The organism is Methylorubrum populi (genome assembly GCA_036946625.1).
GTDB classification, from domain to species: Bacteria; Pseudomonadota; Alphaproteobacteria; order Rhizobiales; family Beijerinckiaceae; genus Methylobacterium; species Methylobacterium populi_C.
On record JAQIIU010000002.1, the window covers coordinates 677,337 to 733,437 of the forward strand.

The 56,101-nt window shown below is 70.6% G+C and carries 52 protein-coding genes (2 of these 52 only partly in view); 21 read left to right on the forward strand and 31 right to left on the reverse strand.

Features of this window, described 5'->3' with window-relative positions:
- Positions 1 to 388, forward strand: the 3' portion of a protein-coding gene (locus PGN25_04950) for a trypsin-like peptidase domain-containing protein (GenBank protein ID MEH3116961.1). The gene continues 758 nt to the left of window position 1, outside the view; 388 of the gene's 1,146 nt are visible here — the last part of the coding sequence; its start codon lies off the left edge, out of view; it ends in the stop codon at positions 386 to 388.
- A 69-nt stretch (positions 389 to 457) separates the two neighbouring features.
- Positions 458 to 1,153 (forward strand): DnaJ domain-containing protein, encoded by a 696-nt coding sequence (locus tag PGN25_04955; protein MEH3116962.1) that lies wholly within the window; start codon positions 458 to 460, stop codon positions 1,151 to 1,153.
- A 140-nt stretch (positions 1,154 to 1,293) separates the two neighbouring features.
- Here the strand turns inward: PGN25_04955 and PGN25_04960 are convergent, their stop codons facing one another.
- The gene (locus tag PGN25_04960; GenBank protein ID MEH3116963.1) at positions 1,294 to 2,778 is read right to left on the reverse strand and encodes a D-alanyl-D-alanine carboxypeptidase; all 1,485 of its coding nucleotides are present in this window, start codon (positions 2,776 to 2,778) and stop codon (positions 1,294 to 1,296) included.
- 384 nt (positions 2,779 to 3,162) lie between these two features.
- Here PGN25_04960 and clpS point away from each other — a divergent pair, with 384 nt between their 5' ends.
- From clpS to PGN25_04975, 3 genes are all read left to right on the forward strand, one after another.
- Positions 3,163 to 3,558: an ATP-dependent Clp protease adapter ClpS gene (gene clpS, locus PGN25_04965; GenBank protein MEH3116964.1), complete on the forward strand. Its 396-nt coding sequence runs from the start codon at positions 3,163 to 3,165 to the stop codon at positions 3,556 to 3,558.
- 22 nt (positions 3,559 to 3,580) lie between these two features.
- Positions 3,581 to 6,049, forward strand: coding sequence for an ATP-dependent Clp protease ATP-binding subunit ClpA (gene clpA, locus PGN25_04970; protein ID MEH3116965.1), 2,469 nt, complete (start codon positions 3,581 to 3,583; stop codon positions 6,047 to 6,049).
- 137 nt (positions 6,050 to 6,186) lie between these two features.
- Entirely contained in the window at positions 6,187 to 6,462 is a 276-nt protein-coding gene (locus tag PGN25_04975) for a hypothetical protein (GenBank protein ID MEH3116966.1), read from the forward strand.
- Between the two features lie 33 nt (positions 6,463 to 6,495).
- Here the strand turns inward: PGN25_04975 and PGN25_04980 are convergent, their stop codons facing one another.
- From PGN25_04980 to bchF, 16 genes are read right to left on the reverse strand one after another with little or no spacing between them, the layout of a single operon-like run.
- Positions 6,496 to 6,825, reverse strand: coding sequence for a type II toxin-antitoxin system HicB family antitoxin (locus PGN25_04980; GenBank protein ID MEH3116967.1), 330 nt, complete (start codon positions 6,823 to 6,825; stop codon positions 6,496 to 6,498).
- Entirely contained in the window at positions 6,822 to 7,082 is a 261-nt protein-coding gene (locus PGN25_04985) for a type II toxin-antitoxin system HicA family toxin (GenBank protein ID MEH3116968.1), read from the reverse strand. Before PGN25_04985 ends, PGN25_04980 begins: the two co-directional genes overlap by 4 nt.
- Before the next feature lie 54 nt (positions 7,083 to 7,136).
- Entirely contained in the window at positions 7,137 to 8,354 is a 1,218-nt protein-coding gene (gene hemA, locus PGN25_04990) for a 5-aminolevulinate synthase (GenBank protein ID MEH3116969.1), read from the reverse strand.
- 56 nt (positions 8,355 to 8,410) lie between these two features.
- Entirely contained in the window at positions 8,411 to 9,220 is an 810-nt protein-coding gene (puhE, locus tag PGN25_04995; protein ID MEH3116970.1) for a putative photosynthetic complex assembly protein PuhE, read from the reverse strand.
- A 1-nt stretch (position 9,221) separates the two neighbouring features.
- The gene (acsF, locus tag PGN25_05000) at positions 9,222 to 10,310 is read right to left on the reverse strand and encodes a magnesium-protoporphyrin IX monomethyl ester (oxidative) cyclase (GenBank protein ID MEH3116971.1); all 1,089 of its coding nucleotides are present in this window, start codon (positions 10,308 to 10,310) and stop codon (positions 9,222 to 9,224) included.
- Positions 10,307 to 10,603, reverse strand: a complete 297-nt coding sequence (locus PGN25_05005; GenBank protein ID MEH3116972.1) for a hypothetical protein — start codon at positions 10,601 to 10,603, stop codon at positions 10,307 to 10,309. Before PGN25_05005 ends, acsF begins: the two co-directional genes overlap by 4 nt.
- Before the next feature lie 14 nt (positions 10,604 to 10,617).
- Entirely contained in the window at positions 10,618 to 11,088 is a 471-nt protein-coding gene (puhC, locus tag PGN25_05010; GenBank protein MEH3116973.1) for a photosynthetic complex assembly protein PuhC, read from the reverse strand.
- Between the two features lie 15 nt (positions 11,089 to 11,103).
- Positions 11,104 to 11,775 (reverse strand): photosynthetic complex putative assembly protein PuhB, encoded by a 672-nt coding sequence (gene puhB / locus PGN25_05015; GenBank protein MEH3116974.1) that lies wholly within the window; start codon positions 11,773 to 11,775, stop codon positions 11,104 to 11,106.
- A complete protein-coding gene (gene puhA / locus PGN25_05020) occupies positions 11,772 to 12,545 on the reverse strand; it encodes a photosynthetic reaction center subunit H (GenBank protein MEH3116975.1) in 774 nt (257 codons plus the stop codon). The genes puhB and puhA overlap by 4 nt, the downstream gene beginning before the upstream one ends.
- Before the next feature lie 14 nt (positions 12,546 to 12,559).
- Positions 12,560 to 14,005 carry a BCD family MFS transporter gene (locus PGN25_05025; protein ID MEH3116976.1) on the reverse strand — a complete coding sequence of 482 codons (1,446 nt, stop codon included), beginning with the start codon at positions 14,003 to 14,005 and terminating at the stop codon, positions 12,560 to 12,562.
- Positions 14,002 to 14,796 (reverse strand): magnesium protoporphyrin IX methyltransferase, encoded by a 795-nt coding sequence (bchM, locus tag PGN25_05030; GenBank protein MEH3116977.1) that lies wholly within the window; start codon positions 14,794 to 14,796, stop codon positions 14,002 to 14,004. The genes PGN25_05025 and bchM overlap by 4 nt, the downstream gene beginning before the upstream one ends.
- 15 nt (positions 14,797 to 14,811) lie before the next feature.
- On the reverse strand, positions 14,812 to 15,705 hold the full coding sequence (gene bchL, locus PGN25_05035) for a ferredoxin:protochlorophyllide reductase (ATP-dependent) iron-sulfur ATP-binding protein (GenBank protein ID MEH3116978.1): 894 nt from the start codon (positions 15,703 to 15,705) through the stop codon (positions 14,812 to 14,814).
- The gene (locus tag PGN25_05040) at positions 15,702 to 19,430 is read right to left on the reverse strand and encodes a magnesium chelatase subunit H (protein ID MEH3116979.1); all 3,729 of its coding nucleotides are present in this window, start codon (positions 19,428 to 19,430) and stop codon (positions 15,702 to 15,704) included. The genes bchL and PGN25_05040 overlap by 4 nt, the downstream gene beginning before the upstream one ends.
- On the reverse strand, positions 19,405 to 20,991 hold the full coding sequence (gene bchB, locus PGN25_05045; protein ID MEH3116980.1) for a ferredoxin:protochlorophyllide reductase (ATP-dependent) subunit B: 1,587 nt from the start codon (positions 20,989 to 20,991) through the stop codon (positions 19,405 to 19,407). Before bchB ends, PGN25_05040 begins: the two co-directional genes overlap by 26 nt.
- 5 nt (positions 20,992 to 20,996) lie before the next feature.
- On the reverse strand, positions 20,997 to 22,271 hold the full coding sequence (locus PGN25_05050; GenBank protein MEH3116981.1) for a ferredoxin:protochlorophyllide reductase (ATP-dependent) subunit N: 1,275 nt from the start codon (positions 22,269 to 22,271) through the stop codon (positions 20,997 to 20,999).
- Positions 22,268 to 22,771, reverse strand: a complete 504-nt coding sequence (gene bchF, locus PGN25_05055) for a 2-vinyl bacteriochlorophyllide hydratase (GenBank protein ID MEH3116982.1) — start codon at positions 22,769 to 22,771, stop codon at positions 22,268 to 22,270. Before bchF ends, PGN25_05050 begins: the two co-directional genes overlap by 4 nt.
- 260 nt (positions 22,772 to 23,031) lie before the next feature.
- Here bchF and PGN25_05060 point away from each other — a divergent pair, with 260 nt between their 5' ends.
- From PGN25_05060 to PGN25_05110, 11 genes are all read left to right on the forward strand, one after another.
- Positions 23,032 to 23,913 (forward strand): cobalamin-dependent protein, encoded by an 882-nt coding sequence (locus PGN25_05060; GenBank protein ID MEH3116983.1) that lies wholly within the window; start codon positions 23,032 to 23,034, stop codon positions 23,911 to 23,913.
- 26 nt (positions 23,914 to 23,939) lie between these two features.
- Positions 23,940 to 25,397, forward strand: a complete 1,458-nt coding sequence (ppsR, locus tag PGN25_05065) for a transcriptional regulator PpsR (GenBank protein ID MEH3116984.1) — start codon at positions 23,940 to 23,942, stop codon at positions 25,395 to 25,397.
- Between the two features lie 124 nt (positions 25,398 to 25,521).
- Entirely contained in the window at positions 25,522 to 26,409 is an 888-nt protein-coding gene (chlG, locus tag PGN25_05070; protein ID MEH3116985.1) for a chlorophyll synthase ChlG, read from the forward strand.
- A complete protein-coding gene (locus tag PGN25_05075; GenBank protein MEH3116986.1) occupies positions 26,406 to 27,803 on the forward strand; it encodes a BCD family MFS transporter in 1,398 nt (465 codons plus the stop codon). The genes chlG and PGN25_05075 overlap by 4 nt, the downstream gene beginning before the upstream one ends.
- 4 nt (positions 27,804 to 27,807) lie before the next feature.
- Positions 27,808 to 29,001 carry a geranylgeranyl diphosphate reductase gene (locus PGN25_05080; GenBank protein MEH3116987.1) on the forward strand — a complete coding sequence of 398 codons (1,194 nt, stop codon included), beginning with the start codon at positions 27,808 to 27,810 and terminating at the stop codon, positions 28,999 to 29,001.
- On the forward strand, positions 28,998 to 29,495 hold the full coding sequence (locus PGN25_05085; protein MEH3116988.1) for a tryptophan-rich sensory protein: 498 nt from the start codon (positions 28,998 to 29,000) through the stop codon (positions 29,493 to 29,495). The genes PGN25_05080 and PGN25_05085 overlap by 4 nt, the downstream gene beginning before the upstream one ends.
- A 3-nt stretch (positions 29,496 to 29,498) precedes the next feature.
- Positions 29,499 to 29,864 (forward strand): hypothetical protein, encoded by a 366-nt coding sequence (locus PGN25_05090; GenBank protein MEH3116989.1) that lies wholly within the window; start codon positions 29,499 to 29,501, stop codon positions 29,862 to 29,864.
- A 45-nt stretch (positions 29,865 to 29,909) separates the two neighbouring features.
- Complete coding sequence (locus PGN25_05095) at positions 29,910 to 31,505, forward strand: cytochrome c (protein ID MEH3116990.1); 1,596 nt, start codon at positions 29,910 to 29,912, stop codon at positions 31,503 to 31,505.
- Between the two features lie 119 nt (positions 31,506 to 31,624).
- On the forward strand, positions 31,625 to 32,617 hold the full coding sequence (gnd, locus tag PGN25_05100) for a decarboxylating 6-phosphogluconate dehydrogenase (protein MEH3116991.1): 993 nt from the start codon (positions 31,625 to 31,627) through the stop codon (positions 32,615 to 32,617).
- Complete coding sequence (pgl, locus tag PGN25_05105) at positions 32,614 to 33,345, forward strand: 6-phosphogluconolactonase (protein ID MEH3116992.1); 732 nt, start codon at positions 32,614 to 32,616, stop codon at positions 33,343 to 33,345. The genes gnd and pgl overlap by 4 nt, the downstream gene beginning before the upstream one ends.
- Before the next feature lie 125 nt (positions 33,346 to 33,470).
- On the forward strand, positions 33,471 to 34,055 hold the full coding sequence (locus PGN25_05110) for a hypothetical protein (GenBank protein MEH3116993.1): 585 nt from the start codon (positions 33,471 to 33,473) through the stop codon (positions 34,053 to 34,055).
- 207 nt (positions 34,056 to 34,262) lie between these two features.
- Here the strand turns inward: PGN25_05110 and PGN25_05115 are convergent, their stop codons facing one another.
- Positions 34,263 to 36,050 carry a glucan ABC transporter ATP-binding protein/ permease gene (locus tag PGN25_05115; GenBank protein MEH3116994.1) on the reverse strand — a complete coding sequence of 596 codons (1,788 nt, stop codon included), beginning with the start codon at positions 36,048 to 36,050 and terminating at the stop codon, positions 34,263 to 34,265.
- Between the two features lie 258 nt (positions 36,051 to 36,308).
- On the opposite strand from PGN25_05115, the gene PGN25_05120 reads away from it, so the two are divergent.
- Both PGN25_05120 and PGN25_05125 read left to right on the forward strand, forming a co-directional pair.
- Complete coding sequence (locus PGN25_05120; GenBank protein MEH3116995.1) at positions 36,309 to 37,082, forward strand: MotA/TolQ/ExbB proton channel family protein; 774 nt, start codon at positions 36,309 to 36,311, stop codon at positions 37,080 to 37,082.
- Between the two features lie 26 nt (positions 37,083 to 37,108).
- A complete protein-coding gene (locus PGN25_05125; GenBank protein ID MEH3116996.1) occupies positions 37,109 to 37,942 on the forward strand; it encodes a flagellar motor protein MotB in 834 nt (277 codons plus the stop codon).
- Between the two features lie 170 nt (positions 37,943 to 38,112).
- Here PGN25_05125 and PGN25_05130 read toward each other — a convergent pair whose 3' ends face one another.
- Both PGN25_05130 and PGN25_05135 read right to left on the reverse strand, forming a co-directional pair.
- A complete protein-coding gene (locus PGN25_05130; protein MEH3116997.1) occupies positions 38,113 to 38,619 on the reverse strand; it encodes a CAP domain-containing protein in 507 nt (168 codons plus the stop codon).
- A gap of 115 nt (positions 38,620 to 38,734) precedes the next feature.
- Positions 38,735 to 41,449, reverse strand: a complete 2,715-nt coding sequence (locus PGN25_05135; GenBank protein MEH3116998.1) for a DUF3772 domain-containing protein — start codon at positions 41,447 to 41,449, stop codon at positions 38,735 to 38,737.
- Positions 41,450 to 42,183: 734 nt separating this feature from the next.
- On the opposite strand from PGN25_05135, the gene PGN25_05140 reads away from it, so the two are divergent.
- Positions 42,184 to 42,732 carry an HNH endonuclease gene (locus tag PGN25_05140; protein MEH3116999.1) on the forward strand — a complete coding sequence of 183 codons (549 nt, stop codon included), beginning with the start codon at positions 42,184 to 42,186 and terminating at the stop codon, positions 42,730 to 42,732.
- Positions 42,733 to 42,744: 12 nt separating this feature from the next.
- Here the strand turns inward: PGN25_05140 and PGN25_05145 are convergent, their stop codons facing one another.
- The 10 genes from PGN25_05145 to PGN25_05190 all read right to left on the reverse strand — a co-directional run bounded on the left by PGN25_05145 (position 42,745) and on the right by PGN25_05190 (position 53,574).
- Positions 42,745 to 42,975 (reverse strand): hypothetical protein, encoded by a 231-nt coding sequence (locus PGN25_05145; protein MEH3117000.1) that lies wholly within the window; start codon positions 42,973 to 42,975, stop codon positions 42,745 to 42,747.
- Positions 42,976 to 43,001: 26 nt separating this feature from the next.
- The gene (locus PGN25_05150; protein MEH3117001.1) at positions 43,002 to 43,901 is read right to left on the reverse strand and encodes an outer membrane beta-barrel protein; all 900 of its coding nucleotides are present in this window, start codon (positions 43,899 to 43,901) and stop codon (positions 43,002 to 43,004) included.
- 414 nt (positions 43,902 to 44,315) lie between these two features.
- Positions 44,316 to 45,179, reverse strand: coding sequence for an outer membrane beta-barrel protein (locus PGN25_05155; GenBank protein MEH3117002.1), 864 nt, complete (start codon positions 45,177 to 45,179; stop codon positions 44,316 to 44,318).
- Positions 45,180 to 45,361: 182 nt separating this feature from the next.
- Positions 45,362 to 46,222: an outer membrane beta-barrel protein gene (locus tag PGN25_05160; protein MEH3117003.1), complete on the reverse strand. Its 861-nt coding sequence runs from the start codon at positions 46,220 to 46,222 to the stop codon at positions 45,362 to 45,364.
- A 262-nt stretch (positions 46,223 to 46,484) separates the two neighbouring features.
- A complete protein-coding gene (gene glmM / locus PGN25_05165) occupies positions 46,485 to 47,825 on the reverse strand; it encodes a phosphoglucosamine mutase (protein MEH3117004.1) in 1,341 nt (446 codons plus the stop codon).
- 336 nt (positions 47,826 to 48,161) lie between these two features.
- Entirely contained in the window at positions 48,162 to 50,090 is a 1,929-nt protein-coding gene (gene ftsH, locus PGN25_05170; GenBank protein ID MEH3117005.1) for an ATP-dependent zinc metalloprotease FtsH, read from the reverse strand.
- Between the two features lie 140 nt (positions 50,091 to 50,230).
- The gene (gene tilS / locus PGN25_05175) at positions 50,231 to 51,274 is read right to left on the reverse strand and encodes a tRNA lysidine(34) synthetase TilS (GenBank protein ID MEH3117006.1); all 1,044 of its coding nucleotides are present in this window, start codon (positions 51,272 to 51,274) and stop codon (positions 50,231 to 50,233) included.
- Positions 51,271 to 52,284 (reverse strand): tol-pal system protein YbgF, encoded by a 1,014-nt coding sequence (ybgF, locus tag PGN25_05180; protein ID MEH3117007.1) that lies wholly within the window; start codon positions 52,282 to 52,284, stop codon positions 51,271 to 51,273. The genes tilS and ybgF overlap by 4 nt, the downstream gene beginning before the upstream one ends.
- Positions 52,285 to 52,460: 176 nt before the next feature.
- Complete coding sequence (gene pal, locus PGN25_05185) at positions 52,461 to 52,973, reverse strand: peptidoglycan-associated lipoprotein Pal (protein MEH3117008.1); 513 nt, start codon at positions 52,971 to 52,973, stop codon at positions 52,461 to 52,463.
- Positions 52,974 to 53,316: 343 nt separating this feature from the next.
- Positions 53,317 to 53,574, reverse strand: a complete 258-nt coding sequence (locus PGN25_05190) for an Hpt domain-containing protein (GenBank protein MEH3117009.1) — start codon at positions 53,572 to 53,574, stop codon at positions 53,317 to 53,319.
- Between the two features lie 204 nt (positions 53,575 to 53,778).
- On the opposite strand from PGN25_05190, the gene PGN25_05195 reads away from it, so the two are divergent.
- Positions 53,779 to 54,177, forward strand: coding sequence for a response regulator (locus tag PGN25_05195; protein ID MEH3117010.1), 399 nt, complete (start codon positions 53,779 to 53,781; stop codon positions 54,175 to 54,177).
- 33 nt (positions 54,178 to 54,210) lie between these two features.
- Here the strand turns inward: PGN25_05195 and PGN25_05200 are convergent, their stop codons facing one another.
- Positions 54,211 to 55,233, reverse strand: a complete 1,023-nt coding sequence (locus PGN25_05200; protein ID MEH3117011.1) for a WcbI family polysaccharide biosynthesis putative acetyltransferase — start codon at positions 55,231 to 55,233, stop codon at positions 54,211 to 54,213.
- 47 nt (positions 55,234 to 55,280) lie between these two features.
- Between PGN25_05200 and PGN25_05205 the strand changes: the two genes are divergently transcribed.
- A protein-coding gene (locus PGN25_05205) for a GSCFA domain-containing protein (GenBank protein MEH3117012.1) crosses the window boundary here: on the forward strand, positions 55,281 to 56,101 show its 5' portion. 244 nt of this gene lie beyond the right edge of the window; only the first 821 of its 1,065 coding nucleotides appear in the window; it begins with the start codon at positions 55,281 to 55,283; the stop codon falls past the right edge of the window.

Below are 56,101 nucleotides of genomic sequence, written 5' to 3' on the forward strand. Positions count from 1 at the left end.
CATCGGTTTCGCGGTGCCGGTCGACGTGGTGAACCGGGTCGTCCCCGACCTCATCAGGAACGGGCGGGTGCGCAATCCCGGCATCGGCATCATCGCCGGCCAGGAGGCGACCGCTGCGCGCCTCGGCATCGACGGCGTCGTGGTGGTGCGGGTGCTGCCGGGTTCGCCCGCGGCGCAGGCGGGCCTGCAGGGCGTCGATCCCCGCACCGGCGCGATCGGCGACGTCATCGTCGGCGCGGGCGGGCGCCCGGTCCACCGCCTGTCGGACCTGACCGCCGTGGTCGAGGCGGCCGGCCTCGACCGGCCCGTCACCCTGCTGGTGGAGCGCGACGGCCGGGTGCGGACCGTGCGGCTGAACACGGCGGACGTGGCGCCGACCCGCTTGTGAGGCCGCCCGGCCGCGCCATGCTCCGCATGAGCGCTTTACCTGGGGTCCGAACCGGCCGATGACCCGGGGATGCTCCTCGCCCTCGGCCTCCTGGCGCTCATCGGATTCTGGTGGCTCGGCCGCCGCGACGGGCGCCTGCCCTTCGGCCTGACGCCGCGCCTTCTCGCCGGCTACGCTTTGCTCGCGGCCGCGTTCGTGCTGGGCTTGCGCGGCAGCCTCGTGCCCGCCCTTCTGTTCGGCGCGGGCGGCCTCTGGCTGGCGGAGGGCGAGGCGGGCGTGATCCGGCGCGTGCGCGCCTTCCGCGGCGGGAGGGAGCCGCGGCGGCGGCGCGCGGCCTCCCTCGAACTCGACCTTCGGCCCGACGGGGCGCCGTTCGACGGGACCGTCTTCGTCGGGCCGTTCGCCGGACGGCGGCTGTCGGCGGTGCCGCCGGACGCGCTGATCGACCTCGCCGCGCTCCTCGCCGGCAACGATCCGGAGGGCGCGCGCCTGCTAGAGGCGTATCTCGACCGCCGGCAGCCCGGCTGGCGTGTAGACGCTGATGGCGATGGAGACCCGCGGCCGGGCGGCGCGGCGAAGCCAGGGACGATGACGGAGGAGGAGGCCTATCAGGTCCTGGGGCTTGAGCGCGGGGCGTCCCTGGAGGAGGTCCGCGCGGCTCATCGGACGCTGATGAAGCGGCTGCATCCCGACCAGGGCGGCAGCGTCGAGCGGGCGGCGCGCGTGAACGCGGCGCGTGACAGGCTGGTGAACCGACATCGCTAGAACTCCACGCGCGTTGTCAGGGTTTGTCGTCAGGGTTTCATGAAGCGAAACGAACGTCCCGGCCGCCCGGCGCGGCTCGTATGGGGCGGATCGCCCGACGAACGGGTCGGGCGCCGTGCCTTGCGGCTTCGAAGGGAATTTCAACTGCGGGTGGCGAAGCAGTTGAAGCCGTGCTTCTTCAGCGCGGTGCAGGCATCCTGCGCGGCGCCCTGCTCGGCGAAGCCGGAGAAGCGGGCGCGGTAGAGCGTGGTGCCGCCGTGGGAGACGCGCACCGTGTAGGGCGCGGCCTTGGACAGCGCGCCGGTGCGGCTGCGGGCGTCGGCGAGGATCGACTTCGCCTTGTCCTCGTCGTCCATGGCGCCGAGCTGGATCACCCAGGGGGTCGGCGTCACGGGCTTGGCGCTCTCGCCGCGGGCATCCTTCGGCGGCCCCTCGGCGCGGGAGGCGACGCCTTCGACGGCGGGCAGGCGCGCGGTCGACTTGCCGCCGGCGCTCGGGAACGGCGCCTGGCTCACCGGGCCGGCATAGGCCTGCGCGGCGCCGGGCAGGGCCTGGAGGCCGGAGCGGCGCGACCCCGGCGTGGTGGTGGCCGGACGGATGTCGAGGGGGGCGGCGCTGGTGGAGCTCGTGGTCTCGACCGCATCGTCGTCGGCCGAGGCGAGCGCCGTGCGGGTGCGGGAATCCGCCTCGGCGACGACCGCCGGGCGGCCGCGCTCGGCCACCTCGACGATGGGCGCCGCCTGGCGCGCGCCGGCATAGGCACGGGGCAGGTTGGCGCGCACGAGGTCGGCCATGATCCGGTCGCGGCTCGCGCCCGACTTGCCGCCGAGCACGATCGCCACGATCTGCCGGTCGCCGAGCTTGGCCGCGGTCATCAGGTTGAAGCCCGAATCGCGCGTGTAGCCGGTCTTGATGCCGTCCACGCCCTCGACGTTGCCGAGCAGGTGGTTGTGGTTGCCGATCACCCGGCCGCGGAAGGCGAAGGAGCGGGTCTGGAAGTAGCGGTAGTAGCGCGGGAAGCGGTCCTGGATCGCGCGGGCCAGCAGGGTGAGGTCGTGGGCGGTGGTGATCTGGTCCGGGTCGGGCAGGCCGGAGGCGTTGGCGTAGTGGGTGCGGCCCATGCCGAGCGCACGCGCCTTGCGCGTCATCATCTCGGCGAAGCGCGGCTCGGAGCCGGCGATGTTCTCGCCGATGGCGCAGGCCACGTCGTTGGCCGACTTGGTCACGATCGCCTTGATCGCCTCCTCGACGGTGATCGTCGATCCGGGGCGCAGGCCGAGCTTCGACGGCGACTGCGCGGCGGCGTTGGCCGAGATCGTCAGCGTCGAATCGAGGTCGTAGCGGCCCTTCTCCATCTGCTCGAACAGCATGTAGAGGGTCATCACCTTGGTGATCGAGGCCGGGTGGCGCAGCGCGTCCTCGTTGACCGCATGCAGCGTGCGTCCCGACTTCACGTCCACCACCATCGCGGCGTAGGGCGGGTTGTAGCCGCCCACCGCCTTGCGGGCGTGGCCGCGGCGGCGCGCTTCGGCGGGATCGGCCACCGCGACGAGGAAGCTTGCCGCCAGGAGCAGAACGGCGACAGCGCGGGACCCCGTGGTGGGCCGGCCTTCTACGCGACGCATCTCGAAACCTTCGCCTCGACAACCGGGCGGCGGACCCGGCTGGCACTCTATCGTCCGCGGATGCCGCCCTCCGGACCCGCGCTTCTGTCGAGGACGGTAGGATGAACGCGGTTACGCGGCCGTTAATGCCGTCCGCTTCGATTCCGGGATCGTCCTTTCGCCACAGGGGTTAAGCCGATCTTGATGCGCCGGCGCGGCGCACCCCTCTGCCGCCATGGGCGGATCGATGGCCCGCCGCGCCCGCGGGAGCGCGCCCGGGACGGACAGTTTCACGCACCTCACTGGCGCAGTCGTTTCCCGGCCTATAGATTGCCTCCCGAGCGATGCGCTCCTGGTCGGGGCGCAGGCGCCGAAGACTGCCAGACCGGGGTCGCTTCGATTCAGATGTCTTCCAAGCTGATCCAGGACGAGGGGTACGGGACCGGCCGGGGCCGCGCGCCGGCGCGTGCGGCCTCGACCCCGCGGGTCCCGGGTGACGACGACCGTTCGGGCACCGCGATCATCACCCGCACGAAGCCCCGGGCGAAGCGCCCGAGCCTCTACCGCGTGCTGCTGCTCAACGACGACTACACCCCGCAGGAGTTCGTCGTTCACATCCTGGAGCGGTTCTTCAACAAGAACCGCGAGGACGCCCACCGGATCATGATGCACGTCCACCACAACGGCGTGGGGGAGTGCGGCGTGTTCACCTACGAGGTCGCGGAAACGAAAGTGACGCAGGTGATGGATTTCGCCCGCAAGCACCAACATCCGCTTCAGTGCGTTATGGAAAAGAAATAGGCATCCAGCGAAGGCCAGAGCATTGCCCAGCTTCTCACGCAGCCTCGAGCAAGCCCTCCACCGCGCCCTCGCGCTGGCCGGCGAGCGCCGTCACGAATACGCCACCCTCGAACATCTCCTGCTCGCCCTCGTCGACGATCAGGACGCCGCGGCGGTGATGCGGGCCTGCAACGTCGAGATCGACGTGCTGCGCCGCAACCTCGTCGAGTACGTCGACACCGAGCTCCTGAACCTGAAGGGCGACGGGCGCCAGGACGCCAAGCCGACCGCCGGCTTCCAGCGGGTGATCCAGCGCGCGGTGATCCACGTGCAGTCGTCGGGCCGCGAGGAGGTGACCGGCGCCAACGTTCTGGTCGCGATCTTCGCCGAGCGCGAGAGCCACGCCGCCTATTTCCTGCAGGAGCAGGACATGACCCGCTACGACGCGGTCAACTACATCAGCCACGGCATCGCCAAGCGGCCCGGCGCCTCCGAGGCCAAGCCGGTGCGCGGGGCCGACGAGGAGACCGCCTCCGAGCGGCCCGGGTCCGACGACGGCGAGGCGCGGCCGAAGAAGAAGGGCGACGCGCTGGAGGCCTATTGCGTCAACCTCAACAAGAAGGCGCGCGACGGCAAGATCGACCCGCTGATCGGCCGCCATGCCGAGGTGGAGCGCACGATCCAGGTGCTCTGCCGCCGGCAGAAGAACAACCCGCTGCTGGTGGGCGATCCCGGCGTCGGCAAGACGGCGATCGCCGAAGGTCTCGCGCGAAAGATCATCCAGCACGAGGTGCCCGAAGTCCTCGCCGATGCGACGGTCTTTTCGCTCGACATGGGCACGCTGCTGGCCGGCACCCGCTACCGCGGCGATTTCGAGGAGCGCCTCAAGCAGGTGATGAAGGAGATCGAGGCGCATCCGAACGCCATCATGTTCATCGACGAGATCCACACCGTGATCGGCGCGGGCGCCACGTCGGGCGGCGCGATGGACGCCTCGAACCTGCTCAAGCCCGCGCTGGCCTCCGGCGCGCTGCGCTGCATCGGTTCGACCACCTACAAGGAGTACCGCCAGTACTTCGAGAAGGACCGCGCCCTGGTGCGCCGGTTCCAGAAGATCGACGTCAACGAGCCGTCGATCCCCGACACGATCGAGATCTTGAAGGGCCTGAAGCCGTACTTCGAGGAATTCCACAAGCTCAAGTACACCACCGACGCGGTGAAGGCCGCGGTGGAACTGTCGGCCCGCTACATCAACGACCGCAAGCTGCCCGACAAGGCGATCGACGTGATCGACGAGACCGGCGCTTCGCAGATGCTGGTGCCGGAGGCGCGCCGCAAGCGCACCATCGGCGTCAAGGAGATCGAGACCACCATCGCCACGATGGCGCGCATCCCGCCCAAGACCGTGTCGAAGGACGATGCGGTGGTGCTCAAGAACCTGACCGAGAACCTGAAGCGGGTCGTCTACGGCCAGACCAACGCCATCGAGGCGCTGACCTCGGCGATCAAGCTGGCCCGCGCCGGCTTGCGCGATCCCGACAAGCCGATCGGCTCCTACCTGTTCGCCGGCCCGACCGGCGTCGGCAAGACGGAGGCGGCCAAGCAGCTCGCGGCCTCGCTCGGCGTCGAGATGCTGCGCTTCGACATGTCGGAGTACATGGAGCGGCACACGGTCTCGCGGCTGATCGGTGCGCCGCCCGGCTATGTCGGCTTCGACCAGGGCGGGCTGCTCACCGACGGGATCGACCAGCACCCCCACTGCGTGCTGCTGCTCGACGAGATCGAGAAGGCGCATCCGGACCTGTTCAACATCCTGTTGCAGGTGATGGACCACGGCAAGCTGACCGACCACAACGGCAAGCAGGTCGATTTCCGCAACGTCATCATCATCATGACCTCGAACGCGGGCGCCTCGGATCTGGCGAAGTCGGCCTACGGCTTCACCCAGTCGAAGCGCTCGGGCGACGACGTGGAGGCGATCAACCGGCTGTTCGCGCCGGAATTCCGCAACCGCCTCGACGCCATCATCTCGTTCGGCCACCTGCCGAAGGAGGTCGTGGCCAAGGTCGTCGACAAGTTCGTGCTCCAGCTCGAAGCGCAGCTCGCCGACCGCAACGTCACGATCGAACTCTCGGACGAGGCCCGCGACTGGCTGGTGGAGAACGGCTACGACGACGCGATGGGCGCCCGGCCCATGGCCCGCCTGATCCAGTCCACCGTCAAGACGCCGCTCGCCGACGAGGTGCTGTTCGGCTGCCTCAAGGACGGCGGTGCGGTCAAGGTGGTGCTGAAGAAGCCGGAGGCGGAGGATGCGAAGGGCAAGACCGAACTCGGCTTCGAGTTTCCCGCCGGCCCAGTGACGCCGAAGCCGGAGACGGACGTCGCCAACGCCGCCAAGCGCAAGCGCTCCAAGCCGCGTTCGGCCCCGCGCAAGAAGGCGGTCAAGCGCGACGGCGGTCCGTCCGGCGGGGGCGGCGTCCGCACCGTGCCGAAGGTCCCGCTGAAAGTCTGAAATCTGGCCGGACGGTCGCTCGCGAGAGCGACTGTCCTCGATTCCGGAGCGGGTTGCGTTCCTGCGCCGGCTCCCGGATATGGGCGGCGCCGCATCCCTCTTGAGGACGCGCAGCGTCGACTGGCAATGGGGGAATCATGACGAGCGACGCGCAGGAGGAGCATCTCACGCCTGTCGCGACACCACCGCAGATGCCGGTGCGACCGGCACCGCTCACCGCCCGCGAGCGGCGGCGCCGCCGCCGCAAGTCCCGTCACCGGGGCGAGGAGATCCTGGGCTGGATCCTGGTGCCGCTGATCCTGATCGGTCTGGTCTGGGGCGTGAACGCGGTGCTGGAAGCAATGGGCACCAGCCCAGGCGTGGCGTGGGACCAGCTCATGCAGGTGAAGGCCGCGCTCGAAAAGAAGATGTGACGGCGAAAGGACGCTTTCCCTCGGGCGCAACGGTCAGATCGACGCCTGCTCGAGCGTCCGGGCGACCCACTTGTTGAGGCTGAGCCCGGCGCGGCGGGCGGCGGAGGCCACGGCGCGGTGCAGTCCGGGATCGACCCGGACCACGAACTGTCCGGAGAACGGCTTTTCCGGCTCTTCGCCGCGCTGGGCGCAGAAGGCCAGATAGTCCTCGATGCTGTCGGCCAGCGCCTGCTTCAACTCGTCGACCGAACGGCCCTGGAACGTGATCACGTCGCGAAGGTTGAGCACCTCGCCGTGAAAGAGTTCGGCCTCTTCGTCGTATTCGACAAAAGCCTCGTAGCCCTTGTGGTGCATGACGGTCATCGTCTGAATCCCGCTTCGGTGAGGAAGCGCCTGACGGATTTCACCGCACCCTTGTCGGTCTCCTTCTGCGGGTGCGGTCGGTGGAAGACCGCACGCACGCCGTTGAGGGCGACCCGGACGCGAGAGCCTCGTCCTTCTTCGATCTCCGCACCGCAGGCCCTCAACAGGCGTTCGATGTCGGTCCAGGCGATGCCGGAACGGACGGGATCGGCGAAAATCGCTTCGAGCGTCGCCCGGTGCTTCCCGCTCACCTTCATATAGTATCAGTCTTCGATACTGAAAGCCAGACGACGCCTCTCGCCGGACACCGTCTACTCCGCCGCCGCCTTGCTCAAGCCGATCCGCCGCCAGATGGTGCTCAGCGCCTCCACGAGGTGGTCGATGTCGGCGTTGGAGTGCAGCGGCGAGGGCGTGATGCGCAGGCGCTCGGTGCCGCGCGGCACGGTCGGGTAGTTGATCGGCTGCACGTAGATGCCGAACTCGTCGAGCAGGGTGTCGCTGATCGCCTTGCACAGCACCGGATCGCACACCATCACCGGCACGATGTGGCTGCGGTTGGCCAGGGTCGGAATGCCCGCCGCGTCGAGGGCCTGCCGCACCCGGGCGACGCGCTCCTGATGGCGCGTGCGCTCGGCCCCGCTCGCCTTGAGGTGGCGGATGCTCGCCGCCGCGCCCGCCGCGACCGCGGGCGGCAGCGAGGTGGTGAAGATGAAGCCCGAGGCGAAGCTGCGCACGAAGTCGCAGAGCTGGGCCGACCCCGTGATGTAGCCGCCATGGACGGCGAACGCCTTGCCGAGCGTCCCCTCGATCACGTCGAGGCGGTGGGCCAGCCCCATCCGCTCCGAGATGCCGCCGCCCCGCGTCCCGTAGAGGCCGACCGCGTGGACCTCGTCGAGATAGGTGAGCGCACCGTGCGCTTCCGCCACGTCGCAGATCTCGTCTATGGGAGCGATGTCGCCGTCCATGGAATAGACCGACTCGAAGGCGACGAGCTTGGCCCGTCCGGGCTCCACCAGGGCGAGCTTGCGGTTCAGGTCCTCCGGATCGTTGTGGCGGAAGATCTGGCGTTCGGCCCGGCTCGACCGGATGCCCTCGATCATCGAGGCGTGGTTGCCCTCGTCGGAGAAGACGACGCAGCCCGGCAGCTTGGCCGCGAGCGTGCCGAGGGCGGCCCAGTTCGAGACGTAGCCGGAGGAGAAGATCAGCGCCGCTTCCTTGCCGTGCAGGTCGGCCAGTTCCTGCTCCAGCAGCACGTGGTAGTGGTTGGTGCCGGAGATGTTGCGGGTGCCGCCCGCCCCCGCTCCGCAGCGGTCGATCGCCTCGTGCATCGCCCGCAGCACGGACGGATGCTGGCCCATGCCGAGATAGTCGTTGGAGCACCAGACGGTGACCTCGCGCGCGCCGCCGGGGCTGTGATGGGTGGCGTGGGGGAAGCGCCCGGCCTGCCGTTCGAGGTCGGTGAAGACGCGGTAGCGGCCCTCCCGGTGGAGACCGGCGATCGCATTGCCGAAGAACGCCTCGTAATCCATGACCGTTCTCCCCTGTGGAGTTGCTGTCGGCGGGCGGATCTCGCGTCCGCCTCATCTCATTCGCGTTGCACGGCCCCAGTTTCCCGCGCCTCGTCGGCGACCGGTGCCGCACGGCCGGGCAGGCTCCAGTTCCACAAGGCCGCCGAGGGCAGCGGCAGCATCAGGAACCAGTGCTCCAGGGTGGCGAGTGCCGCGAGCGTCGCGAGGAGGCCGAGGCCCGCGACCGTCTGAGGCGCGGCCTCGGCCCCGAGCGCGCCGCGGGCGAGCAGAACCGTCGCGGCGGTGCCGAGCGTCACCGAGACCGGAAACAGCGGGTTCATCGGCCGTCGGCTCAGGTAGCAGGCGAGATAGCCGAGATGCGAGGGCAGGAACTCGGCGTGGAGGTTGCGCACCCCGAGGAACAGGTTCAGCCGCGCCGAGGCGTTCATCAGCGCGAGCAGGGCGTAGGTCCACAGCGCGACGCGGTTCCCCTGCCCCCAGGTCAGGCAGAGGATGGCGAGGCCGCAGCCGAGGATCGCGAATTCGTGCCAGAGGCTGGCGGCGAGGGCGGCGAGGAAGCGGTCGAGCCCGTGCAGGTTCGGCGCGCAGGCCGCGGGCTTCGGCCCGGAGACGAAGCCCATGTAGTAGCTCATCTCCTGCCAGCCCCAGAGGACCACCGCGGCGGTGAAGCCGAGATAGGCGCCGGTCTCGGTGTCGTCGTCGGCGACCGCGCGGATCGCCCACAGGGCGGCCGTGGCCACGGCGCTCGCCGCGATCAGGCTGCGGGCATGGGTCCGCCGCGGCAGGTGCTGGAGCACCAGAACCAGCCCGGTGGCCGACCACCACAGCAGGACGGCGTAGAGCGCCGGGGCAGCGTAGGCGCCCATGCTACCAGACCGGCCGGAGGCGGATGTCGGCGGGCATGGCGTTGCGCTTGACCGGCAGCAGGTAGAGCCGCGCGAAAGTCGCCGCCGCGAGCGCCGTCTGCGCCGCGTGCTTCAGCTTGCCCGCAAGCCCGCCCTGCGCCTTGGCGGCGGCGATCTTCTCCGCACGGACCAGAAGCCGGTCGAGGCCGGCCTTGAAACGCGGATCGTCGAGATCGAGGGTGATCGGAAAGGTCTGCTTCGAGATCTCGGAGGTGATGCGGAAGACCTTGAAGTCGTAGTCCGTCGGATCGACACCCAGCGCCCGATGGAAGGCCGGGCGGCAATGGTCGCGGACGTACATCGTCGCGAACACCGCGAGCAGGAAGAACCGTATCCAGTAGCGGTTGACCCCTTCCGTCAGCTTCGGATTGGCGCGCATCAAGAGCGCGAAGGCCTCGCCGTGGCGGAACTCGTCATTGCACCACTTCTCGAACCACTTGAAGATCGGGTGGATGCGCCGCTCGGGGTGCCGTTCCAATTCGCGGTAGATGGTGATGTAGCGGGCGTAGCCGATCTTCTCGGAGAGGTAGGTCGCGTAGAAGATGAATTTCGGGCGGAAGAAGGTGTACTTCTTCGTCCTGGTCAGGAAGCCGAGATCCACGCCGATGCCGAAATCCTTCAGCGTGTCGTTGATGAAGCCGGCATGCCGCGCCTCGTCGCGGCTCATGAAGCCGAACAGCTCCTTGATGTCCTTGTTCTTGGCCCGCTTGCGCATCTCGGCGTAGAGCACGCAGCCGGAGAACTCGGCGGTGATCGAGGAGACGAGGAAGTCGAGGAACTCCTTGCGCAGTTCGGGGTCCATGCCGGAGAGGTCGCAGTCGAACTCGGCGTTGCGCACGAAGTGGCGCTTGTTCGGGTCCGAGCGCAGTTCGTCGATCAGGATGTCCCACTCGCGGCGCACCGGCTCGACGTTCGTCCGGTCGAGCTCGTCGAAATCGGTGGTGTAGAAGCGCGGGCTCAGGAAGGTCGTGGCCTGCGCGGCCTTGGTCGATTCGTTGACCGGATGGCGGGGGCCGGGGGCCCCGGCCGGGGGCTGGACGGTGGCGTTCACAGCTTCCTCCGTTCGGAAAAGCTCACCTCGTAGAGCTCGGTCAGTTCGAGGTGGGCGATCAGCTTGGTCCAGGCCCGCTCCAGCCGGCCGGCGCGGGTGACGGTGGCGGTGCGGCGCACGGTGATGCGTTCGCCGTAGGGCACCGCGGTCGGCGCGTCGTGGACCCGGACCTCGTCGCCGGGCGCGATCTCGAAGCCGGCATCCAGGGTCACGTGGGCGTGCAGGCTTTCCGGCGTCTGCTCGATCTCCACGGTGCAGGGCACCTCGACGACCGTCTTGCCGATCCAGGCCATCTCCGTCGCTCCCATCACCGCATCTCGGCCCCGGGCAGCAGGCGGGCGAAGGCCTTGGCGTTCGAGGGGCCGAAGGCCAGCAGCGCGACGTGGCGCCCGGTGGCCTCATCCTCCAGCGACAGCGTGCCGTTGTCGAATCGCGTCAGCGTGAAGGGCGGATCGCGGCTCAGGCCCTCGCGCTGGCGGGCCTGCGCCAGCCCGCGCAAGGTGCCCCGGATGAAGCCGTCCTGGCCCGGTTCGATCCGGGCGACGAGCCGGCCGCCCTCGGCCGCCCGCAGGTCGATGGCGCCGTCCGGCCGGTCCTCGGCGCGGAAGGCCAGCGTCTCGACCGCGCGGGCCGGCGGCTCCTGCGGTCCCGCCTCCCGGTCCCGGCCGAGGAACACCGCGCCGACGACGACCGTCAGAAGCGCCGCGACGGCGAGCAGCGCCGGACGCTGCAACGCGGGCTTGTGCGGCGGCGGCCGGACGTTCAGCTCCACGGGCATCGCCTCGTCCTCCTGCTATCGGGAGATGGCGGCGAGGCGGCCGGCGGTCGCCACCGGCCGCTCGACCGCGATGGCCATCGGCTCGCCGGTCCGCGCCGGACCCTCCGCCCGCGCGGCGAGCGCTCGCGCGACCAGCGCCGCGACGCCGCGGGCGTCCGGCACCGAGCGCAGCATCGGCTCGGGACGACTCACCCGCCAGGGCCGGGCATGGGGCCAGAGATGCAGGTAGGCGACCCGCTCGCCCGGCGGCAGGCGCAAGGGGATGTCGCCGCTGCCGTCGGCGAACAGGCGCAGATCCGCCGATTCGATGCGCACGTGCGGCAGGTTGAGGGTGATCGGCAGGGCGATGCCGACATGCATCACCACGCGGCGGTCGGTCAGCGTGTAGACCGTGGTGCGGTGGACGAGCCAGGCGAGGACGGTGAGCAGGCCGAGCGCGCCGAGGCCGACCAGCAGCGTCGGTCCGGCGACCGCGAGCGCCCGCGCCGGTCCCTCGCTCGCGGCGGCGCCGAGGGCGAGCAGGGCGGCCGCACCGGCGAACCACAGCATGACGAGGCGGGCGTGGAAGGCGCGCAGGAGCACGCCGGACAGGGTCGGCGCGCCCCGCCACAGGATGCGTTCGCCCGCCGGCAGCGGGCCGGGCATCCCGCGCAGGGTGCCCTCGGGGAGGAATTCCGATTCGCTCACAGCAGCGGCTCCGCGCGGGCCGGCGAGGCGTAGAGGGTGCCGGCGCCGAAATAGGCCATGATCCGCTCCTCCTCCCGCAGGGTCACGGAATCCGGGTCCCGGGTGCCGGGGATGTCGGCGAACTGCGCCGCCAGCAGCGCCTCGGTCTTCACGGTGCGGGAGAGACGGCCGGTGGTGCAGAAGGTGACCGGCATCAGCACCCGGCGGCCGCCCGCGCCGAGTTCGACCTCGTAGTAGCGCACGAAGGCTTCGCCGCGGTCGACCCAGAGATCGACCACGGTGCCGGCCACCTGCCGGTCGGCACCGTAGACCGGCATTCCGATCGGGTTCGGTCCGTCCTCGTGCACCACGAAGGTGTCGGCGACGCGCAGCGGCACGATGCGGTACTGGTCGTCCCAGGTGCGGTCGTGCTCGTCGTGGCGCGGCACCCAGGCCCCGGGGCCGACGCCCGCCTGGAGCGAGGTGTCGGTGCGGAAGTAGGGTGCGCCGGGAAACACCTCGCGGCGGGCGCTCGGCACGTCGGCGTCGTAGGCGATGTTGGTCTGCGGCGCATACGTCGTATGCCCGCTCGCCAAGCGGAAGGCCTTCGGAGAGGGGATCAGGATCGGGTCCGGACCCTTCAGGCGGCCGGCGGCCTCGTTCTCCAGCGGGTAGCCCTCGCGCCGGTCCTCCCGCCGCAGGTAGAAGACGAGACCCGCGAAGAAGATCCAGAACGCGTAGAGCGTGACCTGCGCGACGTCGATATAACCGGTGATCTCGCCTCTGGGCATGGCACGCCTCCCGATCAGGTGGGACGGTTGACGAAGGATTCGAACGGACGGGGCCGGATCTCGTCCGGACGGTCGGGCGCGCGCGCATCCGCGCGCACCAGCGGACCGATCGCGACGAGGGTGGCGAAGAGCAGCGCGATCTCGACGTGGTAGACGATGAGGTAGCCGATGGCCGGCTCGTTCATGCCCTCGCCGAGGGCACCCGACTGCGCCACCGCGGCGCCGAGATCGCGCAGGATGCCGCTCGCGGCGATGGCGCTGCCCGCGGCGGTGGCCTGCGCCGCCCCCCAGGCGCCGAGCGCCAGCCCGGTATCCTCCGGCCCGGCCTTCGCCATCGAGGCGGTGAGCGTGCCGTGGGCGAACAGGCCGCCGCCGATGCCGATCAGCGTCACGCCCGCCGCGAACAGCCGGGCGGAGCCGAGCGGCGCGGCGAAGACGACGGCCGAGAAGGCGGCGATGCCGATCACCGTGCCGACGGCCGCGACCCGGTAGGGGTCCCCGCCGCGGTTGAGCCAGCGCGCCGCCGCGATCAGCCCGAGTCCGCCGCCGGCGGCGAGCATGGCGGTGAGCGCCGTGGTCTGCCCGACGCTGAGCCCGAGGATCTGCCCGCCATAGGGTTCGAGCAGGATGTCCTGCATCGAGAAGCCGGCGGTGCCGAGGGCGATCGCCGCCAGGCGCCGCCGCGCCGCGCCCTCCCCGGCATAGCCGCGCCAGGATCGGGAAAAGCTCGGCCGCGGCGCGGATTTGTCGGTGCGGGCGGGGTTCCGCGGCTCCTGCTTCCACAGGGCCACGCCGTTGAGCACGAGGGTGATCAGCGCCGCGCCCTGGATCACCTGGATCAGGCGGATCGCCGAGAAATGCGCGAGCGCCAGCCCGAACAGCAGGGCGCTGCCCATCATGCCGGCGAGCAGCATGGCGCAGAGGAGCGCCACCACCTTCGGCCGCGCATGCGCCGGCGCGAGATCGGTGGCGAGCGCCAGCCCGACGGTCTGCGTGGTGTGAAGCCCCGCGCCCACCAGCAGGAAGGCCAGCGCGGCCGCCGCATGGCCGACCCAGAGCGGGCCGGTGGTGTCGCCCGACAGGATCAGCAGGGCGAACGGCATGATGGCGAGCCCGCCGAACTGCAGCAGCGTGCCGAACCAGATGTAGGGCACGCGCCGCCAGCCCAGCACCGAGCGGTGCGTGTCCGAGCGGAAGCCGACGAGCGCCCGCAACGGGGCGAAGAGCAGCGGCAGCGACAGCATCACCGCGACGATCCAGGCCGGGACCGACAATTCGACGATCATCACCCGATTGAGCGTGCCGATCAGCAGCACCGCCGCCATGCCGACGGTGACCTGGAACAGCGAGAGACGCATCAGCCGGCCGAGCGGCAGCTCCTTCGTCGCCGCATCGGCGAAGGGAAGGATCGCCGGGCCGAGGCGCAGGAACGCCCGGGTGATGGCGAGGCCGGATTTCATGCGGGCCTCCCCCCCATGTTCCCATCCTCTTCCCTCATCCCGAGGCCTCCGCTGCGCTGCGGCACCTCGGGATGGGGGCGTGGGTCGGAGGAAGCGATTCTGGTCAGCTCGATCGCGTTCGACAGGTAGAACCCGCTGTTCACCCGCCGCGTCCGCCCCACGGCGAAACGCTGCAAGGCGCGCTCCCGTGCGATCCGCCGGCGCAGGCCGCCCTCCGTCACCGGGACGATGGCCGGCGCCCGGTCGGCCTTCGGAAACAGCTTGCCGGCGGCGTGCATCAGGGTCAGCAGCGCAGTGCGCGGGGCGACGGTGAACAGCAGGCTGCCGTCGGTGCGCAGCGAGAATTCGGCGAGCGCCCGGACGATGTCCGGCGCTTGGTAGTGGATCAGCGAATCCATCGCGACGACGTGGTCGAAGCGGCCGAGCCAGGGGTCGAGCATGTCGCCGACCCGGAACGCGACCGAGCCGGGACCGGAGATCGCCGGCAGTCGCTCGCGGGCGAGCCCGATCAGCGTCGGCGAGACGTCGATGGCCACGACCTCCGCACCGCGGCGCGCGGCCTCGACCGCGAGCGCGCCGGTGCCGCAGCCGGCGTCGAGCAGGCGCCGGCCGGCCAGATCCGCCGGCAGCCAGCCGAGCAGGTTCGCCCGCATGGCGTCGCGCCCGGCCCGCACCGTGGCGCGGATCTTCGAGACCGGCGCGTCGGAGGTCAGGCGCGACCACGCCTCGACCGCGGTGCGGTCGAAATAGGTCTCGAGCTGCGAACGGCGGGTGAGGTAGGGCGTGCTCATCGGTCGAACCCAAGATCAGTCGAAGCCAAGGAACTCGAACAGGTCGCGGTCCTTCATCGGCGCGGCCTCGCAGGGTTCGACGCCGGCCCAGAGCGCTTCGGCGAGCCGCATGTATTCGTCGGTGACGGCGGTGAGCTCCGGCGACGGCTCCATCTCGAACAGCGTCGACTTCTTGAGGCGCGAGCGGCGCACCACGTCGAGGTCGGGGAAGTGGGCCAGCCGGCGCAGGCCGACCGCCGCGTTGAAGCGGTCGATCTCGTCGGTCCCGGCCGAGCGGTTGGCGATGACGCCGCCGAGCCGGACGCCGTAGTTCTTCGCCTTGGAATGGATCGCCGCGACGATCCGGTTCATCGCGAAGATCGAGTCAAAATCGTTGGCGGTGACGATCAGCGCCCGGTCGGCGTGCTGGAGCGGCGAGGCGAAGCCGCCGCAGACCACGTCGCCGAGCACGTCGAACACCACCACGTCGGTGTCCTCCAGCAGGTGGTGCTCCTTGAGGAGCTTCACCGTCTGCCCGACGACGTAGCCGCCGCAGCCGGTGCCGGCGGGCGGTCCGCCGGCCTCGACGCATTTCACGCCGTTGTAGCCTTCGACCACGAAGTCTTCCGCGCGCAATTCCTCCGAGTGGAAGTTCACGGATTCGAGCGCGTCGATCACCGTCGGCGCGAGGCGCTTGGTCAGGGTGAAGGTCGAATCGTGCTTGGGGTCGCAGCCGATCTGAAGGACGCGCTTGCCCAGCTTCGAGAAGGCGACCGAGAGGTTCGAGGAGGTGGTCGACTTGCCGATGCCGCCCTTGCCGTAGACCGCGAAGACCTTGGCCGTCTCGATCCGGTCGGCGGGATCGAGCGCGACCTGAAGGCTGCCCTCCTCGCGGCGCAGCGGTACGGGGTTCCGGATGGCGATGTTCATGCCGCGACTCCTGCGGTGATGCCGGACAGCGATCCTGGCGTGACGCCTTCGAGCCGGTCCTCCAGCGCCTCCTCGGCGCGGTCGAGCGCGTCGCGCATCGCCGCGTCGGGGGTCCAGAAGCCGCGGCGATGCGCTTCGATCAGACGGCTCGCGACCTTGGCGCAGGCGGTCGGATTGAGCGTCGCCATCCGGTCGCGCATGGCCTCGTCCAGGACGAAGGTCTCGGTGATGCGCTCGTAGATCCAGGGCTGCACCGCGCCGGCCGTGGCCGACCAGCCGACGGTGTTGGTCAGCGTCGCCTCGATCTGGCGCACGCCCTCGTAGCCGTGGCCGAGCAGGCCCTCGTACCATTTCGGATTGAGCATCCGGGTGCGGGTTTCGAGCGCCACCTGCTCGTCGAGCGAGCGGACGCGGCCCTCGCCGCGGGTCTGGTCGCTGATGTAGATCGGCACGCTCGCGCCCTTGGCGCGGGCCACCGCCCGGCCCATGCCGCCGAGCCCGTCGAAATAGTGATCGACGCTCGTGACGCCGAGTTCGACCGAGTCGAGGTTCTGGTAGGCGAGATCGACCCGCGACAGCACCGCCTTCATCAGGTCGCGCTGCGGCGCCGGGCGGCCCGAGCGGCCGTAGGCGAAGCTCTTTCGCTTCGAGAACGTCTCGCAGAGTTCGTCCGCGTCGTCCCAGCGGCCGGATTCCACCAGATGATTGACGTTGGCGCCGTAGGCGCCCTCCGCGTTCGAGAAGACGCGAAGCGCCGCCGTCTCGATGTCGCAGCCCCGCTCGGCCTGGATCGCCAGCGCGTGCTTGCGCACGAAGTTCGCCTCGGCCGGCTCTTCGGCGCTTGCCGCGAGGAAACTCGCTTCCGCCAACAGCTTGGTCTGGAGCGGCAGGAGATCGCGAAAAATGCCCGACAGGGTGACGACCGCGTCGATGCGCGGGCGGCCGAGGCGTTCGAGCGGGATCAGTTCGGCCCCGGCGAGCCGGCCGTAGCCGTCGAAGCGGGGCGCGGCGCCGATCAGCGCCAGGGCCTGGGCGATCGGGCCGCCCTCGCTCTTCAGGTTGTCGGTTCCCCACAGCACCAGGGCGACGCTTTCCGGCAGCGGCCGCCCGTCCGCAACGTAGCGCTCCAGCACCCGCGCCACCTGGCGTGCGCCGTCGGCGAGCGCGAAGGCGGAGGGCAAGCGGTAGGGGTCGAAACCGTGCAGGTTGCGGCCAGTCGGCAGGATGGCGGGGTTGCGCAGCAGGTCGCCGCCCGCCACCGGCGCCACGAAGCGCCCGTCGAGGGCCCGCAGCAGGGCCGGGATCTCGTGGTCGCGGGCGAGGTCGCGGTCGATCCGGGCGAGGTCGGCGAAGGCGGCGCGGTGGGTCTCGTCGCCGGGCAGGCCGGCGGCGGCGAGCGCCTCGCCGAGGCTCGCGCCCGCGATCAGCCGCTCGATCCCGGCGCGGGCGGGCTTGAGGCCGTGCGAGGCATCCGCCAGGGCGAGCAGGAGGTCGACGCGTTCCTCGGGCGGCGTGCCCTGCCCGACCACGTGCAGACCGTGCGGGATCAGCGTCTGTTCGAGTTCGGCGAGAGCGGCGGCGAGCGCCGCGACGCGAGGAGCGGGGTCGCCCTCCCAGGCCGGTTCGGCGGGAGCGAGATCGACGGCCGCGCCCTGGGCCTGGATGATCGCGGCGAGCGCCGTCCGCTCCGCCGTCGCCTCGGGTTCGAGGCCGCGCCAGCGCTCGACCGAGGCCTTGAGATCGGCCAGCCCGCGGTAGAGCCCGGCCGCGGCGAGGCTCGGCGTGAGGTAGCTCACCAGCGTCGCCGCCGAGCGGCGCTTGGCCAGCGTGCCCTCGGAAGGGTTGTTGGCGGCGTAGAGATAGACATTCGGCAGATCGCCGATCAGCCGTTCCGGCCAGCAGGCGGCGGACAGGCCGGTCTGCTTGCCCGGCATGAATTCGAGCGCTCCGTGCGTGCCGAAATGCAGCACGGCATCGGCGCAGAAATCCTCCCGCAGCCAGCGATAGAAGGCGCAGAAGGCGTGCGTCGGCGCGAAGCCGTGCTCGAACAGCAGCCGCATCGGGTCGCCCTCGTAGCCGAAGGCGGGCTGCACCCCGACGAAGACGTTGCCGAACGGCGCGCCCAGCACGAAGATCTCGGCGCCGTTGCTCTGGTGCCGGCCCGGCGCCGGACCCCACTGCGCCTCGATCTCGGGCAGGTACGTCTCGCGCCGGACATGGGCCTCGGCGCCGACGCGGGCATGGACGTTGGCCGGCGTGCCGAGCCGGGCGGCGTTGCCGCCGAGGATTTTTTCGCGCAGCGCGTCGGCGTTCTCCGGCAGGTCGACCTCGTAGCCCTCGGCCTTGAGGCCGCGCAGGGTGTTCAGCAGCGAAGCGTAGACCGAGAGGAAGGCGGCCGAGCCGGTCGCGCCGGCATTGGGCGGGAAGTTGAACAGCACGACGGCGAGCCGCCGCTCGGCCCTGGCCTTGCGCCGCAGGGAGACCCAGCGCGCGACGCGGGCGGCGAGCCGTTCGGCGCGCTCGGGATGCACGCGCATGTCGCGGGCGTTGCCGGGGCCCGACGCCGAGGAGCGGCCACCGAACACCGTCGGAGCGGTGGCGCCGTCGAGTTCGGGAATCGCGACCATCATCGTCGCCTCGACCGGCGACAGGCCGCGGTCGCCGGCCTCCCACTGCTCAAGGGTCTGGAATTCCAGCGCGTGGGCGGCGAGGTAGGGCACGTCGAGCCGCGCCAGGGTCGCCTCGGCGGCGGCGGCATCGTTGTAGGCCGGACCTCCGACCAGCGAAAAGCCGGTGAGCGAGACCAGGGCGTCGATCGCCGGACGGCCGCCGGCCATGAAGAAGGCTTCGACCGCCGGGCGGTTGTCGAGCCCGGCGGCGAAGGCGGGCACCACCGAGAGGCCCCTGGCTTCGAGCGCGGCGATGACGCCGTCGTAATGCGCCGTGTTGCCGGCGAGAACGTAGGAGCGCATCAGCAGCAGGCCGACCCGGCCCTTCGCGCCGGGCACGCTCGGCAGCGCCGCGGCGTCCTCGCCGATCCGGCCGGCCATGCGCGGATGGTAGAGCCCCGTCTCCGGATAGTGCTGCGGCGCGGGCGCGGCGGCGATGTCCCGCCACGCCGCGCGGGGGCCGGCGGCGTAGCGCTGCACCAGGAAGCGCACGAGGCTCGCCACGTTCTCGTCGGAGCCGGCGAGCCAGTATTGCAGGGTGAGGAAATAGGCCCGCACGTCCTGCGCCGAGCCGGGGATGAAGCGCAGGATCTTCGGCAGCTTGCGCACCAGCGCCATCTGCCGGGCGGCGTTGCCCTCCGCGCCCGGCTTGCCGCGCAGCCGCTTCAGGAAATCGAGGGCCGAGCGCTTGGCGCCGCTCATGTCGAAGCGGTTGAGCCGGGTCGTGCGCACGATCTCGGCCGCCGAGAGGCAGCCGACCATCGCGTCGCAGGCCGGGCGGCGCGCCTGCAGGGCCGGCAGGATCGCCCGCACGTGCTCGTCGAGGAACAGCATCGCCGAGACCACGATGTCGGCCCGTGCGATCTCCGCCTCGCAGGCCCGGAACGCCTCGGCGTCGGTCTCCCACTCGGCGGCGGCGTGGAAGCTCAAGGAGAGCCCGGGCATCTCGGTGGCCAGCCGCAGGCGCGCCCGCTCCACCGCGCTCGCCAAATGGTTGTCGAGCGTGACGATGACGACGCGGATCGTGGGCCTATCGGCCGAAATGCGCCTTGGCATCGTAGAGGGTCTCGAGGGTGATGAGCGGGAGCTGCCGCTCGCGGGCGAAGCGCTCGGTGTTGGCGCGGGCCTTTCCGCGCACGAAGAACGGAATCTTCCTCAGCTCCTTCTCGGCATCGGGGGCCCAGGCGGTGCGGATCGCGTCGAGACCCTCGACGCGGATCGGTGCGGACGCCGGAGCGGGGGGCGTGGCCTCCGGCGCCCGTTCCACGGCTTCTGCGGACCTGCCCGGCCCGCGGCCGAGATGCGAGGGGGCGGCGCCATCGTGGAATTCGGGATCGTCGCGGAACATCCCGAGGAGATGTTCCTCCAGCCCCATCATCAGGGGGTGGACGAGCGTGTCGAACAGGACGTTGGCGCCCTCGAAGCCCATCTGCGGCGAGTGCCGGGCGGGAAAATCCTGCACGTGGACCGGCGCCGAGATCACCGCGCAGGGAATCCCGAGCCGCTTGGCGACGTGGCGCTCCATCTGCGTGCCGAGCACCAGTTCGGGCGAGGCCGCCTGGATCGCCGCCTCGACGTCGAGGTAGTCGTCGGTGATCGTCGCCTCGATGCCGTGGAGCGCCGCCTCCGCCCGCACCTCGCGGGCGAACTCGCGGGTGTAGCTGCCGAGGCCCACCAGCTCGAAGCCGAGTTCCTGCGTCGCGACGCGGGCGATGGCCAGGGCGTGGGTGGCGTCCCCGAACACGAAGACGCGCTTGGCCGTCAGGTAGGTCGAATCGACCGAGCGTGCGTACCAGGGCAGGCGCGAGGACGCGTCGGCGAGGACGGGGCCGGGATCGACCTTCGCGAGCGCCGCCACGGCGTTCACGAACCGCGTCGTCGCGCCGACGCCGATCGGCACCACGTCGACGAAGGGCTGGCCGTGCGCCTTCTCCAGATACTGGGCGGCGCTTCGCGCGATCTCGGGATAGAGCACGACGTTGAAGTCGGCCGCACCCAGCCGTCCGAGATCGGCGGGCGTCGCACCGAGCGGCGCGACCACGTTCACGGCGATGCCGAGCCCGTCGAGGATCTTGCGGATCTCGATCAGGTCGTCGCGGTGGCGGAAGCCGAGCGCGGCGGGGCCGAGGATGTTGCACGAGGGCCGGCCGGCCTCGCGGGAGGGCCGCGCGACGGGCGCACCGGACAGGGCCCGCACCAATCGATAGAAGGTCTCGGAGGCGCCCCAGTTCTCCTTCTTCTGGTAGGCCGGCAGTTCGAGCGGGATGATCGGGATCGGCAGATCGAGCGCCCGGGCGAGGCCGCCGGGATCGTCCTGGATCAGCTCCGCCGTGCAGGAGGCGCCGACGATCATCGCCTGCGGCCGGAAGCGCTCGTGGGCGGCGGCGACGGCGTCCTTGAACAGCGCCGCGGTGTCGCGGCCGAGATCCTGGGCCTGGAAGGTGGTGTAGGTGACCGGCGGGCGCTTGGCGCGCCGCTCGATCATCGTGAACAGGAGGTCGGCGTAGGTGTCGCCCTGCGGCGCGTGCAGCACGTAGTGCAGGCCCTCCATCGCGGTGGCGACCCGCATGGCGCCGATATGCGGCGGTCCCTCGTAGGTCCAGACGGTGAGTTGCATCGCGGCTACACCTCCAGCCGCGCGCGCCGGTCGAGCGGGCGCGCGAACAGTTCGGCGAGGTCGCCGGCCTGCTCGTAGCCCTGGATCGGCGTGAACAGGAGTTCGATCGACCACTTCGTGCTCAGCCCCTCCGCCTCCAGCGGGTTGGCGAGGCCGAGGCCGCAGACCGTGAGGTCGGGGCGCGCCGCCCGGCAGCGGTCGAGTCCGTCGTCGAGACTCTGGCCCTCCACCACCGCCGTCCCGCCGGGCAGCAGCGCGATCTCGGCCGCCAGGTGGCCGCGATGCAGGTAGGGTGTGCCGACCTCGATCAGTGCCGCGCCGAGTTCCCGCGAGAGGAAGCGGGCGAGCGGCACTTCGAGCTGCGAATCGGGGAAGAAGAACACGCGCTTGCCCGCGAGTTTTTCACGGTGGGCCGCCAGCGCCTGCCGCGCCCGCCGCAGGCCCGGCGCCGTCACCGATTCGAAGCGGGCCGGATCGACGGCGAACGCTCGCGCCGCAGCGCGCAGCCACGCGGTCGTGCCCTCGGCCCCGAGGGGGAACGGCGCGGCGATGCACTTGGCGCCCCGCTCTTCGAGCGCCCGCGCGGTCTGTGCGAGGAAGGGCTGGGCCAGGAGCAGGCGCGTGCCGCGGCCGATCGGGGGCATCTGTCCCGCCCGGCGCGCCGGGAAGAACCGGACCGCGATGCCGAGGGCGGAAAACAGCCGCGCGAACTGGTCCTCGACCACGTCGGCGAGCGCGCCGACGACGAGCAGCGTGTCGCCGTCCGCCGGCCCGGCCGCGGGCAGCTCCGGCACCAGCGCGGCGAGGCAGGCATCCTCGCCCTGCGTGAACGTCGTCTCGATGCCCGACCCCGAATAGTTCAGCACCCGCACGTCCGGTGCCAGCCGCTGCGACAGCCGCAGGGCTGCGTGCGACAGGTCGAGCTTGATCACTTCCGAGGGGCAGGAGCCGACGAGAAACAGCAGCCGGATGTCGGGCCGCCGCTCGATCAGGCGGGTGACGACCCGGTCGAGTTCCTCGTTCATGTCGGCAAGGCCGGCGAGGTCGCGCTCGTCGATGATGGCGGTCGCGAAGCGCGGCTCGGCGAAGATCATCACGCCGGCCGCCGACTGGATCAGGTGGGCGCAGGTGCGCGAGCCCACGACGAGGAAGAACGCGTCCTGGATCTTGCGATGCAGCCAGACGATGCCGGTGAGCCCGCAGAACACCGCCCGCTGCCCCCGCTCGGAGCGGATCGCGACGCCGCAGGCGGCAGCGGGAACGGGCGCATGCGCGTTCACCGGGCGCCCTCCCCGGCGAAGGCGGTGGAGGGCGGCGCTTCGAGGCGGGCCGCGCGCAGTTTCAGCAGGAACTGGCCGGCATTGACGAGGTAGGCCGCGTAGGCTGCGAGCGCCAGGGCGAGCAGGCCGGGCACATCGAGAAGACCGGTGGCGAGCGCGACGAGATAGGCCGTGTGCAGCGCCAGCACGAGCATGCTGAACACGTCCTCCCAGAAGAAGGCCCGCGCGAACAGGTAGCGGCCGAACACGGCCTTCTCCCAGATCGAGCCGGTCACCATGATCGCGTAGAGGACGAGCGTCTTGACGACGACGGAGGCGTTGGCGGCCTCCGCCCCCTGCCCCGTGGCGAGCGTGCGCAGCACCAGCCCGAGGCTCGCCAGGAAGACGAGGAACTGCAGGGGTGCCAGCACGCCCTGCACCAGCGTCCACGGCGAGGCGTCGCGCCGCTGACGTTCCGCGCTCGTGTAGAGCGGTCTGTGCCGGCCCTGGCGCTGACGCATGGCGTCCGCCCTCGCTCGCTCCCGATCCCGTCTAGCGCGGGATCTCGACTGATGCGGAGCCTAGGCCCAGCCCCCGAAGAGTGTCAATCCAAGTTGACGATCATAAACAATGACAGGCGTCCCGGACGTAACGCATGAAAGGGATGTTGCGATTCCCGAAAGGAAGCGTATCGTGGCCTTACACGCATCCGTTGCTCAGGCACGACGTGCTGCATTAAATTGCAGTTGAACGTGCCGGGTCGCGTCCTGGGGAGGGGCCCATGGGAGGCTGGAGGCATTTCGGCGAGCGCCTTGAGCTTCCGGCCCTGGCACCGGGATGCGGTGCTCTGGCGGAGTCGCTGGCGGCCTCGGCCTTCGATTGCACGCCCGACGCGGAGGGGATGCGCGGCCGGCTGGCCAGCGTGGTCGAGGCCGAGATCCTTCCCCGCCTGATGCTGGCCCACCGCGATCGCAGACTCACCGCGGTTCCGGCTTCGGACCATCGGCCTGCGGCAGAAGAGGTCGAGCGTCTCTGCGGCCTGCTCCTCGCTCGGGCGGATACCGACCTCGCTCCGCATCTCCTGCGCTTCCTCGACCGGGGACTGACGCTCGAAGGCGTGCTGGTCGAACTCCTCGCGCCGGTCGCCCGGCATCTCGGGCGTCTCTGGGAGGAGGATGCCTGCGACTTCCTGCAGGTGACGGTCGCTCTCGGCCGCCTTCAGGCGGCGGCGCGCGACCTCTGCCTGCGGTTCGAGAACGATGCCGTCGAGCCCGCCGGGCGCAGCGTTCTGCTCCTGCCCTGCCCGGGCGAATCCCACGTCTTCTGCCTGTCGATCGTCGCGGCCGTCTTTCGCGAGGCGGGATGGGACGTGACCATCGCCGGCCCCGGATCCGACCCGGAGACGCTGATCGGCTCCGATTGGTTCGACGTGGTCGGCCTGACGCTGTCCTGCGACGTATACCTGCCCGCGATGCCGGTCGCGATCCGCACCTTGCGGACCGCCTCGTGCAATCCCGCCGTCAAGGTTCTGGTCGGCGGTCCCTATTTCGCTCGGAATCCGAACCAGACGCGCCTCGTCGGCGCGGACGCCACGGTGGAGGACGCGCGCCTCGCGCCGCTGATCGCCGAAAGCTTGCTTGAAATGCGCGCGCGGGCCTGTTGAAAGGGCGCCTCCCGCGCCATCACGAAGTGTTGATCTTGAGCAGCTTGGCGAGCCCCTCTCCTCGGCGCCCCTCTCCGGCGCTGCAGCAGGCAGCCGGTCTCCTCGACAGCGAGGCCGCCGGTCTTCTGATCACGGCTACCTCCGACCTCTCCCTCGTCGTCGATCAGAAGGGCATCGTTCGCGACACCGCATCGAGCCGCGCCGAGTTCGAGGGCGAGGGCATCGAGGCCTGGCTCGGCCGCCCTTGGATCGACACGGTGACCGTCGAGAGCCGGCCGAAGATCGACGCGCTGCTGCGCGACGCGGCGCCGGGCGCGATCACCCGCTGGCGCCAGGTCAACCATCCCTCGCCGAGCGGCACGGACCTGCCGATCCGCTACGCCACTTTGCGCACGCGCGAGGATGGGCCGATCATCGTGGTCGGCCAGGACCTGCGGGCGGTCGCGGCACTCCAGCGGCGCCTTGCCGAGACGCAGCAGGCGCTGGAGCGGGACTACGATCGCCTGCGCGCCGCCGAGACCCGCTACAAGCTGCTGTTCCAGCTCTCCGGCGAGGCGGTGCTGGTGGCCGATGCCGGCACGCGGCGCGTCACCGAAGTCAACCCGGCGGCGATGCGGCTGCTCGGCCGGCCGCAGAGGCGGATCGTCGGGCAGGACGCCGTCGACCTGTTCGATGCGGCGAGCCTGCGGGATCTGCACAGCCTGTTCGCCGGCCTGCGCGTCACCGGGCAGGCCACCGACTTGGTGGCGCGGCTGGCGGGCCGGCGGGGCGAGGCGCGGGTCTCCGCCTCCCTGTTTCGCGGCGAGAGCGCGACCTCCGTGCTGTTGCGGCTCTCGGCCCTCGCGCCGAAGCAGGCCGAGCCCTCCGGCCTCGACGGGGCCGCCCTCGACCTGATCCAGCGCATGCCGGAAGGGTTCGTCGTCACCGATCCGGCGCGCCGCATCCTCACGGCCAATCCCGCCTTCCTCGATCTGGCGCAGCTCGCCACGGAGGAGCAGGTGCGCGGGCAACCGCTGGACCGTTGGCTCGGCCGCGAGGAGGCCGAAACCCCGGCGCTGTTCGGCATGCTGCGCGACCATGGCTCCGTCCGGCACGTCTCGACCGTTCTGCGTGGCGATTACGGATCGGTGGAGGAGGTCGAGGTCGCGGCCGTTTCCGCGACGCAGGCCGAGCCGCCCTGCTTCGGCTTCACCATCCGGGCGACGCCGCGCCGGGCGGCGCCGGTCCATGCCGGCGGACACGATCTGCCGCGCTCCGTCGAGCAGATGACCGAGCTGGTGGGACGCGTCTCGATGAAGGCCCTGGTGCGCGAGACCACCGATCTGATCGAGAAGCTGTGCATCGAGGCGGCCCTGCGAATCACCCGCGACAACCGCGCTTCCGCCGCCGAGATGCTCGGCCTCAGCCGGCAGGGTCTCTACGCGAAGATGCGCCGCTACGGCATCGGCGATCTCGACGGCGACGACCCTGAGTTGACGGCCTGAAGCCGGCTTCGGTTCTGTCGCACTATAATGCGATCACTCCGGCGCTGTGGCCGGAGCGGACGCGTCGGCAGCGTTGTGTAAAGTTTGCTTGACACATGCGGCGGCGAACTCCTAGCTTGCCGCCATGGCCACGCCAGCTCCGAGCGCCGTCGTCGAGCTTCTCAAACCGCTCACTTGGTTTGCGCCGATGTGGGCCTTCGGCTGCGGCGTGGTGTCCTCCGGCCAGACGCCCTCCGGGCAATGGTGGGTCATCGCCGCGGGCGTCGTGCTCGCCGGGCCGCTGGTCTGCGCCACGAGCCAGGCGGCCAACGACTGGTTCGACCGCCACGTCGACGCGATCAACGAGCCGGACCGGCCGATTCCCTCCGGGCGCATCCCGGGCCGGTGGGGGCTCTACCTCGCCGCCGGCTGGACGATGCTGTCGCTGCTCGTCGCCGCCATGCTGGGACCGTGGATCCTCGGCGCGGCTCTGTTCGGCCTCGTGCTGGCCTGGATCTACTCCGCGCCGCCGCTGCGGCTGAAGCGCAACGGCTGGTGGGGCAACTCCGCGGTCGCGCTCTGCTACGAGGGGCTGCCCTGGTTCACCGGCGCGGCGGTGATGGCCGCCGCGATGCCCGACCGGCGGGTGCTGCTGATCGCCCTGCTCTACTCGGTCGGCGCCCACGGCATCATGACCCTCAACGACTTCAAATCGATCGAGGGCGACCGCGCCATGGGCCTGCGCTCCCTGCCCGTGCAACTCGGCTCGCAGCGCGCGGCCCGCTTCGCCTGCCTCGTCATGGCGGTGCCGCAGGTCGCGGTGGTGGCTCTGCTCCTCGGCTGGGACCGGCCCTGGCATGCCGCGCTCGTCGGAGCCTTGCTGGCCGGACAGCTCGTCCTGATGGCGCGCTTCCTCAAGGAGCCTCGCGCCCGCGCCGCTTGGTACAACGGCACCGGCACCACGCTCTACGTGCTCGGCATGCTGGCTTCGGCTTTCGCCCTTCGCCCCCTCGTGCAAGGGGTGGGGCCATGACGCGGCCTTCCCTGACGCAGCCTTCCCTCGCCTTTTCCTGGGCTCGGATCGTCCGGCTCGGCCTGGTCCAGACTGCGCTCGGCGCGGTCGTGGTGCTGATGACCTCGACCCTCAACCGGGTGATGGTGGTGGAACTGGCGCTGCCGGCGATCGTGCCGGGCGGCCTCGTCGCCTTGCACTACGCCACGCAGGTGCTGCGGCCGCGCTGGGGCTACGGCTCCGATGTCGGCGGACGCCGCACGCCCTGGATCGTCGGCGGCATGGCCGCGCTCTGCCTCGGCGGCTTCGGCGCGGCGGCGGCGACCGCGCTGGCCGCGCACCACGTGGCGGCGGGATTGGCGCTCGCCGTCCTCTCCTTCCTGCTCGTCGGGATGGGCGCGGGCGCGGCGGGCACCTCGCTCCTCGTCCTGCTCGCCACCGGCGTCGAGGCCGGCCGCCGGGGAGCCGCGGCCACCATCGTCTGGGTGATGATGATCGCCGGCTTCGCGGTCACCGCGCCGCTCGCGGGGCATTTCCTCGATCCGTTCTCGGGCGCGCGGCTGGTCGCGGTCTCGGGGACCGTCTCGCTGATCGCCTTCGCCGTCGCCGGGCTCGCCGTGACCGGCATCGAGCCGCGCCGGCCTCCCGTCGGCGCGGCGCGACCGGTCGAAAAGCCGCCGTTCCGAAAAGTGTTGGCGCAGGTTCTGGCGGAGCCCGCGGCGCGGCGCTTCACCCTGTTCATCTTCGCCTCGATGCTCGCCTACAGCGCGCAGGAACTGATCCTCGAACCCTATGCCGGCCTCGTCTTCGCGATGACGCCGGGGGCGACGACCAAGCTCGCCGGGCTCCAGCACGGCGGCGTGCTCGCCGGCATGCTGGTCGTCGCCGGCATCACCGTCTTCATCGGCGGGCCGGTGCTCGGGTCGCTGAAGCTCTGGACGGCGATCGGCTGCGCGCTCTCGGCGGCGGCGCTCGCGGCGATCGCCGTCGGCGGGCCGATCGGGCCGGATTTTCCGTTGCGCGCGGCGGTGGCGGGGCTCGGTTTCGGCAACGGCGTCTACGCGGTGGCGGCGATCGGCTCGATGATGGCGCTGGCCGGCCGCGGCGGCGAGGCCGAGCGCGGCACCCGCATGGGCGTCTGGGGCGCGGCGCAGGGCGTGGCCTTCGGCGCCGGCGGCTTCCTCGGCACGCTCGCGGTCGATCTCGCCCGCCTCGTCGCGTCCGAGCCGGTCACCGCCTACGCCGCCGTGTTCGCCGCGGAAAGCGTTCTCTTCCTCGTCGCCCTGCTGATCGGCCTGAGCGTCGAGCACGCCACCGTCGGCCGGCGCAAGAACCCGCGCAAGAATCCGCTGAGCGGGAATCCGCTGGCCGAGACGGCCTCCTTCCAGCTCAGCCCCGGCTTCGACGCGAGGTAGCGGCATGGTGGACCACGGCGCTTCCGACATCTTCGACGTCGTGGTGGTGGGCGGCGGTCCCGCGGGTGCGACCGCGGCGGCCGATCTGGCGACCGCCGGGCGGCGGGTGCTGCTCCTCGACCGGGCCGGACGCATCAAGCCCTGCGGCGGCGCGATCCCGCCGCGGCTGATCCGCGATTTCGCGATCCCCGATTCGCTCCTCGTCGCCCGCATCCGCAGCGCCCGGATGGTGGCGCCGAGCACCCGCCACGTCGACATGCCGGTCGGCGAGGGGTTCGTCGGCATGGTCGACCGCGAGCATTTCGACCCCTTCCTGCGCGAGCGCGCGCGGCTCGCCGGGGCCGAACTGCGCGACGGCCTGTTCGAGCGCGTCACCCGCGAAGAGCCGGGCCTCGCCACGATCCATTTCAGGCTCGGAAAATGCGGCGAGGCGGGCCGCGTGCGCGCCCGCCTCGTGATCGGGGCCGACGGGGCGACCTCGGCGCTGGGCCGCGCCGAGATTCCGGGCCACGCCCGGATGCGGCAGGTCTTCGCCTATCACGAGATCGTCCGGCGCCCGGCGGATGCGGGGCACGACGGCGCGCGCTGCGACGTCTACTATCAGGGCCGGCTCTCGCCCGATTTCTACGCCTGGATCTTCCCGCACGGCGAGACCGTCAGCGTCGGCACCGGCAGCGCCCGCAAGGGCTTCTCCCTGCGCGGCGCGATCCGCGACCTGCGCGCCGGCACCGGCCTCGATGCCTGCGACACGATCCGCCGGGAGGGCGCGCCGCTCCCGCTCAAGCCCCTGCGCCGCTGGGACAACGGCCGCGACGTGCTGCTCGCGGGCGATGCCGCCGGCGTGGTCGCGCCGGCCTCGGGGGAAGGCATCTACTACGCGATGCTCGGCGGGCGCCTCGCGGCCGAGGCGGCGCAGGCCTTCCTCGCGACGGGCGATGCCCGCACCCTCGCTCAGGCCCGGAAGCGCTTCATGCGGCTGCACGGGCGCGTGTTCTGGATCCTCGGGATGATGCAGTGGGTCTGGTACCGCAGCGACGCCCTGCGCGAGCGCTTCGTCGCGATCTGCAAGGACCGGGACGTCCAGCAGCTCACCTGGGACGCCTACATGAACAAGGAGCTGGTGCGGGCCAAGCCCGCCGCCCACGCGCGGATCTTCTTCAAGGATCTCGCTCACCTGTTCCGCTGGGTCTCGCCGTGACCGGGGCGCTCGCGGGTGGCTGGGGACCGCCGGTCGTCGCCGGCCTCGTGGCGGTCGCCGTCGCCGTGGCCGGCGGCGTCGCGACCCGCACCGACACGTGGTACCGGCGCCTGCGGGTGCCGGCCTGGAAGCCGTCGGACTGGGCCTTCGGCCCGATTTGGGCCGTCATCTTCGCCCTGACCACGACCTCGGCGGTCCTGGCCTGGAACGCCGCTCCGGAGCCTGCCGTCCGCGCCCGGCTCCTCGCGGTCTTCGCCGTCAACGGCGCGCTCAACATCGCCTGGAGCGTGATCTTCTTCCGCCTGCGCCGGCCGGACTGGGCCTTCGCCGAGGTCGTGCTGCTGTGGCTCTCCATCGTCGCGGTGACGGTCACCGTCGGCCACGTCTCGACCGTCGCAGGCCTCCTCAACCTGCCCTATCTCGCCTGGGTCGGCGTCGCCGCCTGCCTGAATCGCACCATCGTCCGCCTCAACCCTCGCTTCCGGGAGGCGTGAGCGGTGGCCGAACTCTTCGCCTCGCTCTTCGCCTCGGGGCGGATCGTCGACGCGATCCTCGTCCTCGTCGCGCTGGAGGCGCTGCTGCTGCTGGGCCTGAGGATGCGCCTCGGCCGCGGCCCGGCGGCGGGCGCGCTCCTGAGCAACCTCGCCTCAGGCGCCGCGCTGATGCTGGCCCTGCGCGCGGCGCTCGTCGGCGCCGTCTGGCCGGTCGTCGCGGGCTGGCTGTCGGCGGCACTCCTCGCCCACGTCGCCGAGATGCTGCTTCGGTTTCGTGCAGGCCGCCGAACAAGCTCGCACGGCTGTGACGAGACACTCTGGAACAACCGACGGTGGCCGGCGTTCGGTGCGCGTCCCCCCGTGACTTAAGAACGATTCTTCCCGGAGCCGTCCCACCATCTGGAGATCGGGCCCATGACACGCCTCACCGCTCTCGGCTCCGGATGGGTGGCGCTCGCCGCGCTTCTCTCCACCACTCCGGTTCTCGCACAGGGAGGCGATGCCGATCTGATCAAGCGCGGTGAGTACCTCGTCACGGCGGGCGATTGCACCGCCTGCCACACCAAGTCCGGCGGCAAGTTCCTGGCCGGCAACTACACCCTCGATACGCCGATCGGCGCCATCAAGACGCCGAACCTCACGCCGGACGACGAGACCGGGATCGGCAAGTGGAGCTACGAGACCTTCGAGCGGGCCTTCCGCCAGGGCATCGGCGACGACGGCGAGTATCTCTACCCCGCCTTCCCGTTCGGCTGGTACACCAAGGTGACCGACGACGATACGCGGGCGATCTTCGCCTATCTCAAGTCCCTGCCGGCGGTGAAGGAGAAGCGGGAGGAGAGCAGCATTCCCTTCCCCTTCAACGTCCGCACCGCGCTCATCACCTGGCGCACCGCCTTCTTCACGGAAGGCCGCTTCAAGCCCGACCCGAACGCCAGCGAGGAGGTGAACCGCGGCGGCTATCTCGTCGAAGGCCTCGGCCATTGCGGCATGTGCCACAACGAGCGCAAGCTCGTCGGCAATTCGAGCCTCGCCGGCCGGTTCGGCGGCGGCGTCATCGACGGCTGGTACGCGCCCAACATCACGCCGGACGGGCATCAGGGCATCGGCGCCTGGAGCGATGCGGACGTCGTGACCTACCTCAAGACCGGCACGGCGCCGGGCAACCGGCCGGGCGTGGCCGCCGGCCCCATGCGCCAGGCCATCGAGGAATCGCTGTCGAAGATGACCGACGCCGACCTCAAGGCGATGGTCGCGTATCTGCGCACGGTCCCCGCCAAGCAGACCTACAAGGAGAAGGACCTCCAGGCCTTCAACCAGCCCGGCGCGCCGGGGGCCGACACGTATCTCACCTACTGTTCCTCCTGCCACCGGCCGGACGGCAGGGGCGTCGAGGGCGCGATTCCCGCGCTCGCCGGCAACACCTCGATCCAGTCGGCGGGGCCCGAGACCGTCATCAACGTCATCGTCGGCGGTCTGGCCGCCCAGAACGGCTACGCGCCGATGCCGGCCATCGGCCAGGAGATGACCGACCAGCAGATCAAGGACGTCACCGACTACATCCGCAATTCCTGGGGCAACAAGGCGCCCGTCGTCTCCGAGACCGGCATCGTCGCGACGGCGCGCGGCAAGATCAGGACGATGATGGCCGGCAACGACACCTGCTCGACCATCGACGACGCGACGCTCAAGAGCGGGATCGAGGGCGCCACCGGCGGCGACACGCTGAAGGGGCTGAAGCCCGACGACTTCGTGCCGGTGCTCTCCCGCGTCATTCCGCAGGTGAAGGCCGCGGCACCTCAGGCGGGCGACGCTGCCATCGTCAACGGGCTTCTCTCGGCCTTCTGCAAGGCGAACCGTGGTGAAGGCGAGGCGGAACCGCTTCCCTGGTCGGCGACGATCGGTTCCTTCGGCAACGTCGCCTACAGCCAGGTCAAGAACCCGGAGAAGCGCGCGGAGGCCGCTCCCGGCCAGCCGCCGGCTTCCGCGACCACGCCGCCGAAGCCTTGATTCCGCGCGTTCCGGCCTGCCCTTGGCGGGAACGAGGCCGGTGCCGAAACGTTCGAACCGCGAACCGTGAGGGGTCGCGCGGCGGGTCCTGACCGCCCCCGTCTTGGGAGTTCGAGCGAATGCAACTCGGCATGATCGGCCTCGGCCGGATGGGCGGCAACATCGTGCGCCGCCTCCTGCGCAACGGACACACGGCCGTCGTCTACGATCACGATCCGAAGGCGGTCGAGGCGCTGGCGGCCGAGGGCGCGACCGCCGCCTCGGGCCTGGAGGATCTCGTCGCCAAGCTGGAGGCGCCGCGCACCGCCTGGGTGATGCTGCCCGCCGGGCAGGTCACGGAGGAGACGGTGACCGCGCTCGGCGGCCTGATGAAGGCCGGCGACTGCATCATCGACGGCGGCAATTCCTTCTACCAGGACGACGTGCGCCGCGCCCGCGACCTCGACGCCGAGGGCATCCACTACGTCGATGTCGGCACCTCCGGCGGCGTCTGGGGGCTGGAGCGCGGCTACTGCATGATGATCGGCGGCCACAAGCAGGCGGTCGATCGCCTCGACCCGATCTTCCGCACCCTGGCGCCGGGCCTCGGCGAGATCCCGCGCACGCCCGGCCGCGAGGCGCGTGACCCTCGCGCCGAGCAGGGCTACATCCATGCCGGGCCGAGCGGCGCCGGTCATTTCGTGAAGATGATCCACAACGGCATCGAGTACGGCCTGATGCAGGCCTACGCCGAGGGCTTCGACATCCTGCGGCACGCGAACGCCCCCGACATACCGGAGGCACGCCGCTTCGATCTCGATCTCGGCGACATCGCCGAGGTCTGGCGGCGCGGCAGCGTCGTCTCCTCCTGGCTCCTCGACCTCACCGCCGCGGCGCTGGCCGGCGACGAGCGTCTCGAAGGCTATTCGGGCTTCGTCGAGGATTCGGGCGAGGGCCGCTGGACCATCAACGCGGCGATCGAGGAGGCCGTCCCGGCGACCGTCCTCTCCAGCGCTCTCTACCGCCGCTTCCGTTCCCGCGAGGACGAGAGCTACGCCGACAAGCTGCTCTCCGCGATGCGGAAAGGCTTCGGCGGCCATCAGGAACCGCCGCGCCGGGGTCCCGCGTCGTGATCCCGCTTCCCGCGAACACCGAATTGACGGCCGATGCGGAGGCGACCGCCCGCGCGGCGGCCGAGCATCTCCTCGCCATGGCCGCGAGCGCGGAGGGCGAGCGCGTCGCGATCTGCCTCTCCGGCGGCTCGACCCCGAAGCGCCTCTACACGCTGCTCGCCTCGCCCGGATTCGCCGAACGGGTGCCGTGGCCGCGCATCCACTGGTTCTTCGGCGACGACCGGGTGGTGCCCTGGGACGATCCCCTGAGCAATGTCCGGATGGTCCGCGAGGCCTTCGGCCGCGCCGCGCCGGTGCCGGCGACGCACCTGCACTTCATCCCCTCCGACGAGGGAGCGGAGGCCGGCGCGCGCGGTTACGCGGCGACGTTGCGCGATTTCTACGGGGCAGACCGGCTCGATCCGAACCGGCCGCTGTTCGATCTCGTGCTGCTCGGGCTCGGCGGCGACGGACACACCGCCTCGCTGTTTCCGGGCAAGCCGGCACTGGCCGAGCGCGAGGCCTGGGTGGCGCCGGTGCCGGAGGCGGGGATGGAGCCGTTCGTGCCGCGCGTCACCCTGACCTTCCCGGCCCTGGCCTCGTCGCGCTCGACGCTGTTCCTCGTCAACGGCGCGGGGAAGCGCGATCCGCTGCGCAGGCTCGCCGAGGGCGAGGATCTGCCGGCCGGCCATGTCGAGAGTGCCGGAAAGGTGACGTGGTTCATCGACCGCGAGGCGGCCGGGGCCTGACCCGGCGCAGGGCGATCCCGTACGCCGAATTGAGTTTCCCGCTCCCGGAGCCGTCGTGCCTCATTTCTGCCGCCGACCTTGCCGGTGTATGAACGGCCGATCATCGACGACTCCGAGGTATTCCGATGTCGCTCGCCGACACCGCTTCGGCGCCGGACCCGTGGCCGCAGCTCCGTCAGCCGCGCGTCGTCCTGCGCCGAAACCGCATCCTGCCCGGTCCGCTGAGGACGCTGGATCGTCCGGGCCGCAGACCCGTCTGGGCGATGAGTGCCGGTCTGGTCGGCCTGTCGCTGGCCGCGACCCTGGCCGTCGCGCCGCAGATCCGGGGCGGCGCCTCGGCACCGCCCCCGCCGGCCCTGGTCGAGGGCGCCCTGCCCGACCGGGAGGTGGCGGAGCCCGTCCGCATCGTCGGCGCCGCTCCGGCCCCGCAGACCGCTCCGATGGCCGGGGCGCCGACAGCCGCCGTTCCCGACAGTCCGGCCCTGCCGGTTTCGTCGGAACCGCGGACCCAAGCTCCCATCGCCGTGACGGCGGCCGCGCCGCCCGCCAAGACGCCCGCCAAGGTGCCAGCCAAGCCGACACCTGCCCCTTCGGTCGATCTCGGACCGCTACCGGTGCTGGAACTCGACGAGGCCGCCTTCGACGGGCTGGCGGCCCCGCGTGTCGAGACCGCTCCGCGGCCCGCCGGGCGGATGGCCGTCCGTCCGTAGAGCCTCCTCGGTTCGCAGGGCCGACGATCCGCCCGGCTGATACGACTCCGGCTGATGACTTCGGCCTGTCCTGCGTCCTTGCGAGGCGAAGCCGTGGCCATCCAGGGCGCGCCCTTTCCGGACAGGTCGCGCCCTGGATCGCTTCGCGGCCGCTCGCGAGGACGGGTGAGGAACCGAGCCGATCAACCGGAAACCGTATGACACGGCTCAGGCGGCGAGCGGCAGGTCTTCGTCGTCCTGGGCTGCGTCGTCCTGGGCCGCCATGAACTGGGCCCGGGCGAGCGCCGCGAAGCGCTGGTTGAGCGCGACCAACGCGTCGAAATCGCCGGCCTCGACGATCCGGCCGTTCTCGAAGACGAGGATGCGGTCGGCGTTGCGGATGGTGGCGAGGCGGTGGGCGATCACGAAGGTGGTGCGCCCCTCCATCACCGTCTCCAGCGCCTGCTGAAGCTTGCGCTCGGTCGCCGCGTCGAGGGCACTCGTCGCCTCGTCGAGGATCAGCACCGGCGGGTTCTTCAGCAACGCCCGGGCGATCGACAGGCGCTGGCGCTCGCCGCCCGACAGCGACCGGCCCCGCTCGCCGATGATCGTGTCGAGGCCGTCCGCCTGACGGGCCATGAACTCGCCGGCCTGGGCGCGCTCCAGCGCGTCGAGCATTTCGGCATCGGTCGCGTCGGGGCGGCCGACCTGGAGGTTCTCGCGGATCGAGCGGTTGAACAGCATCGGCTCCTGGAACACGACGCCGATGTTGTGGCGCAAGCTGGAGAGGCCGATGTCGCGGATGTCGGTGCCGTCGATGCGGATGGCGCCGCTTTCCGGGTCGAAGGTCCGGTGCAGCAGGCCGAGCGTGGTCGACTTGCCCGAGCCGGTGGTGCCGACGAGCGCCACCGTCTCACCCGGAAGGGCGGTGAAGGAGACGCCGTCGAGCGCCCGGCGGCGGCCGTCGTAGGAGAAGGCGACGTCCTCGAACGCGACGGCGCCGTCGAACCGGGCGACGGGCTTGGCGTTCGGCCGGTCGCGGACGGTCGGCACCGTGTCGAGCACGTCGAAGAACTCGCGCATCTTCGGCGCCTGCATGAACACCCCGTTCACGAAGGTGACGACGTGGTCGAGCTTGGTCACCAGCATGGTGGCGAGGCTCATGAAGGCGACGATCTCGCCGACCGAGGCGGCGCCGTGCTGGTGCAGGGCGATGCCGGTGATGAAGATCGCGGTCATGGTCAGCGTGCCCGAGGCGCGGGTCGCGACGTTGGCCATCGCCCACCACGACAGGACCGGGATCTGCACCCGCAGCAGGTCGTGGATGATGGTGCGCATCGCCTCCTTCTCGGCCCGGGCGCGGGTGAAGGACTGGATCACCGCGACGTTGCCGAGCGCGTCGGAGGCGTGGGCGGCCAGCCCCGACTGGAACTGCTCGACCTCGCCCTGGAGCGTCTCGGTCCGGCGCAGCACGTAGCTGGCGAGTGCGGTGAAGACGAGGACGAGCACGACGAGGATCGCGCCGAGGCGCCAGTTCACGAACAGCGTCAGCGGCAGCAGCACGCCGACGGAGAGCAGGGCGGAGAAGTGCTCGCGGAAGAAGTTGAGCCAGACCCAGGCCATGCCGTTGGTGCCCTCGAGCATCGCCTTCAGCACGCGGCCGGAATGGTTGGAAGAGTGGAAGGCGATCGGCAGTTCGAGCACGTGCTCGAAGAAGTTCGCCATGGTGGCGAGCCGGTTGCGGTGGGCGAGCCGGTCCGCGTGCAGGGCGATGGCGACGCCCGCGCCGATGGTGAACAGGCCGAACGCCACCCAGGCCACGATCCACGGCACCAGCGCGGTGGCCGGCGCATCCTTCGAGAGATGGGTCAGGCCGTCGATGATGCGGCCCATGATCAGCGGCTCGGCGAAGGCCGCGACCGCCAGCGCGACGTTGGCCACGATCAGGCCGATGGCCAGCCGCTTCTCCGCTCCGAGCAGGCCGAGCACCCGCGCATAGAGTCGAATCATCGACATCGTGTTCTCGCTCCCCGCCCCGTCGGGCCCGAGCGCCGAGGGGTGTTCGAAGATGGGCCGGACCGTTCCGGCGCCTCTCGGTCCGCGGCCCCCTTGCGAGGCCGGCCGGACAAGCGGCGCGGGAACCTATGCTGCGTTTCCCCTGAACGGCACATGACGGCGAAGGGGGCCGGAACCCAAGCCCTTTACCGTTCTTTCAGCCTGTTTTTTTAGGATCGGGCCCGGGCTCGATCATGGGCCGGGCTCGGGCGTCGCGTCATGGATCTCGCAACCGGTGTGGGGCTGCTCGGCGGCATCGGCGTGGTCTTCACGCTGATCATGATCGACGGCGGCAACTTCGCCGCCTATTTCGACAAGCACGCGGTGATCGTCATCTTCGGCGGCTCCGTGATGGCGACGATCATCCGCTTCCCGTTCTCGACCATCGCCCACGGCCTGCCCATGGGCCTGCGCTACGCCTTCACCATGCGCTCGGTGAAGCCGCACGAGCTGATCGAGGAGATCACCAGGATCGCCGAAGTGGTGCGCAAGTCAGGGCCCATCGCCCTGGAGAACATGGAGATTTCCGATCCGTTCCTGGCGCAGGGCGCGCGCTACATCGCCGACGGCTACGACCGCGACTTCATCCGCGACACGATGGAGCGCGACCGCGACAACTTCCTGATGCATCTCGACGAGGGCTCGAAGATCTACCGCGCCTTCGGCGACTGCGCCCCGGCCTGGGGCATGATCGGCACCATCCTCGGCATGGTGACGATGTTCGCCAACATGTCCGATCCCTCCAAGCTCGGCCCCGCCATGGCGACCGCGCTGCTCGCGACCCTGTACGGCGCGCTGATCGCCAACCTCGTGACCCTGCCGATCGCCGACAAGCTGCACGTGAAGCTCGAGGAGGAGGACGTGTCGCGCTCCCTCATCATCGACGGCATCCTGCTGATCCGCGACCAGAAGAGCGCCTCGCTCGTGCGCGAGATGCTGATCGCCTACCTGCCGCACAACCACCGCGAGGATCTCGCCGCGGAACCGGCGTGAACCGGGGCGGGATGGGGGGCTGACCGGTGGCCAGGAAGAAGCGCGGCGGCGCCCATGGCGGTCACGGCTGGTTCGTGACCTTCGCCGACCTGATGGCGCTCCTGATGAGCTTCTTCGTCATGATCGCCGCCTACTCGACGCAGGATCAGAAGAAGCTCCAGGTCGTCGCCGGCTCGATGCGCGACGCCTTCGGCGTGAACAAGGAATCGAAGTTTGCCGGCATCCTCGAAAGCGAGGGGATACCGACCGCCGACAAGTTCAAGCACCTGCGCGACGTGCCGCCGGAACGCGCCACCGACCGCACCACGCCGCCGCAGATCGACAGCGGCCTCGACGACGGCATTCCCGACCGCGGCTACCCCGACGCCTTCGGGCAGGCGGCCGCCTCCCTGCGGCAGGCGATGCAGGACATGCCGGAGGTGGCGGAACTGTCGAGGAACATCATCATCGCGCCGAGCCGCAAGGGGCTCGACGTGTCGATCGTCGATCAGGACGGCCGCTCGATGTTCCCGGAAGGATCGAGCCGGCCCAACGACCGCACCCGGCGCCTGCTGGAGCGCCTCGCGCCGACGCTGATGAAGCTGCCGAACCGCATCGCCGTGACCGGATTCACCGCGACCGTCCGCCCCGGCACCCGCGACACCGCCCCGCCCTGGGAACTCTCGGCCAACCGCGCGCTCAGCGTGCGCGACGTTCTGGCCAATGCCGGCCTGCCGGACGGCCGCTTCGCCTCGGTGACCGGCAAGGCCGATACCGAGCCGATGTTCCCGGACAACCCCTATCTCGCGGCCAACCGACGGGTGACGGTGACGCTGCTCTCCGAGGCGCCCCCGACACCGAACGGCAGGATCGTGCCGTGATACCGTTTCCGATCGATCGCTTCGGGTTTCGCCCCCCTCCGTCATCGCGAGCGGCCGCGAAGCGATCCAGGGCGCGACAGGTCCGGAAAGGGCGCGCCCTGGATGGCTTGCGCCGAGCCTCGCAATGACGGAGGAGAGGCCGAAGTCATCGACCGGAGTCGTATGACTCCCTACTTCGCGACGAGCAGCGCCCAGTAGACCTTGTATTTCGAGCCCGGCGCGTAGGCCGTCGCGATGCCCATCCGGGTCGCCTCGGGCGCGAGCATGACGGCGCGATGCGGAGGGCTGTCGCGCCATCCCGAAAAGGCTTCCGCCAGGGTGTGATAGCCGGCGGACAGGTTGGCATCCGCTCCGTCGTAGCCGAGCCGGGTCACGGCCGCGCGCACCGTCTGGCTCTTGCTCGGCCGGTCGGAGGCGGCCATGGCGGCGGCCTCGGTCTCGGCCAGCCGCTGCAATTCCGGATCGATCGCGAGCGGCGCGGCGCCGTTGTTGCGGCGATAGGCCGAGATCATGTCGCGCGCCGCCGCGGTGTCGACCGACGTGCTGCCGGTGGCGAGCGGCAGGTACAGGCTCGGCAGGCCGGTCGTCTCGGGTGCCATCCGACCGGCGCAGCCCTGAAGAAGGGCGGCGAGGGCGAGCGCCGCCGGGGCGGCGAGGAAGGTCCGGCGTCCGAGCACGAAAGAGGGTTTCCCGTGGGTAGACGGCTCAGGTGGGGCCGACCGCGCACGAACTCAAGTGTCGCGACCGGGCCGGCCGCGCCATCCTCGGGGCCGGCCGCCGGTTTTTCGCGGATCAGCCGTGGCGGCGGCGGCCCAGATCCTGGGGCTGGCTGTCGGGGCGGCGGGCTTCCTCCCGCGCCGCGGCGTCGGCGGATCGATCCTCCTCGTCCACCGCCTGCGCTTCGGATCGGGCCGGGGCGGCGATGACCTGCGTCGTCGAGGCGCCCACCGCGGTGGCGATCTGGCCCAGGGCGTCGCGCACCGGCTCCAGGCCCTGCACCGTGATGAAGCTCGAGGCCGGGCCCATCGGCGGGATGAACTCGGAATCGGCCAGGGTCTTGAACACGGAGAAGTTCAGGTCGCTCTGCACCTTCTGTCCGAGGTTCACGTCGACCACCAGGGCGATCAGCTCGAACTCCAGGAAGGGGTCGCCGATCTTCTTGAACACGACCCGGGGCGGCGGCTCCTTCAGCACGTCCGGATGGGCCCCGGCGCACTCGACCATCATCTCGGCCGCCCGCACCGGATCCTTGCTGCGCAGGACGTTGACGGAGATGACGACCCGCCCGGTCCGGTCGCCGCGGACCCGGTTCTTCACGATGCCCGAGATCAGGTTCGAGTTCGGCACGATGACGGCCGAGCGGTCGAAGGTCTGGATCTCGGTGGACCGCACGGAGATGCGCTTCACGATGCCCTCGCTGTCGCCGATCAGCACCTGATCGCCGACGCGGATCGGACGCTCCCACAGCAGCAGCAGGCCCGAGACGAAGTTGTTGACGATCGATTGCAGGCCGAAACCGATACCGACCGAGAGGGCGCCGGCGACGATGGTGAGCTTCTCCAGGCTCAGGCCCAGATACGAGAAGGTCAGCGCCAGGGCGAGCAGGAAGCCGACATAGCCGGCCACCGTCGAGATGGAGTTGCGCAGGCCCGCATCGAGGTCGGTCGCCGGCAGGTAGGTGTTCTCGAGCCAGCGCTGCACCGCCCGGGTGACGAGGATGCCGACCGCGAGGATGCCGATGCCGAAGACGATCGACGACGGCGAGACCGTCACGTCGCCGATCTTGAAGCCGAAGAAGGCGGTGCGGATCGACGAGAACACGTCGGTGGTGTCGAGGCCCCAGGGGGCCAGCGCGAACAAGGCGGCGAGCGCGATCAGCACCACGCGGGCGAAGCCCGTCACCAGCACCGCGATCTGGTTGAGGGAGCGCTTGCGCAGGCCGGTATTGGCCTGGAGCGTCGTGGCGAGGCGGGTCTCTTCGCACAGGGAGCCGCCGACCAGCACGTCGGCGCTGACGATCAGGAGCCAGAGCAGGACGAGGATGCTCGCGGTCCAGATCAGTTGGTCCACGAGGAAGGCCGAGAGGGCGACGTAGCCGACGAGGGGGGCGAGCGCGATCACCGCCACGGCGACCCAGCCGAGCAGCCGCAGCGGACCGCCGATGCCCGACGAGGTTTCCGTGGCGACGTAGGGGCCGAAGCACTCCTCTTCCTTCTCCGCCGTGTCGGCGAAGCGGTGCAGGCCGATCGCGAGCAGGAGGGCCGCCGTCACCGCACCGATGCCGCGGGTGGCGATCGAGATCGGCAGCGCGGCGTAGATCGCCGAGTTCAAGGCCTCCGTCGACTTCGACACGGTGATGACGATGGCGATGCTGACGGCGAGCGCGGTGATGCGCCACGCGGCGGCGTCCGAGACCGGCGCCGGGCGCCAGGCCGGCTTGTTCACGGCGAGCAGCGCGTCGGCGGTCGCCTCGACGAAGGCGATGAAGGCGATGCCGCCGAGGATGGTGCTGGCCACCGGCAGGAATCGCGACGGCAGCAGCTCGGTGGCGTCCAGCGCGTAGTAGACCGCGTAGCTTCCCGCCAGGGCCGGCAGCGTGCCGAGCAGGAGCACGCGCCACGCGCCCAGGAGCTTGGCGCGTTTGGAGGGATTGGTGTTGTTGATGTCCCGGCGCCCGAGTGCCGGAGCGATGTTGCGGCGCCCGAAATACAGGGCGAAGGACAGGCCGAAGGCGAGGCCGAGGAACAGCAGGTTCCACAGGCTGCCGTTGCGGCCGAACAGGGCGACGGTGTCGTCGAGGCCGCTGTGCAGGGAGCCGAGATCCCGCGGGATGTCGGCCGCTACCCGCATCCACAGATCGGGGCTGAGCAGCGACGAGGCGCGCTCGAACAGGCCCCGGGTGAAGGCGGCGCGTCGGCGGTTCGAGATCTGATCGACGATCTGGTCGCTCTGCACCAGCAGCGACTTGGCGAGGCGCTGCGTCCCGTCGATGTCGTTGACCGCCTGTTCGCGCTCGGCGCGCTCGCGGGCGACGTCCTCGCCCTCCTCGCCCTCCTTGGGCTTCGGGCCGATCTGGGCCAGGCGCTCGCGGGCGGCTTCCAGGCGCGGGCCGAGCAGGTCGATGACGGTGCGCAGCCGGTCGGCCAGCGGGTCGAGACCGTCGCGGGCGCGGGTCAGGTCGCCGGCGTCGACATTGGCTCCGGTGATGGCTTTCTCACGCGCCTCGAGGTCGGCCTTGATGGTGTCGAGCCGGTCGCGGATGGTCTGGAGCGCCTCCGAGACCGGAGCCTTGGGAGCCGCCGGTTTCGCGGCCGGCGCCGGCTGCGGGTTGGCCGGCGCGGGCTGGCCGTTCTGCGGTGCCGGAGCTTCCTTCTGCTGCGGGGCCGGCGGCGGGCTCCCCTGCCCCGTCGCCGCGTTCGGAAGCAGGGCCGCCGCGCTCAGCGTCGCGACCAGGGCCGTGCCGCGCAGCGTGCGGCGGAAACGGGCGAGGAGGGAACGTCGTAGCATCATCGTCCTTCGCGGAAGACGCGGATCGCGTCGGCTCTTCGGCGCCGGAGCGGCCAGCGGACCGCCCGCAACCGTCCGATGCCCGGGTGCCGGACGATCGTTCGGGAGCGCGGCTCGGACCGCACAACCCCCGAGCTAGGGCCGTTTGCCCGTTCGCCGAGGGGGAGAGGCCCGAAACCTTCCGCAGCGCACAAACAGTGTCGAGGGGCGCTGTCTGCCCCCGCAATGGGGCGAAAGCGTGCGGATGCCGGCGGCGGACGTCCCCTTATCCGGGAAAATCCGGAGCCGCGACGTCAGCGCCCCACGGTCCGCCTTCACAAGCCTGTCACGCTGATATTACACTAAGCGGCGATGGACTTGGCCATATCCTCACGCAGCGAGGAGGCGGCGCTGATCGTCCGCTCCGTCCTGCTTCGGCGCGAACCGGCACGACTCGCCGGTCGGGGAAGCCGTCGCCGTCGCGTCCCCATCAGACCGATTCTCGTTCGCCGCCCCGCCGGAGCGCCTGTGCGGCGTGTATCGGTGCGCACGCATCGCTCCGGAACCGATCTCCGGCACGGTGCGCGAGAGAGCGCGACAGACCGGAGACTCGTGCCGGGGCGCAACGCCGTCCGGTACGGTTCCGAAGCGCCCCCTGGGCTCCGGTCGTCGCGGGCACGGCATGGCCCTTCGGACCTTCGAAGTCCGGGGCCGAGGCGCCCGAGGGGCGCCGTCACGAGCAGTGAGTGGCGTCGATGATCGATCTCCAGACCCTGGTGCTCAACGCGGATTACCGGCCGCTTTCCTACAATCCGCTCTCGTTGTGGTCCTGGAAGGACGCGTTCACGGCCCTGTTCCTCGACCGCGTCACGCTGGTCGCGAATTACGACGTCGAGGCGCACAGCCCGAGCCGGTCCCTGAAGGTGCCGAGCGTCGTCGCCCTGAAGAGCTACGTGGCCCTGGCCCGCAGTCCGGCCTTCACCCGCTACAACATCTACCTGCGCGACACCTTCTCCTGCCAGTATTGCGGCCTGCGCCTGCCCTCGGGCGGCCTGACCTTCGACCACGTCGTGCCCCGCTCCCGCGGCGGCCTCTCCACCTGGGAGAACGTCGTGGCGGCCTGTTCCCCGTGCAACCTGCGCAAGGCCAACCGCACGCCGGACGAGGCGGAGATGCCGCTCCTCAACGAGCCGCACCGGCCGACCCGCTACGAGCTGCACCGGCGCCAGCCGGAATTCGACCACCGCCAGTACCATCACACCTGGCTCGACTATCTCTACTGGGACAGCGAGCTCGACACCTGACGGACCACCCCGTCACCGCAGCGGCTGCGGCGGCTCGTTGAACATCGGCTGGTAGGTCGGCCGCGGCACGTAGGCCCGGACGGCGTAGGCCGCGACCGGCGGGCGCAAGCGCGGCCGCGGATCGCGCACCTCCGGCGGAAGCGGTTCGGCGTAGCGGCGTGCACGATCGCCGGCCTCCGCTGCCGGGACCAGGGCGGCGAAGCCGGCGAGCGACGCGACGGCGAGGGAAAGCGGACGGCGCATGGCGGCCCTCGATCTTCGCACGCGCGTCAGAATTTGATCGCGGCGCCGCCGCGCACCGTGTTCAGTTCGGCCTTGTGGCCCTGGAAGTCGTTGAACAGGACGTACTGGTACTCGCCGCGCAGCAGGAAATTCGACGTGATCGCGTATTCGAGGCCCGCGCCGAGGGCGATGCCTGCGATGGTGACCTTCTTGGTCGCCCCGTGGACGATGCCGGGCGCCGGGATGCTGCCGGCCGGATCTCCCTGGTTGAAGACGGAGTAGCCGTAGTTGTTGATGTAGGTCTGCGTACCGCCCGACTGGTTGGCGGCGTAGGCGGCTCGGTCGTAGCCGTAATTCTGCACGTCCACCGTGTCGCTGACGACGGCCCGACCCACTGCGAGGCCGCCGGTGACGTAAGGGAGGAAGCTGCCGAAGGCGTAGCCGAGCCGGCCGCGGACGGTGCCGTAATCCTCGATTTTGGTGGTCGCGCGGCCCGTCAGGGAGACCGTCGTCCGGTAATTGTCCGTGGTGTTCATGAAACGGCTGATCTGGTCGAAGGTGCCGCCGACCCGGCCGAGATACGTATAGTCGGCTTCGATGCCGACCACGACGTCGTCGAACTGATAGTTGACGCCGACGAATGCGCCGTAGCTGCCGCCGTTCACGTGCGTCGCGCGCGGTGCCAGCAGTTGCGAGGCGTTCATCTCGGACTCGGCGACGGTCTGCCTGAGGGCGTTGCCGACGATCGTCTGGAAGGAGTTGCCGAAGCCGAGCGAGGCGGAAGAATAGCCGCCGTGACCGCCGACATAGAAGCCGCTCCAATCGACGATCGGCGCGGGCGCATCATAATCGTCGTCGGAGCCGCGCAGGACCCCGTAATCTAGATCCGCTGCCAGAGCCGGGGATGTCAGAACTGCTGCCAGGAGAGCCAGGGTCGCGCCGCGCATCGGTATCGTCCTCAAGCATCGGATGCGAAGAATGCCCCGAGCTGACCCTGCCGTCTTACTTCGGTAACCTTAATTTTGCGTTCCAAGACCCGTCGAGGATGTGCCTCGATGCAATCTCTGCGCGCGAATGCGAGCGGCGCCCGGAACGAGTCCGGGCGCCGCTCGGTCTTCGAGAACGAAGGGCGGAAGGCTCAGAGCCTGTTTGACCGGCCGCCGTGTCTTCGTCAGGCAACGGCAAGGCGAGAGGAAAGCCCTGCTCCCATCCTGAACCCTCGTCCTGAGGTGCCGGAGCGCAGCGGAGGCCTCGAAGGGGGCTCCAGGGATCGCGCGCGGGATCTGGAACACCCTTCGAGGCCGCTCACGCGGCACCTCGGGATGAGGGTCGAAATGGGATCACCGCTGTCAAAAAGGCTCTCAGTAGCCGTAGGTCTGCGCGGGCAAAATCGGCAGCAGGCCGTTGGCGAAGCGGTAGCGCAGGCCGACCCGGAACTCGTTGGCCGAGAGGTCCTTCAGGCGAGTGCCGCCGCCGTAGATGTCGAGGCCGCTCCGGATCTGGCCGAGATCGATGTAGCGGTAGGCCGCGTCGAGGCTGAAGCCGGCGCCGATGTCGTAGGAGAGACCCGCGGTCAGCGCCCAGGCGAAGGTCGTGACCGAATGGTTGGCCCGGAAGGCCGGCTCGCGCGGGCCGGTTCCGTCGAGGCCGTCGCAGCCCTCGATCAGGCAGGTGGTCTGGGTGTAGTTGCGGCTCATCCGCTTGTCGGCGAAGCCGACGCCGGCGCCGACATAGGGCGTGAAGCCGTACCACGTGCCGAGATCGGCGTAGACGTTGACGAGGCCGGTCAGCACGTCGACCTTGCCGGCTTCGAGGTTGTAGCCGGTCTGGAAGATCGACCGCGAGGAGTAGCCGCGGAAGGACGAGGCGGCGCGCTGGTCGATGGTGGCATCGACGCGCAGCCACGGATTGATCTGATAGCCGACGCCGCCACCGTAGCCGCTCTCCGGGCTCAGCCGGAGGCCCACCAGCGGCGGCATGCCCGGATCGCTCGGATCGGGAATGGCGTTGTCGCGCGGGTGGTCGTACCAGCTCTGCGTGAAGTCGCCGCGCAGGTACCAGCCGCTGCCGATGGCCACCGGTGCGGCCTCGACGGGGGCCGGCGGCAGCGGCGGCAGATCCGCCGCCACGGCGCGGCCCGGCAATGCGAAGGCGCCGGCCAGGATGCCGACGAAGGTTCCGGTCGCCAGCGTCGCGGCGAGTCCAAGTCGATGCAGTGCGATCATGGAGAGCCTCGGTCGGAGGGGCTGCGGCAGCAGGGGGCGGCCGCACTTCCGCTGACCGGCAACTTTGCAGAAAAAGGTTATGATCGACTTAACCTTAACCGGCCGTCGACGCTGAAAACACGAGCGGCGCGGATCGTCTCCGCGCCGTCGAGCGTCATTCGAAGGGATCGTGGAGCTGAAGATCAGTACTTGCGCACCAGCGGCGGGGGCGGCGCGTAGTCCACCGCCGCGACGGCGACGGGGGCGCCGAACAGGTAGCGCAGGCCGACCCTGACGTCGTGGGATTCGAGTTCCTTCACGCGGTAGACCGTCTTCGGGCAGTCCGGGGCGCAGGTGACGGTCCCGGTGGTGGCCTCGCCCATGTTCAGGTAGCGGTAGGCGACCTCGAACCTCACGTTCTGCGTCACGTCGTAGCCGAGACCGGCATGAAGCGCCCAGGCGAAGTTCGTCCGCTCGTTGTGGCGGCCGATGCCGTAGCCGCCCTCGTAAGCCCCGAAGCCGCGGTCGGTCGTCCCGCCGAAGCCGTGATGGGCGACGCCGACGCCCGCGCCCAGGAACGGCGTCACGCCGTACCACGTACCGAGATCGACGTAGCCGTTGACGAGTCCGACGATGGAATCGAACTGGCCCTCGGTGACGTTGTACCCGCCGGTGTCGCCCCAGGTCTTGTCCTCGGCGACGAGCTTCCACTTGGAGCGGAAGCGGTATTCGCCCGTCGCGTCGACGCGCAGCCACGGATTGATCTGGTAGCCGACGCCGCCGCCGATGAAGTACTGGTTCGAGACCTTGTCCTGCAGGGCGACGTAGTCGTAGGGCTTGGGTGGGTGCGACACGTCCTCGGCAATGGTCTTGCGCAGATCGAGCGAGCCGTAGCCGCCATCGACACGCAGATACCAGCCGCCCGCGAATTCGGCGACGTCCGGCAGCGGCGCGGGCGGAGGCGGCGGGAGCAGGTCGGCGGCCTGTGCAAGGCCGGGCACCCCGACGCCCGCGAGGAGCGTGAGGGCGCGCGCCATTGCGGAAAGGTGAGAGCGGCGGCGCATTGAGATTTCCTTCACCCGTCGAGCGCGCCGGAACGGCAGGTCGGCCCGAGATGCGAGGGGAAGGATGACCGAGGGAGGTTAAGTCGCGCTTAACGGTAAAAATTAGTCTTGCCGATCTGTCTCATCGACCGGAAAAACTGCAAAAACGCCGCCGCGATCCCGTTCTGATCTCGTCGATGGGAAGCGCGGCCGGGGTCGGAGCCGCCGCGCTTCCGTTCCTGCCCCGCTTATACGGGCGCGAAACCTGCGCTTGTGCTTGGGCTCAGGCCGCCGCGCGGGTCACGGCATCGACCACCTCGTCGACCACTTCGGCCACGAGCGCGCGGTCGTCGCCCTCGGCCATCACGCGGATGACCGGTTCCGTGCCGGAGGGACGGATCACCAGGCGGCCCGACTGGCCCAGGCGGTCCTTCGCCTGCGCGATCGCGGTGACGACCGAATCGGCCCGCAGCGGCTCGCCGGAGCGGAAGCGGACGTTCTTCAGGATCTGCGGCAGCGGCTCGAAGCAGTGGCAGACCTCGCTCACCGGAAGGTCGCGACGCTTGACGACGCTGAGAAGCTGGAGGGCCGCCACGAGGCCGTCGCCGGTGGTGGCGTAATCCGACATGATGATGTGGCCGGATTGCTCGCCGCCGAGATTGTAGCCGTGCTCCCGCATATGCTCCAGCACGTAGCGGTCGCCGACGGCGGTGCGGGCGAGGGTGAGGCCGAGCCCGTTGATGAAGCGCTCCAGGCCGAGATTCGACATGATCGTGGCGACCAGACCTGGCTGGGTCAGGCGCTCGTCCTCCTTCCACGAGCGGGCGACCGCGGCCATGAGCTGGTCGCCGTCGACCTTCTGGCCCTTCTCGTCGACGATCAGCACGCGGTCCGCGTCGCCGTCGAGCGCGATGCCGACATCGGCGCGCAACTCGCGCACCTTCTGCACGAGGGTCTCCGGCGCGGTCGAGCCGACATCCTGGTTGATGTTGAACCCGTCCGGCTCGACGCCGATGGAGATCACTTCGGCGCCGAGTTCCCACAGCGTCTCCGGCGCGACGCGGTAGGCGGCGCCGTTGGCGCAGTCCACGACGACGCGCAGGCCGTCCAGGGTGACGTGGCGGGGCAGCGTGCGCTTGGCGAACTCGATGTAGCGCGCGTGCACGCTCTCGATCCGCTTGGCGCGGCCGAGATCGCGCGAGCCGGCGAGCCGGCGGCGCATGTCGCCGTCGATCAGCCCCTCGATCTCCAGTTCCAGTTCATCGTTGAGCTTGAACCCGTCGGGACCGAACAGCTTGATGCCGTTGTCCTCGAACGGGTTGTGCGAGGCCGAGATCATCACGCCGAGATCGGCGCGCATCGAGCGCGTCAGCATCGCGACGGCCGGCGTCGGCATCGGCCCGAGCAGCAGCACGTCCATGCCGACCGAGGTGAAGCCGGCGACCAGCGCCGTCTCGATCATGTAGCCGGACAAACGCGTATCCTTGCCGACCACCACCCGATGGCGGTGGTCGCCGCGCTGGAACACGACGCCCGCCGCCTGCCCCACCTTGAGGGCGAGTTCGGGCGTGATGACGCCGTTGGCCCGCCCGCGGACGCCGTCGGTTCCGAAATACTTGCGCAACGTCGCTTCTCCGCGCTCCGCGTGGTCCGCGAACGGCCACGATAGCAGATCGAGGCCCGGCCGGCGGCGCGGATCACGGGCGTGGTGAATCGGTTGCTCAGCGACAAAGGCGGTCGAAATGCGGCGGCTCAGCGTCTCCGGCCGTCGCGGCGGCGACGATTCTTACGGATCGCCAGCAGGACGAGAAGGGGTCCGAGGATCGTCCGAGCCAGTTCACATCGGGATGCGGCCTCGTCTGCGCCGGTCACGGGAGCGGTCTTCGGCGGCCGGCCGCCGCTCATGAAAGAAGGGGCGCCTCGCGGCGCCCCTTCTTTTCCGTCGCTTCGCCGGATCGCTTCAGCCCTGCGGCTGCGGGCTCGGCTCCAGGCCGCCGTCGCTGCCGCGCGGCCGGCCGCGGCCGGTCGAGGGCACCGGCGAGCCGCGGGCCGGGGCCGGCGGCACGTCGCCTGAGTCGCGCACCGGCGGCTCGCCCTGGAGCAGCTTGCGGATCTCGTCGCCCGAAAGCGTCTCGTACTCGAGAAGGCCCTGCGCCAGCGACTCGAGGTCGTCCTTGTGCTCGGCGAGGATGCGGCGCGCCTCCTCCAGGCCCGTCTCGACGAGGCGGCGAACCTCCGCGTCGATCTTCTGGGCGGTCGCCTCCGAGACCGTCTGCTGCCGCCCCATCGACATGCCGAGGAAGACCTCGTCGTTGTTGTCGCCGTAGGCCACCGTGCCGAGCTCGGGCGAGAAGCCCCAGCGGGTCACCATCATCTTGGCAAGGCGCGTCGCCTGCTCGATGTCGGATTGCGCCCCGGAGGTGACCTTGTCGGCCCCGAAGATCATCTCCTCGGCGATGCGGCCGCCCATCATGATCGCCAGCCGCGAGGTCATCTGCTCGAACGACATCGACAGCTTGTCGCGCTCGGGGAGCTGCATGACCATGCCGAGGGCCCGGCCCCGGGGGATGATGGTCGCCTTGTGGACCGGATCGGTCGCCGGCACGTTCAGCGCGACGATGGCGTGGCCGCCCTCGTGATAGGCGGTAAGGCGCTTCTCGTCCTCGGTCATGACCAGGGTGCGCCGCTCGGCGCCCATCATCACCTTGTCCTTGGCGTCCTCGAACTCGTGCATCGTGACGATGCGCTTTCCGCGACGCGCGGCGAGGAGTGCGGATTCGTTGACCAAGTTCATGAGGTCCGCGCCGGAGAAGCCGGGGGTGCCGCGGGCGATGGTCTTCAGGTCGACGTCGGGAGCCAGCGGCACCTTGCGGACGTGGACGCGCAGGATGCGCTCGCGGCCGGTGACATCCGGGTTCGGCACCATGATCTGGCGGTCGAAGCGGCCGGGACGCAGCAGGGCGGGGTCGAGCACGTCGGGGCGGTTGGTCGCCGCGATGATGATGACGCCCTCGTTGGCCTCGAAGCCGTCCATCTCCACGAGGAGCTGGTTCAGGGTCTGCTCGCGCTCGTCGTTGCCGCCGCCGAGGCCGGCGCCGCGATGGCGGCCGACCGCGTCGATCTCGTCGATGAAGATGATGCAGGGGGCGTTCTTCTTGGCCTGCTCGAACATGTCGCGCACACGGCTCGCGCCGACGCCGACGAACATCTCGACGAAGTCCGAGCCGGAGATCGTGAAGAACGGCACGTTGGCCTCGCCCGCGACCGCCCGGGCGATCAGGGTCTTGCCGGTGCCGGGCGGCCCGACGAGGAGCACGCCGCGGGGGATGCGCCCGCCGAGCCGCTGGAATTTCTGGGGATCGCGCAGGAACTCGACGATCTCCTGGAGATCCTCCTTCGCCTCCTCGACGCCGGCCACGTCCTCGAAGGAGACGCGGCCGTGGGCCTCGTTCAGGAGTTTGGCCTTCGACTTGCCGAAGCCCATGGCGCGGCCGGCCCCGGACTGCATCTGGCGCGAGAGGAAGATCCAGGCGCCGATGAAGACGAGGATCGGCAGCCAGCTCACGAGAAGCTGGATGAACCAGGGCGTGTTGTCGGAGGGTGGACGCGCGGTGATCTGCACGCCCTTGCCCTGGAGCTTCGAGACGAGGCCCGGATCGTTGGGGATGTAGCTCGAGAAGCTGCCGCCGCCCGCATAGGTGCCGCTGACGTCCTGACCGGAGATCGTGACGGATTGGATCTTGCCGGCATCGGCGTCGTTCAGGAGCTGGCTGTAGGCGATCTCGCTGCCGCCGCCGCGGTGACCCGGATTCTGGAACAGGGTCACGAGGGCGAGCACCAGCAGGAAGATGACGACCCACAGGGCGAAATTGCGGAAATTCGGGTTCATCGATCGGTCCTGGGAGGCGTGCGGGCGTCTTCCCCGCAGTTGTTGCGGCATGCTCCACGCGCTCGGGGCCAATGTAGGCGGCGCCCCTCCCCTTGCCAAGTAAATCGGACGCACCCGCGGCGAGGGAGGGCGCGGAAGCGTCAGCGGCCGTCTTCCCCGCTCCCGGTCGCGATTCCGCGCGGCGGCGCCGGCGCGAGGCGGACGACGCCCTTCGCTCGCGCCTCGACCAGCACGCCGCGCAGGGTCCGGCGCAGCGCCCTCCCCTCGGCGAGAGCCGGCAGCAGCGCTTCGAGGACGAGGCTTTCGAGGCGCTCCAGCCGCCTGGGAGCCGTCGCCTCACCGTCGGGCACGACCCGTTCGAGGGCGGCATCGAGAACGCGCAGGGCGATCGCCGCGGGTTCGCGCAGCAGGCGCAGTCCGTCGAGAGCGAGGCTCTTCTCCGCGGGGCGGGCGATCTCCGACAGCACGGTCTGCGCCCGCTGCGTCAACGCCGCCTCGTCCCGGGCCGCACGGGCGGCGAGGCGGCCGAGGCGCGCGGCGCTCAGGCCCTCCGCCTCCAGCAGGGGCAGGAGCCGGCGCAGCCGCGCGCGGGCGAAGCGCTCGTCCGCGTTGGAGGGATCACGCAGGAACGGCAGCCGGTGCACCTCGCAATAGGTCACGAGGCCGGATTTCGGGAGGCCGAGGAAGGGCCGCGCCAGCCGGATGCCCGGAGCCAGGGGGCGTTCGCGACGCATTCCGGCAAGCCCGGCGGGACCGCTGCCGGCGATGAGCCGCATCAGCACCGTCTCCGCCTGATCGTCCAGAGTATGCGCGGTGAGGACGCGTTCGGCGCCGATCTCGGCCGCGTGCCCGGCCAGCAGGCTGTAGCGGGCGGCGCGGGCCGCGGCCTGGATCCGGCTGCCGCGTCGTGGTGCGTCCCAGGTCAGGACGGTGTGAGCGAGACCGAGTTCGGCGGCCCAACGTCCGACGGCGGCCGCTTCCCCGGCGGAGCCCGGGCGCAGGCCGTGATCGACGGTGGCGACGCGCAGGCGGCCCGCGGCGTCGATCCGGGCCGCCGCGTGCATCAGGGCGGTCGAATCCGGTCCGCCCGAGACGGCGAGCAGAACCTTGGCTTCGGCCTTGTCGAGAAACGGAGCGAGGGCGCGGGCGAGGTGTTCGTCGGGGGAGGCGGGGGCGTCGCTCAAGCGGCGCAGCGGGCGCGCTTCTGCTCCCGCTCGACGCCCTGGCGCACGGTGGCGCCCGCGCTCGGGAACTTGCGCTCCACCTCGGCGAGCGTGGCGCAGGCCTGGGCCTTGGCGCCGAGCGCGTGCAGCGAGGCGCCGAGCTTCAGCATGGCTTCCGGGGCGACGGGCGAGTTCGCGTAGTCGGTCGACACCTTCAGGAACTGCTCGGCGGCCTCGCGGGAGCGATTGCGCTGAAGGTAGCTCTCACCGAGCCAGTAGGTCGCCTTGGGGACGAGGCGGTCGCGGGGATGCGACTGGATGAACTGGCGCAGGCTCATCTCGGCCTGCTCGTACTGCCGCTCGCGGATCAGGGCGTAGGCCGCCTCGAAATCGGCCTGCGCGTCGCCGCTGCCGGTCGCCGCGATGCTGGCGCTTCCGCCCGGTGCTTCGACCGGACCGATCGAACCGGTGCGAGCGGGCGGCGGCGACAGGTCGACCGGGCCGCCGAGACCGGGCGGCGGCAGGTCCATGTCGTCCGAGGCGGCGCCGTCGGCATCCGCCGCCGTCGGCGGGACCGGGCGGCGCGATGGCGACTCGGCCTCGGCGATCGCCCCGGACGGCAGCGGCAGGGAGGGCTGCGTCGTGCCGAGCGGCTTCGGCGCGCCCAGCGCGTTCGGGTTCTGCTCCGGGTCGAAGGCGTCACCGCGCTTGCCCGGTCGTCCGTCGCCGGGATTGGTGCCGTAGGGCGCGGCCGAGGGAGGCGATGCGGCGGGAGCCGGAGCCTTGCGGGCCGGGGCGGCCCCACTCCCCTTCCCTTCCTGGAAGCGGAACTCGACATCCTCCTGGAACTTGCGAAGCTGTTCCTTGAGCTGTCGGTTCTCGTACTGGAGCGTCTCGATCTGCCCCGAGAGCTGCCGCGAGACGTTTTCGAGGCGATTGAGGCGGACCACGAGTTCCGAGGCGTCCTGCGCCCGCGCAGGTCCCGAAATCGCGAGGCCGAGGCCGAGGGTCAGGAGCAGGCGGCGGAGCATGGCGGCTGGCACCGATCAGTCTTCTCGTTCGCGGGCCGGCTTGGTGTCTCTCACGAAACTCCCGCTGCGCCGTCGTGCCCGGAGTGGGCGCGGATGGTGATCGAGAGTTTCGTGAGGCACTCTTACCCGTTAGCAGATGGCCCGGCCGGCCGCAAAACCGGGCCGCCACCCGAATGTCAGGAGCCGGCGCCGCCGTCCAGCACGCTGACGGCGCGGCGGTTCTGCGACCAGCAGGAGATGTCGTTGCACACCGCCACCGGCCGCTCCTTGCCGTAGGACACCGTCCGCATCCGCGAGGCCGGGATGCCGCGGGAGGCGAGATAGTCCTGCACGGTCTGGGCGCGGCGGGCGCCCAGCGAGTAGTTGTACTCGCGGGTGCCGCGCTCGTCGGCATGTCCCTCGATCAGGAAGCTGTAGCGCGCGTAGCGCTGAAGCCAGGCGGCCTGCTTGTCGAGGGTGGCGGTGGCGGTCGGGGTGAGATCGGTGGAATCGGATTCGAAGAACACCCGGTCGCCGACGTTCACCACGAAGTCCTGGGCGCTGCCGGGGCGCGCCACGCCGCCGGCACCGCCCGCGCCGAAGCCGGAGGCATCGGCCAGGTCGCTGTCCTTGCTGCAGGCGCCGAGGCCGAGTGCGGCGCACAGTGCCAGCGTCAGGCAAAGCCCACGGAAACGCGCGGGTGTCGACATCGTCTCTCTCCTCACGGCCGAGCCGTGCCGGTTGTCCGTTCTCCGCCGGTTCCGATCGTGCGATCGTGGGCCGGCTCCGCCTTCCCCGTTTCGACGCATCCGCGATCATCGGCCGGGGCACTCTCATCCCGAACGATAGCCGCGGACGGTTAAGCGTCCCTCACGCAAGCGTCCGCTTCGTCGTCCGCCCGCGGGACGGACCGCCCCGAATGTCCGGAGCCTCCTCCCGAGCCCGACCGCAGCGCGCCCCAGGGTTCTGCCGAAGATTGCGGCGCGGCGGCGGCACCGTCGAGATTCGCGCCGCATCGGCGCTCGATGTTGCAATGCAGCAACAGGTGCGGCGTCAGGCGGCGCGCAGGGTCGCGATCGCGTCCCGGGCGCAGCGGGCGGCCTGGATCGCCGAGCCGAGGGCCGCCTTGATCTCGGCCCCGCTCAGGCAGGCCTGTTCCAGGGCGGCGCAGGCGCCCGAAAGATCGTGGAAGGACAGCGCGCCGCTCGACGAAACGAGCGCATGCGCGTCGCGGGCGAGGTGCGCCGGTTCGGCTGCGGGCGCCTCGATCCGGGTCGCGATCTCTCGATCGAGAGCGCCGAGCAGTTCCATGAGACGTGGCTTCCCGAAGAGAGCTTCGAGTTCGGCCAAAATCTCGGGATCGAAGGCGGCTGGCCGGGCAAAGCCGGATACGTGCGTGTCGGCCCGGTTCATTCCATCGCCCAGCTTTGCAGGAGACTGCTTTGGGCCTTGCGGGTTAACGAAGCATTAACCGTTCGACCGCGTGATGGGCATGCCGCAAACTGGACGAGGGCCATGCTCGCCGCGCCGACCGTCCTCATCGTCGAGGACAACTATCTGTTGCTGGAGATGCTCACGCGGCTGTGCGAGCAGGAAGGCATGCGGGTGCGCGCCGCGTCGAGCGGAGAGGCCGCGCTGACGATGCTCCGGTCCGGCGGCGAGACCATCGATTGGCTGTTCACCGACATCAACCTTCCCGGCCTGATCGACGGCTGGACCGTGGCCGCCGCCTACCGCGAGCGTCGGCCTCACGGACCGGTCATCTACGCCTCGACCGCAGTGCAGGTCGGGCGACGCACGGTCCCCGGCAGCATCTATGTCCGCAAGCCGTTCCGGGCGCGGGAAATCCTGGCGCTGGCGAGCATGATGGCCCTCTCGAACGAGGCCGAGAACGAACCTTGCGTGGCCGGTTGACGGCCCCCCGCGCGGGATTGCCCCGGGATGGCCCTATGCCGCGTCGAAGAGTGCGCGGATGCCGGGGTTCGCCTCCCATGCATCGATACGGGCGCAGGTCAGGTCCTCCGCCCGGTGCCGGGCGTAGAGGGCGAAGCTCTCCGCGATGAAGTCGGGAAGGTCGAACAGGCGCGGCGGATCGCGGCGCCCATCGCCCTTGAACAGGGTCGAGGCTGCCACGCCGTAGCGCTCGGCGACCGGCGGCAGGACAGGCCAGACGGGTTCGGCGGCCAGCGCGTCGGGGGCGTAGGCCTCGACGGGGATGTCGAGCGGCCGGCAGCCGGCTTCATGGGCGAGCCGCCGGGCGATGTCGCCGAGCACGGGCAGCCGCGGGTGGTTGATGACGTGCATGAAGACGCCCGAGCGGGTCCAGAGGGCGAATTCCCGGCTCAGGTCGAACCCGACGTCGCGGGCGATCCGCAACAGGTACTCCGCACTCGCGTCCCACAGGGCGAAGTACCCGAGCCGCTCGAACACGGCACCTGTATAGAGCCGCAGGGTCGCCTCGACGCTCAGGCCCCGGCGGAAGGCCTGGAGGGCGATGGCCGAATGGTAGGGGCCGACCGGCGAGGCGACGAGCCGCGAGAGCCGCAGGCTCGCCTCGTCGCCGACATGGACCAGATCGGGATGGAAGCCGGAGAACAGGATCGTCGGGTAGAGCCGCAGGCGCGGCACCCGCCCGGCCAGCGCGTGGACGTTGCCGCCGGCGATGAAGCCCTCGGGGAAGAAGTGCGAAAAGACGTGGTCGGCCCGGTCGAGATGGTTCGCGAGCCGGTCGATATGCCCGAAACGCCGACCGAGCCCACCCAGGAGGATCGTCTCGACCGCGGCGCCCGGCAGCAGCAGCCGCAGCGCCTGCGCGACGCCGGTCGCCTGGCAATTGCCGATCACGGCGATGCGCGGGCTCCCGGCGGCCTGCCGCCACGGTCTCGCCCAGGATCGCGGGGAGAACGCGCGGGAGGACAGCGCCTGGACGGCCGGTGCGACCGGCCCGAAAAGGTGGGCAAGGGAGGCCAAGCGGCGCGCGGCCTCTCGTGGGCGGGCGTGCAGGATCGGATCAGGCGATGAACCCTTACCGCGATCTACCGGCCGAGCGATTCTGGCGCAAGGCGGTGGCCGGCGTCGCCCCTTTCGCCCTCGATCCGGGCCCGCGCGGAACCTTCTCGATCGCCCGCACCGACCGGGTCGCGACGGCCGGTTCCTGCTTCGCGCAGCGGGTCTCGCAGGCGCTGGCGCGCGGCGGTTTCCGCTACCACGTCACCGAGGCGGCGCCGGAGGGCATGACCGAGGCCGAGGCGGCTTCGCGCCAGTACGGCACCTTCTCGGCCCGCTACGGCAATCTCTACGGCCCGCGCCAGTTCGTGCAACTGTTCGACCGTGCCTTCGGCGCCTTCGATCCGCAATTGAAGGCGTGGCGGCGCGAGGACGGGCGCTTCGTCGATCCGTTCCGACCGACCGTCGAACCGGACGGTTTCGCCGACGAGGCGGCGGTGATCGAGGCCCGCGCCGGCCACCTCGCCCGCGTGCGCGACCTGTTCGAGAGCCTCGACGTGCTGGTCGTGACGCTCGGCCTGACCGAGGGCTGGCGCTGCCGGGCGGACGGGGCGGCGCTCTCCCTCGCGCCGGGTGTCGCCGGCGGCCGGTTCGATCCGGACGAGGTCGCCTTCGTCAACGCGGGCACGGCGGAGGTGATCGCCGATGTCGGCGGTTTCCTCGACCGGCTGTGGAGCGTCAACGCCGGCGCGCGGGTGATCCTCACCGTCTCGCCGGTGCCGCTGATCGCGACCTATCGCGACCAGCACGTGCTCGTCGCGAACGCGCATTCGAAGGCGGTGCTGCGGGCCGCCGCCGGGGAGTTGTGCGCGCGCGGCGACCCGCGCCTCGT

Bases quoted from the DNA above. Each gene is read 5' to 3' on its own strand.
- chlG (MEH3116985.1), top strand. From the start codon at position 25,522: ATGGCCACGCCAGCTCCGAGCGCCGTCGTCGAGCTTCTCAAACCGCTC.
- puhA (MEH3116975.1), bottom strand. From the start codon at position 12,545: ATGCCCAGAGGCGAGATCACCGGTTATATCGACGTCGCGCAGGTCACG.
- PGN25_05025 (MEH3116976.1), bottom strand. From the start codon at position 14,005: ATGAAATCCGGCCTCGCCATCACCCGGGCGTTCCTGCGCCTCGGCCCG.
- PGN25_04975 (MEH3116966.1), top strand. From the start codon at position 6,187: ATGACGAGCGACGCGCAGGAGGAGCATCTCACGCCTGTCGCGACACCA.
- PGN25_05140 (MEH3116999.1), top strand. From the start codon at position 42,184: ATGATCGATCTCCAGACCCTGGTGCTCAACGCGGATTACCGGCCGCTT.
- PGN25_04960 (MEH3116963.1), bottom strand. From the start codon at position 2,778: ATGCGTCGCGTAGAAGGCCGGCCCACCACGGGGTCCCGCGCTGTCGCC.
- PGN25_05160 (MEH3117003.1), bottom strand. From the start codon at position 46,222: ATGCGCCGCCGCTCTCACCTTTCCGCAATGGCGCGCGCCCTCACGCTC.
- PGN25_05190 (MEH3117009.1), bottom strand. From the start codon at position 53,574: ATGGAACTGCTCGGCGCTCTCGATCGAGAGATCGCGACCCGGATCGAG.
- PGN25_05135 (MEH3116998.1), bottom strand. From the start codon at position 41,449: ATGCTACGACGTTCCCTCCTCGCCCGTTTCCGCCGCACGCTGCGCGGC.
- ybgF (MEH3117007.1), bottom strand. From the start codon at position 52,284: ATGCTCCGCCGCCTGCTCCTGACCCTCGGCCTCGGCCTCGCGATTTCG.
- pal (MEH3117008.1), bottom strand. From the start codon at position 52,973: ATGTCGACACCCGCGCGTTTCCGTGGGCTTTGCCTGACGCTGGCACTG.
- PGN25_05075 (MEH3116986.1), top strand. From the start codon at position 26,406: ATGACGCGGCCTTCCCTGACGCAGCCTTCCCTCGCCTTTTCCTGGGCT.
- PGN25_04985 (MEH3116968.1), bottom strand. From the start codon at position 7,082: ATGAAGGTGAGCGGGAAGCACCGGGCGACGCTCGAAGCGATTTTCGCC.
- PGN25_05155 (MEH3117002.1), bottom strand. From the start codon at position 45,179: ATGATCGCACTGCATCGACTTGGACTCGCCGCGACGCTGGCGACCGGA.
- gnd (MEH3116991.1), top strand. From the start codon at position 31,625: ATGCAACTCGGCATGATCGGCCTCGGCCGGATGGGCGGCAACATCGTG.
- hemA (MEH3116969.1), bottom strand. From the start codon at position 8,354: ATGGATTACGAGGCGTTCTTCGGCAATGCGATCGCCGGTCTCCACCGG.
- PGN25_05040 (MEH3116979.1), bottom strand. From the start codon at position 19,430: ATGCCAAGGCGCATTTCGGCCGATAGGCCCACGATCCGCGTCGTCATC.
- PGN25_05095 (MEH3116990.1), top strand. From the start codon at position 29,910: ATGACACGCCTCACCGCTCTCGGCTCCGGATGGGTGGCGCTCGCCGCG.
- puhE (MEH3116970.1), bottom strand. From the start codon at position 9,220: ATGGGCGCCTACGCTGCCCCGGCGCTCTACGCCGTCCTGCTGTGGTGG.
- PGN25_05115 (MEH3116994.1), bottom strand. From the start codon at position 36,050: ATGTCGATGATTCGACTCTATGCGCGGGTGCTCGGCCTGCTCGGAGCG.
- PGN25_04955 (MEH3116962.1), top strand. From the start codon at position 458: ATGCTCCTCGCCCTCGGCCTCCTGGCGCTCATCGGATTCTGGTGGCTC.
- clpS (MEH3116964.1), top strand. From the start codon at position 3,163: ATGTCTTCCAAGCTGATCCAGGACGAGGGGTACGGGACCGGCCGGGGC.
- PGN25_05060 (MEH3116983.1), top strand. From the start codon at position 23,032: ATGGGAGGCTGGAGGCATTTCGGCGAGCGCCTTGAGCTTCCGGCCCTG.
- PGN25_05195 (MEH3117010.1), top strand. From the start codon at position 53,779: ATGCTCGCCGCGCCGACCGTCCTCATCGTCGAGGACAACTATCTGTTG.
- PGN25_05005 (MEH3116972.1), bottom strand. From the start codon at position 10,603: ATGGCCTGGATCGGCAAGACGGTCGTCGAGGTGCCCTGCACCGTGGAG.
- bchM (MEH3116977.1), bottom strand. From the start codon at position 14,796: ATGAGCACGCCCTACCTCACCCGCCGTTCGCAGCTCGAGACCTATTTC.
- ftsH (MEH3117005.1), bottom strand. From the start codon at position 50,090: ATGAACCCGAATTTCCGCAATTTCGCCCTGTGGGTCGTCATCTTCCTG.
- PGN25_05145 (MEH3117000.1), bottom strand. From the start codon at position 42,975: ATGCGCCGTCCGCTTTCCCTCGCCGTCGCGTCGCTCGCCGGCTTCGCC.
- puhC (MEH3116973.1), bottom strand. From the start codon at position 11,088: ATGCCCGTGGAGCTGAACGTCCGGCCGCCGCCGCACAAGCCCGCGTTG.
- PGN25_04980 (MEH3116967.1), bottom strand. From the start codon at position 6,825: ATGACCGTCATGCACCACAAGGGCTACGAGGCTTTTGTCGAATACGAC.
- PGN25_05080 (MEH3116987.1), top strand. From the start codon at position 27,808: ATGGTGGACCACGGCGCTTCCGACATCTTCGACGTCGTGGTGGTGGGC.
- bchB (MEH3116980.1), bottom strand. From the start codon at position 20,991: ATGCAACTCACCGTCTGGACCTACGAGGGACCGCCGCATATCGGCGCC.
- bchF (MEH3116982.1), bottom strand. From the start codon at position 22,771: ATGCGTCAGCGCCAGGGCCGGCACAGACCGCTCTACACGAGCGCGGAA.
- bchL (MEH3116978.1), bottom strand. From the start codon at position 15,705: ATGAACATCGCCATCCGGAACCCCGTACCGCTGCGCCGCGAGGAGGGC.
- PGN25_05120 (MEH3116995.1), top strand. From the start codon at position 36,309: ATGGATCTCGCAACCGGTGTGGGGCTGCTCGGCGGCATCGGCGTGGTC.
- PGN25_05110 (MEH3116993.1), top strand. From the start codon at position 33,471: ATGTCGCTCGCCGACACCGCTTCGGCGCCGGACCCGTGGCCGCAGCTC.
- PGN25_05150 (MEH3117001.1), bottom strand. From the start codon at position 43,901: ATGCGCGGCGCGACCCTGGCTCTCCTGGCAGCAGTTCTGACATCCCCG.